General features: G+C 59.6%; 49 protein-coding genes and 3 pseudogenes (2 of these 52 cut by a window edge). 23 read left to right on the top strand and 29 right to left on the bottom strand.

Going from position 1 to position 57,671, the window contains the following annotated elements:
* Positions 1-2,221: the 5' portion of a ribonuclease E/G gene (locus tag F3Y30_RS11315; protein ID WP_203422838.1), read on the bottom strand. Its footprint begins 647 nt before the window's first position; 2,221 of the gene's 2,868 nt are visible here — the first part of the coding sequence; its start codon is at positions 2,219-2,221; the stop codon falls past the left edge of the window.
* Positions 2,222-2,999: 778 nt separating this feature from the next.
* On the opposite strand from F3Y30_RS11315, the gene F3Y30_RS11320 reads away from it, so the two are divergent.
* From F3Y30_RS11320 to prfB, 3 genes are all read left to right on the top strand, one after another.
* The gene (locus F3Y30_RS11320; RefSeq protein WP_246752973.1) at positions 3,000-4,190 is read left to right on the top strand and encodes an N-acetylmuramoyl-L-alanine amidase; all 1,191 of its coding nucleotides are present in this window, start codon (positions 3,000-3,002) and stop codon (positions 4,188-4,190) included.
* A 313-nt stretch (positions 4,191-4,503) separates the two neighbouring features.
* Complete coding sequence (locus tag F3Y30_RS11325; RefSeq protein ID WP_203422839.1) at positions 4,504-6,954, top strand: penicillin-binding protein 1A; 2,451 nt, start codon at positions 4,504-4,506, stop codon at positions 6,952-6,954.
* A 100-nt stretch (positions 6,955-7,054) separates the two neighbouring features.
* Positions 7,055-8,186, top strand: a protein-coding gene (gene prfB / locus F3Y30_RS11330; protein WP_203422840.1) for a peptide chain release factor 2 whose coding sequence is annotated in 2 segments (ribosomal slippage) — positions 7,055-7,123 and positions 7,125-8,186 — 1,131 coding nt in all. Because the reading frame shifts where the segments join, the coding sequence is not laid out codon by codon here.
* Positions 8,187-8,262: 76 nt separating this feature from the next.
* Here the strand turns inward: prfB and F3Y30_RS11335 are convergent.
* Both F3Y30_RS11335 and F3Y30_RS11340 read right to left on the bottom strand, forming a co-directional pair.
* A complete protein-coding gene (locus F3Y30_RS11335) occupies positions 8,263-8,796 on the bottom strand; it encodes a hypothetical protein (RefSeq protein WP_203422841.1) in 534 nt (177 codons plus the stop codon).
* Positions 8,797-8,916: 120 nt separating this feature from the next.
* Positions 8,917-9,689, bottom strand: a pseudogene (locus F3Y30_RS11340) (NAD kinase).
* A 302-nt stretch (positions 9,690-9,991) separates the two neighbouring features.
* On the opposite strand from F3Y30_RS11340, the gene F3Y30_RS11345 reads away from it, so the two are divergent.
* A complete protein-coding gene (locus F3Y30_RS11345; protein WP_203422842.1) occupies positions 9,992-10,165 on the top strand; it encodes a hypothetical protein in 174 nt (57 codons plus the stop codon).
* A 75-nt stretch (positions 10,166-10,240) separates the two neighbouring features.
* Entirely contained in the window at positions 10,241-10,573 is a 333-nt protein-coding gene (locus F3Y30_RS11350) for a hypothetical protein (protein WP_348649840.1), read from the top strand.
* A gap of 405 nt (positions 10,574-10,978) precedes the next feature.
* Here the strand turns inward: F3Y30_RS11350 and F3Y30_RS11360 are convergent, their stop codons facing one another.
* Entirely contained in the window at positions 10,979-11,536 is a 558-nt protein-coding gene (locus F3Y30_RS11360) for a helix-turn-helix transcriptional regulator (protein WP_203422844.1), read from the bottom strand.
* Positions 11,537-12,009: 473 nt separating this feature from the next.
* On the opposite strand from F3Y30_RS11360, the gene F3Y30_RS11365 reads away from it, so the two are divergent.
* A complete protein-coding gene (locus F3Y30_RS11365) occupies positions 12,010-12,798 on the top strand; it encodes a metallophosphoesterase (RefSeq protein ID WP_203422845.1) in 789 nt (262 codons plus the stop codon).
* Positions 12,791-14,722, top strand: a complete 1,932-nt coding sequence (locus F3Y30_RS11370; RefSeq protein WP_246752712.1) for an AAA family ATPase — start codon at positions 12,791-12,793, stop codon at positions 14,720-14,722. Before F3Y30_RS11365 ends, F3Y30_RS11370 begins: the two co-directional genes overlap by 8 nt.
* A gap of 930 nt (positions 14,723-15,652) precedes the next feature.
* Here the strand turns inward: F3Y30_RS11370 and F3Y30_RS11375 are convergent.
* From F3Y30_RS11375 to F3Y30_RS26335, 7 genes and pseudogenes are all read right to left on the bottom strand, one after another.
* Positions 15,653-16,999 carry an adenylate/guanylate cyclase domain-containing protein gene (locus tag F3Y30_RS11375; RefSeq protein WP_203422846.1) on the bottom strand — a complete coding sequence of 449 codons (1,347 nt, stop codon included), beginning with the start codon at positions 16,997-16,999 and terminating at the stop codon, positions 15,653-15,655.
* Between the two features lie 72 nt (positions 17,000-17,071).
* On the bottom strand, positions 17,072-17,356 hold the full coding sequence (locus F3Y30_RS11380) for a copper-binding protein (RefSeq protein ID WP_203422847.1): 285 nt from the start codon (positions 17,354-17,356) through the stop codon (positions 17,072-17,074).
* A gap of 22 nt (positions 17,357-17,378) precedes the next feature.
* Positions 17,379-17,855, bottom strand: coding sequence for a plastocyanin/azurin family copper-binding protein (locus F3Y30_RS11385; protein ID WP_097135984.1), 477 nt, complete (start codon positions 17,853-17,855; stop codon positions 17,379-17,381).
* Positions 17,856-17,894: 39 nt separating this feature from the next.
* Positions 17,895-19,243: pseudogene (locus F3Y30_RS11390) on the bottom strand (copper oxidase).
* A gap of 16 nt (positions 19,244-19,259) precedes the next feature.
* Positions 19,260-20,723 carry a TolC family protein gene (locus F3Y30_RS11395; RefSeq protein ID WP_203422848.1) on the bottom strand — a complete coding sequence of 488 codons (1,464 nt, stop codon included), beginning with the start codon at positions 20,721-20,723 and terminating at the stop codon, positions 19,260-19,262.
* Entirely contained in the window at positions 20,720-20,947 is a 228-nt protein-coding gene (locus F3Y30_RS26330; RefSeq protein ID WP_246752713.1) for a hypothetical protein, read from the bottom strand. Before F3Y30_RS26330 ends, F3Y30_RS11395 begins: the two co-directional genes overlap by 4 nt.
* A gap of 88 nt (positions 20,948-21,035) precedes the next feature.
* Positions 21,036-21,416 (bottom strand): hypothetical protein, encoded by a 381-nt coding sequence (locus tag F3Y30_RS26335; RefSeq protein ID WP_246752714.1) that lies wholly within the window; start codon positions 21,414-21,416, stop codon positions 21,036-21,038.
* Between the two features lie 232 nt (positions 21,417-21,648).
* Between F3Y30_RS26335 and F3Y30_RS11400 the strand changes: the two genes are divergently transcribed.
* Positions 21,649-22,101, top strand: a complete 453-nt coding sequence (locus F3Y30_RS11400) for a YqaA family protein (protein WP_203426585.1) — start codon at positions 21,649-21,651, stop codon at positions 22,099-22,101.
* 274 nt (positions 22,102-22,375) lie between these two features.
* Here F3Y30_RS11400 and F3Y30_RS11405 read toward each other — a convergent pair whose 3' ends face one another.
* Positions 22,376-23,305 carry a LysR family transcriptional regulator gene (locus tag F3Y30_RS11405; protein ID WP_203422849.1) on the bottom strand — a complete coding sequence of 310 codons (930 nt, stop codon included), beginning with the start codon at positions 23,303-23,305 and terminating at the stop codon, positions 22,376-22,378.
* Between the two features lie 111 nt (positions 23,306-23,416).
* Here F3Y30_RS11405 and F3Y30_RS11410 point away from each other — a divergent pair, with 111 nt between their 5' ends.
* The gene (locus F3Y30_RS11410; protein ID WP_246752715.1) at positions 23,417-24,169 is read left to right on the top strand and encodes a 3-oxoacyl-ACP reductase family protein; all 753 of its coding nucleotides are present in this window, start codon (positions 23,417-23,419) and stop codon (positions 24,167-24,169) included.
* Positions 24,170-24,195: 26 nt separating this feature from the next.
* Positions 24,196-24,792 (top strand): NAD(P)-binding domain-containing protein, encoded by a 597-nt coding sequence (locus F3Y30_RS11415; RefSeq protein WP_203422851.1) that lies wholly within the window; start codon positions 24,196-24,198, stop codon positions 24,790-24,792.
* Between the two features lie 349 nt (positions 24,793-25,141).
* Here F3Y30_RS11415 and F3Y30_RS11420 read toward each other — a convergent pair whose 3' ends face one another.
* The 5 genes from F3Y30_RS11420 to F3Y30_RS11440 all read right to left on the bottom strand — a co-directional run bounded on the left by F3Y30_RS11420 (position 25,142) and on the right by F3Y30_RS11440 (position 30,497).
* Positions 25,142-26,770 carry a PQQ-dependent sugar dehydrogenase gene (locus F3Y30_RS11420; RefSeq protein WP_203422852.1) on the bottom strand — a complete coding sequence of 543 codons (1,629 nt, stop codon included), beginning with the start codon at positions 26,768-26,770 and terminating at the stop codon, positions 25,142-25,144.
* 21 nt (positions 26,771-26,791) lie between these two features.
* Entirely contained in the window at positions 26,792-27,637 is an 846-nt protein-coding gene (locus tag F3Y30_RS11425; protein ID WP_203422853.1) for an oxidoreductase, read from the bottom strand.
* An 80-nt stretch (positions 27,638-27,717) separates the two neighbouring features.
* The gene (locus F3Y30_RS11430; protein ID WP_246752974.1) at positions 27,718-28,740 is read right to left on the bottom strand and encodes an NAD(P)-dependent alcohol dehydrogenase; all 1,023 of its coding nucleotides are present in this window, start codon (positions 28,738-28,740) and stop codon (positions 27,718-27,720) included.
* A gap of 324 nt (positions 28,741-29,064) precedes the next feature.
* Positions 29,065-29,742 carry a RibD family protein gene (locus F3Y30_RS11435; RefSeq protein ID WP_203422854.1) on the bottom strand — a complete coding sequence of 226 codons (678 nt, stop codon included), beginning with the start codon at positions 29,740-29,742 and terminating at the stop codon, positions 29,065-29,067.
* An 11-nt stretch (positions 29,743-29,753) separates the two neighbouring features.
* Positions 29,754-30,497 (bottom strand): SDR family oxidoreductase, encoded by a 744-nt coding sequence (locus F3Y30_RS11440; RefSeq protein WP_203422855.1) that lies wholly within the window; start codon positions 30,495-30,497, stop codon positions 29,754-29,756.
* Between the two features lie 120 nt (positions 30,498-30,617).
* On the opposite strand from F3Y30_RS11440, the gene F3Y30_RS11445 reads away from it, so the two are divergent.
* Complete coding sequence (locus F3Y30_RS11445; RefSeq protein ID WP_203422856.1) at positions 30,618-31,508, top strand: LysR family transcriptional regulator; 891 nt, start codon at positions 30,618-30,620, stop codon at positions 31,506-31,508.
* A 15-nt stretch (positions 31,509-31,523) separates the two neighbouring features.
* Here F3Y30_RS11445 and F3Y30_RS11450 read toward each other — a convergent pair whose 3' ends face one another.
* Complete coding sequence (locus tag F3Y30_RS11450) at positions 31,524-31,919, bottom strand: helix-turn-helix domain-containing protein (protein ID WP_246752716.1); 396 nt, start codon at positions 31,917-31,919, stop codon at positions 31,524-31,526.
* Between the two features lie 141 nt (positions 31,920-32,060).
* Between F3Y30_RS11450 and F3Y30_RS11455 the strand changes: the two genes are divergently transcribed.
* Complete coding sequence (locus F3Y30_RS11455) at positions 32,061-33,050, top strand: zinc-dependent alcohol dehydrogenase family protein (RefSeq protein ID WP_203422857.1); 990 nt, start codon at positions 32,061-32,063, stop codon at positions 33,048-33,050.
* 463 nt (positions 33,051-33,513) lie between these two features.
* Here the strand turns inward: F3Y30_RS11455 and F3Y30_RS11460 are convergent, their stop codons facing one another.
* The gene (locus F3Y30_RS11460) at positions 33,514-34,395 is read right to left on the bottom strand and encodes a LysR family transcriptional regulator (protein ID WP_203422858.1); all 882 of its coding nucleotides are present in this window, start codon (positions 34,393-34,395) and stop codon (positions 33,514-33,516) included.
* A gap of 157 nt (positions 34,396-34,552) precedes the next feature.
* Here F3Y30_RS11460 and F3Y30_RS11465 point away from each other — a divergent pair, with 157 nt between their 5' ends.
* The 3 genes from F3Y30_RS11465 (at position 34,553) to F3Y30_RS11475 (ending at position 39,596) form a co-directional block, all read left to right on the top strand.
* A complete protein-coding gene (locus F3Y30_RS11465; RefSeq protein WP_203422859.1) occupies positions 34,553-36,232 on the top strand; it encodes a GMC family oxidoreductase N-terminal domain-containing protein in 1,680 nt (559 codons plus the stop codon).
* 33 nt (positions 36,233-36,265) lie between these two features.
* A complete protein-coding gene (locus tag F3Y30_RS11470) occupies positions 36,266-38,767 on the top strand; it encodes a CoA transferase (RefSeq protein ID WP_203422860.1) in 2,502 nt (833 codons plus the stop codon).
* Between the two features lie 196 nt (positions 38,768-38,963).
* Positions 38,964-39,596, top strand: a complete 633-nt coding sequence (locus F3Y30_RS11475) for a tyrosine-type recombinase/integrase (RefSeq protein WP_203422861.1) — start codon at positions 38,964-38,966, stop codon at positions 39,594-39,596.
* 184 nt (positions 39,597-39,780) lie between these two features.
* On the opposite strand, the gene F3Y30_RS11480 is transcribed toward F3Y30_RS11475, so the two are convergent.
* Positions 39,781-40,674 carry a LysR family transcriptional regulator gene (locus tag F3Y30_RS11480; protein WP_203422862.1) on the bottom strand — a complete coding sequence of 298 codons (894 nt, stop codon included), beginning with the start codon at positions 40,672-40,674 and terminating at the stop codon, positions 39,781-39,783.
* Positions 40,675-40,796: 122 nt separating this feature from the next.
* Between F3Y30_RS11480 and F3Y30_RS11485 the strand changes: the two genes are divergently transcribed.
* Both F3Y30_RS11485 and F3Y30_RS11490 read left to right on the top strand, forming a co-directional pair.
* Positions 40,797-41,744 (top strand): alpha/beta hydrolase, encoded by a 948-nt coding sequence (locus F3Y30_RS11485; RefSeq protein WP_203422863.1) that lies wholly within the window; start codon positions 40,797-40,799, stop codon positions 41,742-41,744.
* Positions 41,745-41,797: 53 nt separating this feature from the next.
* Positions 41,798-42,760 carry an alpha/beta hydrolase gene (locus tag F3Y30_RS11490; protein ID WP_203422864.1) on the top strand — a complete coding sequence of 321 codons (963 nt, stop codon included), beginning with the start codon at positions 41,798-41,800 and terminating at the stop codon, positions 42,758-42,760.
* A 271-nt stretch (positions 42,761-43,031) separates the two neighbouring features.
* Here F3Y30_RS11490 and F3Y30_RS11495 read toward each other — a convergent pair whose 3' ends face one another.
* The 3 genes from F3Y30_RS11495 to F3Y30_RS11505 are packed head-to-tail and all read right to left on the bottom strand — an operon-like array spanning position 43,032 to position 46,711.
* A complete protein-coding gene (locus F3Y30_RS11495; RefSeq protein WP_203422865.1) occupies positions 43,032-44,576 on the bottom strand; it encodes a DUF1254 domain-containing protein in 1,545 nt (514 codons plus the stop codon).
* 52 nt (positions 44,577-44,628) lie between these two features.
* On the bottom strand, positions 44,629-46,113 hold the full coding sequence (locus F3Y30_RS11500; protein WP_203422866.1) for a DUF1254 domain-containing protein: 1,485 nt from the start codon (positions 46,111-46,113) through the stop codon (positions 44,629-44,631).
* Positions 46,114-46,144: 31 nt separating this feature from the next.
* Positions 46,145-46,711, bottom strand: coding sequence for an SMI1/KNR4 family protein (locus F3Y30_RS11505; protein WP_203422867.1), 567 nt, complete (start codon positions 46,709-46,711; stop codon positions 46,145-46,147).
* A gap of 632 nt (positions 46,712-47,343) precedes the next feature.
* Here F3Y30_RS11505 and F3Y30_RS26345 point away from each other — a divergent pair.
* Positions 47,344-47,883, top strand: coding sequence for a helix-turn-helix domain-containing protein (locus tag F3Y30_RS26345; protein ID WP_246752718.1), 540 nt, complete (start codon positions 47,344-47,346; stop codon positions 47,881-47,883).
* A 362-nt stretch (positions 47,884-48,245) separates the two neighbouring features.
* Here F3Y30_RS26345 and F3Y30_RS11515 read toward each other — a convergent pair whose 3' ends face one another.
* Positions 48,246-48,650, bottom strand: coding sequence for a MerR family transcriptional regulator (locus F3Y30_RS11515; RefSeq protein WP_203426588.1), 405 nt, complete (start codon positions 48,648-48,650; stop codon positions 48,246-48,248).
* A 53-nt stretch (positions 48,651-48,703) separates the two neighbouring features.
* Here F3Y30_RS11515 and F3Y30_RS11520 point away from each other — a divergent pair, with 53 nt between their 5' ends.
* From F3Y30_RS11520 to F3Y30_RS11535, 4 genes and pseudogenes are all read left to right on the top strand, one after another.
* Entirely contained in the window at positions 48,704-49,492 is a 789-nt protein-coding gene (locus tag F3Y30_RS11520; protein ID WP_203422868.1) for a glutaredoxin family protein, read from the top strand.
* Between the two features lie 213 nt (positions 49,493-49,705).
* Positions 49,706-50,782: a copper-containing nitrite reductase gene (nirK, locus tag F3Y30_RS11525; protein ID WP_246752719.1), complete on the top strand. Its 1,077-nt coding sequence runs from the start codon at positions 49,706-49,708 to the stop codon at positions 50,780-50,782.
* A 442-nt stretch (positions 50,783-51,224) separates the two neighbouring features.
* A complete protein-coding gene (locus F3Y30_RS11530; RefSeq protein ID WP_203422869.1) occupies positions 51,225-51,644 on the top strand; it encodes a DUF305 domain-containing protein in 420 nt (139 codons plus the stop codon).
* Between the two features lie 27 nt (positions 51,645-51,671).
* A pseudogene (locus F3Y30_RS11535) lies at positions 51,672-52,006 on the top strand (four-helix bundle copper-binding protein).
* Positions 52,007-52,087: 81 nt separating this feature from the next.
* Here the strand turns inward: F3Y30_RS11535 and F3Y30_RS11540 are convergent.
* The 5 genes from F3Y30_RS11540 to F3Y30_RS11560 all read right to left on the bottom strand — a co-directional run bounded on the left by F3Y30_RS11540 (position 52,088) and on the right by F3Y30_RS11560 (position 56,969).
* A complete protein-coding gene (locus F3Y30_RS11540) occupies positions 52,088-52,459 on the bottom strand; it encodes an EF-hand domain-containing protein (RefSeq protein WP_203422870.1) in 372 nt (123 codons plus the stop codon).
* An 83-nt stretch (positions 52,460-52,542) separates the two neighbouring features.
* On the bottom strand, positions 52,543-53,043 hold the full coding sequence (locus F3Y30_RS11545; RefSeq protein ID WP_203422871.1) for an SRPBCC family protein: 501 nt from the start codon (positions 53,041-53,043) through the stop codon (positions 52,543-52,545).
* Entirely contained in the window at positions 53,040-53,246 is a 207-nt protein-coding gene (locus tag F3Y30_RS11550; protein WP_203422872.1) for a DUF2933 domain-containing protein, read from the bottom strand. The genes F3Y30_RS11545 and F3Y30_RS11550 overlap by 4 nt, the downstream gene beginning before the upstream one ends.
* Positions 53,243-55,480, bottom strand: coding sequence for a copper-translocating P-type ATPase (locus F3Y30_RS11555; RefSeq protein WP_203422873.1), 2,238 nt, complete (start codon positions 55,478-55,480; stop codon positions 53,243-53,245). Before F3Y30_RS11555 ends, F3Y30_RS11550 begins: the two co-directional genes overlap by 4 nt.
* 13 nt (positions 55,481-55,493) lie before the next feature.
* Complete coding sequence (locus tag F3Y30_RS11560) at positions 55,494-56,969, bottom strand: multicopper oxidase domain-containing protein (RefSeq protein WP_203422874.1); 1,476 nt, start codon at positions 56,967-56,969, stop codon at positions 55,494-55,496.
* A gap of 634 nt (positions 56,970-57,603) precedes the next feature.
* On the opposite strand from F3Y30_RS11560, the gene F3Y30_RS11565 reads away from it, so the two are divergent.
* On the top strand, positions 57,604-57,671 hold the beginning of the coding sequence (locus tag F3Y30_RS11565) for a cytochrome c (RefSeq protein WP_281435462.1). The gene runs 394 nt beyond the window's last position; the window shows 68 of its 462 coding nt (coding positions 1-68); it begins with the start codon at positions 57,604-57,606; the stop codon falls past the right edge of the window.

Consider the following 57,671-nt stretch of genomic DNA (forward strand, 5'->3'; position numbering starts at 1 on the left):
CCTCGCCACCGAACGATGCAGTGTCGGCGCCCTCGGCACCTTCGCCGCCTTCACGGCCGCCACGTCCGCGGCGCCGGCGACGGCGCTTGCGCTTGCGGCCGTTCTGGTCGTCCTGCTGCTGCTGCGCTGCCGCGGCAGGACGGCTCTCGATGACTTCCTCTTCGTCGATCTCTTCCTCGACGGGAATGTCTTCCTCTTCTTCCGGCTCCGGCTCGAAGTGAAGGATCTGTTCGATCTTCACCGGGTTTTCCACCGGTTCGCCGCGGTCGATCGCGAAGTGCTGTGCACCCACATGCGCATCGGCCTCGATGATGATCTGGACGCCGAAGCGGGCTTCGTAGTCCGTGATCGTGCCGCGCTTGTAGTTCAGTAGATAAAGCGCGATGTCCGGGATCGTGCGGACGGTGATGTTGTGCGTGGTGTTCTTGAGCAGGTATTCCTCGATGCCGCGCAGCACATGGAGCGCGACCGAGGACTGCGAGCGGATATGGCCCGTGCCGTTGCAGTGCGGGCAGGTCTGCATCGTGCTTTCGAGAACCGACGCGCGAATGCGCTGGCGGGACATCTCGAGCAGGCCGAAGTGCGAGATGCGGCCGACCTGGATGCGGGCGCGATCGTTCTTCAGATGGTCCTTGAGGCGCTTTTCGACCGCGCGGTTGTTGCGCTTCTCCTCCATGTCGATGAAGTCGATGACGACGAGACCGGCAAGGTCGCGAAGGCGCAGCTGGCGCGCGACTTCCTCGGCTGCCTCGAGGTTTGTCTGCAGCGCCGTCTCTTCGATCGAATGCTCGCGGGTGGAGCGTCCGGAGTTGACGTCGATCGATACGAGGGCTTCGGTCTGGTTGATGATGATGTAGCCGCCGGACTTGAGGGTCACCTGGGGCTGCAGCATGCGGTCGAGCTGGGCTTCGATGCCCGACCGGGAGAAGATCGGATGCACGTCGCGGTAGGGCTGGACGACCTTCGCGTGGCTCGGCATCAGCATCTTCATGAAGCCCTTGGCTTCCTTGTAGCCTTCCTCGCCGGCAACGATGATCTCGCCGATGTCCTTGTTGTAGAGATCGCGGATCGAGCGCTTGATCAGGCTGCCTTCCTCATAGACGAGGCAGGGAGCCGTCGAACTCAGTGTAAGCGTACGGACGTTCTCCCAAAGGCGCATCAGGTATTCGAAGTCGCGCTTGACCTCGACCTTGGTGCGGTTGGCACCGGCGGTGCGCAGGATGACGCCCATACCCTGCGGCACTTCGAGGCCGCGGGCGATTTCCTTCAGGCGCTTGCGGTCCTGGAGATTGGTGATCTTGCGGGAAATGCCGCCGCCACGCGCCGTGTTCGGCATGAGAACCGAATAGCGGCCGGCAAGCGAGAGATAGGTCGTGAGCGCAGCACCCTTGTTGCCGCGTTCTTCCTTGGCGACCTGCACCAGCAGGATCTGGCGCCGCTTGATGACTTCCTGAATCCGGTACTGCTTGCGGGGCCTGCGTGCAGCACGATCGGGAACCTCTTCCATCGCGTCTTCCGCGCCGACGGATTCGATCACTTCCTTCTCTTCGTGGCCGTGATCGTCGTCGTCATCGTCGTCGTCGCGATTGCGGCGGCCGTCGAGCGACTCGGAGACTTCATCCGTGTCGACAACCGCGGCCATGCTGCCGGACGGGGTTTCGCCGTCATCGGATTGTTCTGCGGCGGCCGCTTCTTCGGCTGGCTGCTCTGTCTCTTCGCTTGCCGCTGCCTTGGTGCGCGCCTTGCGGGTGCGGCGTGGCTTGGCCTTCGGCTTTTCCTCGACAACCTCTGCTTCGACGGAAACCTCTTCCGCTACCGCCACTTCGACGACAGGCTGGTCGGTTTCGGCAGCTTCGGTTTCCACCGACGACTCTTCGCTCGCCTTGACGTCAGTTCCGGTCTCGATCTGCTCGATGTCGTTGTCGTGCCGGTGTTCTTCGGCCTCGGCCCTCAGAAGGGCCTGCCGGTCCGCCAGCGGGATCTGATAGTAGTCCGGATGGATTTCCGCGAAGGCCAGGAAGCCGTGACGGTTTCCGCCGTAATCGACGAAGGCGGCCTGCAGCGACGGTTCGACCCGCGTGACCTTGGCAAGGTAGATGTTGCCGCGGATCTGTTTCTTGTGCTCCGACTCGAAGTCGAATTCTTCTATGCGGTTCCCGCGAACGACGACAACCCGCGTCTCCTCGGCGTGAGACGCATCAATAAGCATTTTCTCTGCCATGTAGTTTCTGCTCCTCGGCGCGGCCTTGTTCCCTCAGGCAGCGAGCTCCTCATGGGAGGCGTGCCTGCGGATGGCGACCTGGCGCCGGATATGTAAGTTCTCGCCGGGTGAGGGAGCAGCAGACAGGGACTGGCCGGTACGGGAGCGTTCCGGAGCCTGTTAACTTCTGACGAATACCGCTGCGACGACATCAATGACCGAACGAGAATGCCAATGCCTAGACCTAGTGGTCCGATGAAACATGCCCCTGAGGGCGACTGGTGGAGATCCACCCCTAACTGGTCCGGCCACCGCCGGATTACCGCGATTCATTAGTATGCAGGAATAGAGCGCTGCGACGGCGGATGAATGCCCGGTTCGGCGCCACCTCCACCATGGAATGGCTGCCTGTTGACGCGATTCTATCCCGTCTACGCTTTTTCCCTGAATTTGCTTTTATGTTTTATATGTCACAATGGCAAGGGAAAAGCCAAATCCCGTCATAATGCTGCTGGAATCGGTCGGCTCGAATCCAGAGCGGCGTCACACCCCCGTGCAACACTTCATTAACCGTATTGCGCGCATCAGTGTTTCTCCGATACGGAGGATGCGGTGCATTAGGTGCCTCCCGCGAGCCCGCCGCTTCTGGCCGCGCCAGATCGGCTCCTGGATAGACGGACGGACGGTTTTGGATTTTCGCAATCGGTCAATAACTCTTGAGCAGAGCAAGGTGATACGCGGTGCGCGCGCCATTGCCGTCGCTGCCTTCCTTGCGTTGGCTGCGGGTCCGGCGCACGCGGTGGACGGAAAAATCCAGCCGGCTGCCTCCGCGACCGAGGCGTCACAGGCGGAGAAGCCTCTCCTGGCCTACGATGCAAGGATCGCGGGTGACGACGCCCGGACGCGCGTCGTGATCGATTTCGACCGCAGGCCCGAATACACGATCCACTACATCGCCAATCCCTTCCGCGTGCTGATCGATCTTCCCGCCACCAACTTCGGCCTCGAGCCGGATGACCTGGTGGCGCGGGGGCTATTCAGCGACATCCGCTATGGAACCATGGCCGCCGGTCGCGCACGGATCGTGATGACCGCGAAGCGGCCGGTCAGCGTTGTCCTTTCAGACGTCAAGGAAGAGGGGGAGGGCGCAAGCTACCGGCTCATCCTCGACACGGCGCTCGCGACCGAAGAGCAATTTTCCGCGTTGATGGCAAAACAGGATTGGCAGTCGGAACCGTCCACGACGCAGGAAAGCGTTGCCATCATGCTTCCGGATGCGGCGTCGCCGAAGTCTGGCCCCTTCGTCGTCGCGGTGGATGCCGGCCATGGCGGCATCGACAACGGGGCCCATGGCGTCGATACCAAGACGGAGGAAAAGCACGTCACGCTGGATTTCGCCCGCGAACTTGCTGCCGCGTTGAATGGTCTCTCCGACACCGAGGCATTTCTGACGCGGGACAAGGATGAGTTCCTTTCCCTGCCGCAGCGCGTCCAGCTTGCGCGCAACAGGAAGGCCAACCTGTTCATTTCCATTCACGCCGACACCCTGAGGCAGAAGAACATTCGCGGCGCGACGGTCTACACCATTTCGGACAAGGCCTCCGACAGCCTTGCCGCCAACCTTGCCGAACGTGAGAACCTCTCCGACGAGATCGCCGGCATCGCATTCGATCGCGAGCCGGCCGAGGTCGCCGATATACTTATCGATCTGACGCGGCGGGAGACGCAGGCATTCTCCATCAACCTCGCCAAATCCGTGGTCGACTCGTTCGAAGGGCAGGTGCTGCTGATCAACAATCCGCACCGCCACGCCGGCTTTCGCGTGCTGCAGGCGCCGGATGTGCCTTCGATACTGCTCGAGCTCGGCTTCCTGTCGAACAAGGACGACGAGAAGCTGCTGCTCGATCCGGCCTGGCGCAAGAAGGTGGCCGCGCTGATCGCCCAGGCTGTCGATCGCTATCGTGCAACCGCTACGGCCAATGGTGGGTGAAATCGCGGACAGCGTGCGATTTGTGCAGTCATTCCATACGTTCCGTGCTAGGTTCGCGCTGTGCCGGAAAAGTGACAGCGGTTCCGATTGTGCCCGTGACGCCGCGCAGTGTCGGGGCGAAGCCCTATTTTCCTCACATTCCGGTCGCTAGACGGATCGGAGCAGGGGACGACTCGCGTGGGATCGTCCGCCTGTCGTTGCGATAAACCGCTGGGGGATGTACACGGCTTGATCTCCCGAGTGACGCGGCAGGCCTGTCGGCCCCGCCGGCGGAATTGTAAGCAGAATTGTAATAGGTACCGGTAGTTCGCAGATGATACGATTGATTGGATATTTTTTCGGGATCGGCGCCGTCTTCTTTCTCGGCGTCGCGGCGGTTGTCGCCCTCTATCTCGGAAACGTCACCAAGGATCTTCCCGACTACGAGGTTCTGAACAGCTATGCGCCGCCGGTGACGACGCGCGTGCACGCAGGCGACGGCTCCCTGATGGCGGAATACGCCCGCGAGCGACGGCTCTATCTGCCGATCCAGGCGATCCCGGATCGCGTCAAGGCGGCATTCCTGTCGGCCGAAGACAAGAACTTCTACAAGCATCCCGGCGTTGATGTTTCCGGTCTCTTCCGCGCTATCGTTACCAACGTCCAGAACATGGGTTCCGGCCGGCGTCCGGTTGGCGCCTCGACGATCACCCAGCAGGTTGCCAAGAACTTCCTGCTGTCGTCCGACCAGACGATCGACCGCAAGGTCAAGGAAGCGATCCTGTCCTTCCGCATCGAGCAGGCTTACAGCAAGGACCGTATTCTCGAGCTGTATCTGAACGAGATCTTCTTCGGCCTGAATTCCTATGGCATCGCCGGCGCGGCGCTCACCTATTTCGACAAGTCTGTCACCGAGTTGTCCATCGCCGAAACTGCCTACCTCGCTGCCCTGCCCAAGGGGCCGTCGAACTATCATCCCTTCCGCAAGGCCGAAGCGGCGATCGAGCGGCGCAACTGGGTCATCGACCGCATGGTCGAGAACGGCTACGTCGCAAAGAGCGACGGCGATGAGGCCAAGAAGCAGCCGCTCGGCGTGACGCCGCGTAACCGCGGCTCCTATCTGTTTGCCTCCGAGTTCTTCGCGGAAGACGTCCGCCGCCAGATCATCGAGAAGTACGGCGACAATGCCCTCTATGAAGGTGGCCTCTCCGTCCGCACGTCCCTCGATCCGCGTCTCCAGGTAATCGCCCGCAAGTCGCTCCAGAAGGGACTGCTGAGCTATGACGAGCGTCGCGGTTTCCATGGACCCATCAAGCATATCGAGATGGGCAGCGACTGGGGTGTCGAGCTGAGCAAGATCGATGCTCTCAACGACGTGCCCGAATGGAAGCTGGCGGTCGTCACCGGCGTTGATGATGCAGGTGCGGACATCGGTCTCCAGCCACGCAAGGAGGCCTCCGGCAAGGTCGTCGAGGAACGTGTGACCGGGCGCATCCAGGCTGACGACCTGAAGTGGGCCTACCGTTCCGCCAAAGGTGACCGCAAGACCGCGAAGTCCCCGCAGGGTGTCTTCGAAATTGGCGACGTCGTCTATGTCGAGCCGACCGAGAACGGGGACTCCTATCGCCTGCGCCAGCCACCGAAGGTTCAGGGCGGCATGGTCGTGATGGATCCCCACACCGGCCGCGTGCTCGCCATGGTGGGCGGCTTCTCCTATGGGCAGTCCGAATTCAACCGTGCGACCCAGGCGATGCGCCAGCCCGGCTCTTCGTTCAAGCCCTTCGTCTACGCCGCGGCCCTCGACAACGGCTATACGCCCGCATCCGTGATCATGGATGCGCCGATCGAGATTGTTGCCGGCGGCGAAGTCTGGCGGCCGCAGAACTACGGCGGCGGTTCCGCCGGCCCCTCGACGCTGCGCCTCGGTATCGAAAAGTCGCGCAATCTGATGACCGTGCGCCTTGCCAATGACATGGGCATGAATCTCGTGGCCGAGTATGCCGAACGCTTCGGGATCTACGACAAGATGCTGCCCGTGCTCGCCATGTCGCTCGGTTCCGGCGAAACCACCGTCCTGCGCATGGTTTCGGCCTATTCTGTGCTGGCGAACGGCGGCAAGCAGATCAAGCCTTCGCTGATCGACCGCATCCAGGACCGCTACGGCAAGACCATTTTCCGCCACGAGGAGCGGACCTGCGACAACTGCAACGCCAATGACTGGGAAAACCAGGAAGAGCCCGTTCTCGTCGACAACCGCGAACAGGTTCTCGATCCGATGACCGCGTACCAGATCACGTCGATGATGGAAGGCGTCATCTCCCGCGGCACGGCCGCAGGCAAGATCAAGGTCGACCGCGAGATCGCCGGCAAGACCGGCACGACCAACGACGAGAAGGACGCCTGGTTTGTTGGCTATACGCCGGACCTCGTCGCCGGCCTCTACATCGGCTTCGACAATCCGGCACCGCTCGGCCGCGGCGCAACCGGTGGCTCGCTGTCCGCGCCGATCTTCAACGAGTTCATGCAGAGCGCGCTCGAGGGCATGCCGGTGACCAAGTTCCTCATTCCGGAAGGCATGAGCATCATTCCGGTTAACCGCAAGACGGGCATGCAGGCCAATGCCGGCGATCCCGACACGATCATGGAAGCGTTCAAGCCCGGCACGGGACCGGCGGACGTATTCTCTGTGATCGGCGGCGAGGAATATGCGACGCCGGAGGAAATCCTGCGCAGTTCGCCCCAGGCCAACCAGGCTGTTACCGGCGGGACCGGCGGCCTCTTCTGATCACATCTTCACCAGTGTCGGCGGCCTGCGCGGGGCTTTACATCCGCGCCGGCCGTGACTATTTGACGACCCACTTTCAACAGCATCGAAGAACACGGACATGCGCGCGGAAATCGAGAATGTAGTCGATGAAATCAAGCAGGCCATAAGCCTGCTGAGGAGGCATCTTTGACTGGGATCAGGCGGTAAGACGACTGGACTGGTTGAACAACAAGGCCGAGGATCCAAGCCTCTGGAACGATGCGGCCGAAGCGCAGAAGCTGATGCGCGAACGCCAGCAGCTGGACGACGGCATCAACGGAGTTCGCAGCTTCGAGCGGCAGCTAGGCGAGAACATCGAACTCATCGAACTCGGTGAGGAAGAGGGCGATGCTTCGATCGTCAAGGAAGCTGAAGAGGCGCTGAAGGAGCTTCGCACCGAAACGGCGCGCCGTCAGGTCGAGGCCATGCTTTCCGGCGAGGCCGACAGCAACGACACCTATCTCGAAGTGCATTCGGGTGCCGGCGGTACCGAGAGCCAGGACTGGGCGAACATGCTCCTGCGCATGTATTCGCGCTGGGCGGAACGCCAGGGCTTCAAGACCGAGCTCCTGGAAATCCATGACGGCGAAGAGGCCGGCATCAAGTCTGCGACGCTTCTCGTCAAGGGCCAGAATGCCTATGGCTGGCTGAAGACGGAGTCGGGCGTGCATCGGCTGGTGCGCATCTCGCCCTACGACAGTAACGCGCGGCGCCACACTTCCTTCTCCTCCATCTGGGTCTATCCCGTGGTGGATGACTCGATCCAGATCGACGTCAACGAGAGCGACTGCCGCATCGATACCTACCGCTCGTCGGGTGCCGGCGGACAGCACGTCAACACGACCGACTCGGCCGTGCGCATCACGCACATTCCGTCCGGTATCGTCGTGCAGTGCCAGCAGGAACGCTCGCAGCACAAGAACCGCGCAAAGGCGTGGGACATGCTGCGCGCACGGCTCTATGAGGCAGAGTTGAAGAAGCGGGAAGAGGCTGCGAATGCCGAGGCCGCTTCCAAGACCGACATCGGCTGGGGCCACCAGATCCGGTCCTACGTCCTTCAGCCGTACCAGCTGGTGAAGGATCTTCGCACGGGTGTCGAAAGCACGGCTCCCTCGGACGTCCTCGACGGCGAACTCAACGAGTTCATGGAGGCAGCACTCGCCCATCGCGTGAGCGGCGGCGCCGATGCTGTCGTCGAAGACATAGCCTGAGGCAACTCAGCTTCTGGGATTGTTTGACGGGCGCTTCGGCGCCCGTTGGCATTTGACGACGGTGGCCCGGATGACCTCAGTTCGTCGCCTTCTCGATCTTGATGTCTCCGAGGTCGTCGATGAGCACCGTCCAGCTCTCGGGTTCCACGGCCTTCGGATCGGTCTTCAGGTAGATGGTCGCGAACAGCCCGGGCTGGGACGAAATGCCGGTCGAACTCTCCGGACGGATGTCGGTGACATAGGGCTTCAGCGCGGTGAACTCGTCCAGTTCCGTCGATGTGAGGATCTTCGGACCGTCCGCAGTGGCCTCGATCTGCTGCAGGTGGATCCGCGCGGTCCCGTCCTTCTGGCGTACCGCGATGAGCTTGTAATATCCGCGCCGGGTCGGACTCTTCGTCGCCGATGCGGCATCCTCTTGCGATTCGGCCTTCGATTTTGCGCCGGCGGCGTCCGCGCCGTTGTCCGGATGGGCTGTCTCCTCCCAGTAGCCGCTGCTCGTCACGAAGGTGACGCTGGAGGGCACTGGCGTCGGGCTTTCCTCGGCTGCCGCTGCGGGAATGGTCGCGAGGCATAGGGCCAGGAGAACGGAGGGGAGGGATATCCGGTTCATTGGCGTTTCTCCATTGCTCGACGGCTGCTGCGCGTTCCAGCGATGCGGCAACCGTCTTCCTTCATGGTCCATGTGCATGTGCGGGCGCGTCGGGCGGCCCTTGTGTGGGCCCCGTCGCGATCAATAGTCGAACTGCTCCGCGAGAATCCTGTCCGACCATGAGTGGTCGGGATCAGAAAGGATCCGCGCGGTCATTTCCGTCGACTCGGCAATGCGCACCGATGTGACCGATTTGACCTCGGTATTGTCGGCCACGGCGTTGACCGGACGTTTTTCCGGCTCCAGCACCTCGATCTCGACCATCACCTTGTTGGGCAGCAGCGCGCCACGCCACCGCCGGGGCCGGAACGGGCTCACCGGCGTCATGGCGAGCAGCGGCGCTTCCAGCGGCAGGATGGGCCCGTGGGCCGAGAGGTTGTAGGCTGTCGAACCCGCGGGCGTGGAAAGCAGGAGCCCGTCGCAGATCAGCTCCTCAAGCCGCACCTTGCCATCGATCGCCACCCGGAGCTTGGCAGCCTGGTACGATTGCCGGAAGAGATAGACCTCGTTGATGGCCAGCGCTGTGCGCTGGTTGCCGCTTGCGTCCGTGGTCTGCATCTCGAGTGGCCGGAAGGCATTCTCCACCGCATGTGCAATGCGCGTGTGCAGGTTCTCGGTGTCGTATCGATTCATCAGGAAGCCGACCGAACCGCGGTTCATGCCGTAGACGAGTTTTCCGGGATTCATCGTGGTGTGCAGCGTCTGCAGCATGAAACCGTCGCCCCGAGCGCCACGATGACGTCCGCCCGCTCCGGGTCCGTATTGCCGTAGATCGTGATGAGCTCGCGTCGCGCGTCCTGCGCTTCCGGCGACTGCGAGGCCACGAAGGCAAGGGTCTTGAAAGAGCGTGTCATACCTGCCGGTCCGTTTCCTATGCCAGCGCTTTCAATGGCTTATCGCGGTCGATTCGCATCGCCACCAGCGTTCGTCGGTTCGCCTTTTTTGGCACGCATCAACAACGAGTGCAAACGCCGCTTGAAGCGGCGCTGGGTCGGTTTCCTCATGGCGGATCCCCGGCTTCGTCGGAATGCGGTGCAGTCGCAAATTCACGGTGCCGCGCGGGCGAAATTGATAGCGCGCCCGACCGATGCTATTTGGCTGGGCAGAACCTTGTGCAGTCCGCTCGCGGACGCGCGGCAACACGTGGAGAAATGCAATGACATCCCAACCGGAAACCACCGTCACCGTGCGCAAGCTCGCAAACGGCCGATGGGGCTTCGTGGTGAAGTTCCGTGGCGTGACCTATCCAGTCCAGGGGCAGTTTACCTCGCAGCTCCAGGCGATCGCCGCAGGCCAGGCCGTCATCAAGGCGATGGACAGGAAAGCGTAGTTTCTGTCGTTCCGGACGTGACGGGTTCGAGCCGCGGACTGGAGCGAGGGGCGATTGAACCGAAGGGAAATCCTCGTGAAAGACGACGACGACCAACTGATCGAGACCCTCTTTCGAAACGGCACGCTGACCGTCGTGGGCATCGTGCTTTCATTTTCCCTGGGATTCGTCACCCAATGGACCAGCAACCCGATACCCTGGCAGATCATCGATCTGCCGGCGCTGCTGCTGCTCGTCCTCGGCATCGTCCTGCAGATCATCACGCTCAAGATCCTCCTGCATCCGATTTCGCTCAAGAGGACCAGCTACGACAAGGCCAACCGCCTGTTCATGTGCGGTGTCGTCGCCACGTCGAGCGGCGTCTTCATGGCGATCCTGACGGATTTCATCGAGCTGATGCAGAAATAGACCGCAGCTTGGGACGACCCTACGAAGGGACGGTCGGCGCGCTAGGTTGTCGGTGAGAAAATGGTGCGCCGATCGTGGCAAAAATCTGAACCGCGCTATGTATTGGGAAATAAACAAGAAAATCCCATCAACGGATTGTTCTCACCTCACCGAAAACATAGTTGAAATGTTTAATGATGGGCGCTCTATTAAACGCATCGCTCAATCCCTCGGCGTGAGCAGAGCCACCGTGAAAAAGTATCTGAGCCGTTCACGAGCAGCGAAAGGTAAGTGAGGAATTGTCTCGTATTGCCAAGTCGCCGGACGGCGGTGGAGCCCAAATCTTCCTGCGCTGTGCAGAGTTGGAATGTCCAATTTTTAGACATCGCGCGTTTGGACGAGCACGGGCCGATCCGTCTCTGTCGGCTACACATCCTCGGTACCTCTGCCGTGAGATTTCCAGCGTACGCCTACGCCGTAATAATTGCTGGAAGCAGCATCGCCCCATCCCAGAAAATCGACGCCATGTTTTTCATACCAATTGCGGAGTGTCTCCAGCGGACCAGCCGAAAGTCGCCCGCGCTCAAGATTCTGGATGATTGCGACTGTAAGCCCAGCTGCTTCGGCAACTTGGGCCTGATCCATTTCCAGTAAAGCACGCGCCGCGCGGAATGAGATCGGGAATTTCTGTGACCGAAAACCCTTCTTCACTTCCTCGCTTGCGTCCGGATTTTGTGGTGCCACCCATCTTGCTCCGGTTCGAAGTGGCTCCTTACCTATAGCCGTCTCGCCCAAGAGTTCGATGCCTTGGTTTAGATAAAAATCCACAATCAAAAGGTTTGTTTCCGTGAGCACTGGTCTTGAGCTCTCGGCAGCTGAAAGCGTGTTCTGGGAAGTTTTGGCCCGAGCGGCGGCTTCGCGCTGGGACAGACCTGTAAGCGCGCGGGCAGCACGGAGGCAATCGGAGGGTGCGGGAGTCCTCATTTACCCGACAAGCCGGTCGCCAATAAAAATGTCAACAAATGCTTTTGCATGCTTTATATGAGTCAAAAAATATATATTGTGACTGTTACGACTCATTACGATGAGTCGAAAAATTGGAGTGAACCAATGCGGTTTAGTGATTCGCTCATCGAGGGATGGTTTGGAATGCCTCGTGCGTCCCTTATCGAAGACCTCAGGAAACTAGCTTGTGACCTGGAAAGCGTCGACGGGTGCGTTCAAGCGCCCTCACCAAGTGTTGCCATTAACTCTTGGTCGCTGGCCAGACGTACCGTGCCTTGCTTGATAGGACGACCGATTGGACATCCATCGATCCGTGACGGGAAACAGGCGTTATCTAGTGAACTCTTCTATTTTGATCCGGAGCGCGGGATCGCGCGGACGATGTCTCGATGGTATCGGCTTGGAACGCGGGTTGATCCCGAGGGCTGGGACGAAGGCATGGGGGATCGGCCATGAGGGCTTGGATTTTCTCTGACCTTCATACCGAGTTCGATGTAGGGCTCGCCCCTCTGGCAGTTCCTGACGCTGATGTCTGCATTTGTGCGGGCGACGTCTGCGACCGTGGGCCTGCGAAGAGCGTCGTCTATCTGGGCGAACATGTGTCCCGGTTCATGCCGGTAATTCTGGTTCCCGGCAATCACGAGTTCTACCGCAGCTCGATCGTCGAAGGACTGAAAGAAGCGCTGGACACGGCTGCCGAGCGCTACCCCGACGTCCACGTGCTGAGCCGCTGCGCCGTCACCCTTGGCCGGTTTCGTTTCGTCGGTGCGACGCTGTGGGGCGATTTCAATCTTTACGGCAACATGAATTGGGCGCTCCACAGCGCACAAAACGAGCTGAACGACTATCGCAAAATCAAGATGTCGAAAGAGCCGTTTCGGCGGTTTACAGCAGGCCATGCAAGCGGTTTCAACCACATGGACAAGGACTTCATCCGAAGGACCCTTGACGAACCAGGTGCCGGCCCGACGGTCGTCGTGACGCATCATGCGCCGAGCGTCCTTTCTCTAGCTCCGGAATTCGTCGGCGATCCGCTGACGCCGAGCTTCGTCTCCAATCTCGAACCGGACATCGCCAAGTACCAACCTCTCGCATGGATTCACGGCCACCTGCACAATCGCAGCGACTACTGCATCGTAGACACCCGGGTGATCTGCAACCCGCGCGGCTATCCAGACGAACCGGTCCCCGACTTCGACCCAAGTCTTGTAATCGACCTGGGAGATCACGCAGTTGGCTAGACGTTCTGACAAGCGGTTTCGCTGCCCGTGGAAGCTATCAAAACCGAACGACGATCCCTATGTGACCCTGCCGGTTTACCTCGCCTATTGCGGGATCGCCGCGGCGCTTCGTTCTCGTAATCGGAAGAACTCGAAGTTCATCGCTATCCTGCAAATCCAAGACGACTGCTACTTGCCGATCTACTCCCAGGCCGCCGAGGTCTTTCTGATGGGGCTCTGGGAGGAGCGGGACTACAACCCGTGCGTCGGCGCTTGGGACGAAAAACGCCACAGGGACCAAATCGTGGCCCTGAACAAGGACCAGGCGATTTTCTTCGCGGGGCCCGGGCACGCGCTCGACACCGAGGCGTGGCTTCTCGCTGATGTCGTCGTGAGTGTCGCGCCCCCGACCAGAAGGCAGGCGGCGGCGGCGCTGCGGCGTTTCGGAATTCCAGTGACCGAGAGGGATGTCGAAATCCTGATTTCGGAGTCTTGGTCTCGACTGCATCATGCTTTTCAGACCCGTCGTCAGCCGGCTGCTGCGCTGGAACGGCTACGGCAGTATCCGCGCGCCGCACGTATTGCAGCGGACAACGAAGCCGAAGGACCAACGCTTGACGAAATGCATGGGTTTGGATCGCTTCTCGATTGGGGGCGCGATCTCGCGTTCGACCTCGAGGAATACAAGGCAGGACGAATCCCGTGGGGGGACGTCGACTCCGGTATCTTGATTTTTGGGCCGCCCGGTTCGGGGAAAACGTTGTTCGCCGGGGCATTGGCAAAGACGTGCGGCGTTCCCCTCATTTACGGTTCGGTTTCCAGCTGGCAGACGGCGGGTGCGCTGGATGAGCATTTGAAGGCAATGCGTGCCTCTTTTGAGGAGGCCAAGGGGAAAGCTCCCGCAATTTTGCTGGTCGACGAGGTCGACACGTTTGGAGACCGAAGTGAGACGGATCGGAACCGTGGCTACATGCGCGCCGTGATTGCCGCCTTTCTCGAGTTGCTGGACGGTTTCTACCGGCGCAAGGGGGTAGTGGTCGTCTCGGCGTGCAACAACCCGGAACAGATCGACCCGGCAATCCGCAGGGCGGGCAGGCTTGGTCAGCATTTTGAGGTGACGCTGCCTGACGATAATGCCAGGCTTTCAATCCTGAAGTATCACAGCGGCCTCGACCTCGATCCGAACCAGGCCGAGCAGTTCACCCTCGCGACCGAGGGTTACTCAGGAGCCGACATCGAGCAACTTGTACGGTTTGCTAAGCGATCGGCGCGCCGAAGAAAGCAAGACTTCGCTGGCGAGCACATCGTCGGAGAATTACCGCCGGCACCGGAGCTTCCGGCCGAATACCTTCGTTCCGTCGCGGTCCACGAGGCCGGACATGCCGTTGTCGCCGTCGAGCTCGGGTTCGGTGAATTGGTGAACCTGAAAATCGCCAGCTACGCCATCCCAGGCAATGGCAATCAGGTCGGCGGTGCGACCTACGCGATGCCGCGCCATATGCGCAGGACCAGAGCTGCCTACCTTGACGATATCGCCGTGTCGTTGGGAGGTATTGCCGCCGAAACGGTGGTATTCGACGCCTTCTTCGACGGCGCGGCAGGTTCTCATACCGCCGACCTGAATACCGTGACCAGAACCGCAACGCTCTTGGAGGCAGGTCTCGGCATGGGGCACACGTTGGTGGTGGCTGACAACGCCGTGGGCCGCCTCGACTTACTCCGCGCCAACGACCCCGGATTGCGGAAACGCGTACACGATGTCATCGCCAACGAGTTCGAAAGAGCTAAGGACATCATCAGGAATCGGCGTTCCGCATTGGACGAGATAGCCGCTCGGTTGATCCAGGCGAAGTCGCTATCTGGTGATGACGTCCGTGACATCATCGAAAGACATCGTCGGCCGACGGTCAGCCTCGCAAAGATTCCGCGCAGCATGGGAGCATAGCATGCCGAGGAAACGGCGGTTTGGAAAGACGGGAGGCTCTCGGTCGATCAAGTCGAAGCGGGGAGCGGAGGGACGCGCTGAAAACCGCTCTTTTGGGTCTGGTCTCGACGAGGTCGGGTTTCGTCCACTCGGGCGACGTATCTTGGTCTCCAAACAACGATCAGTCGGTGAGCCGGCAAAAACGCCGGCGGAGACCGGGACGGAACCGTCTGCTTCGACGGGCTGCCCCGTGCCACCCAATCATGACCCGTTGGGCTACGATACTCTCGATCCGTCGTGGGTACGGAAAGCGGCCGAAGATGCCTGGTCAGGTGCAGACAAGGAGGAGATCGAGAAGGAGGTCGATGCGGCGCTGCGGCGATGGAGGCTGAAGTAACGGATGTCGACGGGTTGTAGTTGGTTTTCGTCGTCCAAAATTTTGTCTGGCTGGCCAACCTGTAGAGGCTAACTCATAACGCTCAATTTGCTGGCCCGAATGCGAGGAACACGAATGTTCCGCTTCCCGAAGTCTGAAGCTCTCTCCGCCGATCGCTAGCCAATCCCGAGCAACGCGGCGAAACACGTCGAGTCGGCAATTGAGAAATGAAGTCGTCGGCTCTGTCGTCGCTATGATATGATCAACGCTGCTGATCCATGGGAGGTGGGAATGCGTAGCCTTTTACTCACCCTTTCTGCAGGCGCGCTTACGGCTTCGATCGCTACTGCCGCAGAGCCCCTGATCTTTCACACCGCGAATTTCGGTGATGATACCGTCGTCAGCCTTGGCCTCGTTGGAAATCGCCTCTCCGATCAGGCAGACTACGACTACGACGTGCTGATCTCGTTGTCGCAGAAGCACGATAAGAGCGGCGACGTTTACAGCGATCCAGGAAGGCATCGAGCACTCGTGAAGTGTTCCGATCCCGCCAGAGTTTCGGTCAGAGGGGTAGACTATGCGGTGTCCACATCGTTGGCCCGTGGGATCGATTGGAAGTCTGATCTCTGGGTTGCTGTCTGCAGCCCTTCCGTTTCATAGGGATGATCGGTTCGCCCGCTATCGCGACGATCGATGTACCAGACATCGATGGGCTCTCGTCTGCCGTGAAGCAGGGCTAGCGGCTGCTTTACCCAAGCTGCGGACGGTACGGTTGAGTGCAGGTGAGCGATCACGTCGGACGAAACAACCAGGGGCGTCGCGAGTGACTTCGCCATCGTCTCCAGCCGCTGCGCCACGTTGACCGTGTCCCCGATGACCGTGAACTCGCTATGACATCCGCTGTCCAGAACGCCCCCAACAACAGTGCCGTAGTGGAGACCGACTGCGGCATGTAACGCCGGAAGGCCGTTGCTGTTGCTGTGACGTTTCCAGTCGCTCAAGGCATCTACGAGTTCTAGGGCGCATGCAAGTGCGCGGTCCGCGTCTTTCTCGGTTGGTTTTGGATGTCCGAAGACGGCCATGACGCCGTCTCCGATAAACTTGTCGACGGTTCCGCCGTGCTCGAAAATGATTTGTGAAACAAGCTGTCGATATTCTCCAAGCACGAATGCCAACTCGGGAGCGGGAGCGGTCTCCGCGAAGCTTGTAAAATCGCGCAAGTCGACAAACATGATCGCCGCTTTCCGGCGCTGCAATCCGAGGGCGTCGCCACGTTCCTGCAATTCCGAGACAACAAACGGCGAGAAGAAGCGGGAGAGATTGAGACGCCGTCGATCCGCCTTTATCGCCTCCCTCCGAGTTCGGTCGTGATCCCGGGCCAGGAGATAGATCGCGAATGCAGTGAAGCCGAAGCTCACCGTCAGCCCGAGGTCCTGGTTCATGAACGAGGCGAGCAAGGAGGCGACGTCTTCAGCCGGGTGGCGGGCAGCTGTGATCGCCAACATCGCAACCCAGGAAGTGAGTACGATTCCCGAAAAGACGAGCACCAGCCGTCGGTCCAGCTTCAGGCCAATGTGAACGAGCAGTATAAAGGCAACGGCGAGACCGGATGTGGTCAGGTTGTGGTTTTCGCTGACTGGGCCGCCCAAAATGTGCGCGTACAGCAGCAGCGCAACCAGCATGGCGTCCAGCACGACAAAGACAGTGTTCGGCCAGCTATTGCGCGGCACGTAACGGGTGGTGGCTACAGAAGCCACGCTGATACCAAGGTAGACGACAACGACCACGAGATGTGTGGTCATGGCTCCCTCGGTGCCTCCCAGCACGAGGTTGGCAACCAGAATCGCAAACGCCACGAACCGCAGCAGGATCGAACGTATCTCCCGATCTGAATCCCAGTCGGGGTGGAGCGAAGACTTCATGTCTGTGGACTTTGTTTGGTGGAACCTGGAGGCGTTGCGAGGCGGGACGATGGCCGCACCTCGCTGTTGATGTTATTTCACCTGTGTCACGGTGAGCTTGCCGTTAACGCGTTCTGCCACGAACTCGACAGTCGCGCCTTCCGTGAGCTTCTCGAGAAGCGCGTCGTCCTGGACCCGGAAAACCATCGTCATCGCCGGCATGTCGAGGTCCTTCAGTTCCTCGTGGATCAGGGTGACCTTCTTGGCTTTGGTATCGACCTTCTTGACCGTCCCTTTGGTGAACTCCGCCGCCAGAGCGCCATAAGCAGTAGCGAGGGAAAGAGCGGAGGCTAGGGTTACTTTGATGATCAGCTTCATTGCTTTAACTCCTTCGGATTGATTACTTTTTGGAGACGGTCACGTCGCCGTGCATTCCCGCGTCGTAGTGACCGGGGACCAGGCAGGCGATCTTGAAGGTGCCGTCGTTTGTGAATTTCCAGATGATCTCGCCCGATTGACCGGCAGCGAGCCGGATCGCATTGGGATCGTCGTGTTCCATTTCCGGGAACTTCTCCATCACGGCCTTGTGCTCCATGATCTTGTCTTCCTGGTCGAGAACGAACTCGTGATCCAGCTCGCCCGCGTTCTTGATGGCGAAGACTATGGTCTGGCCCTTGCGGACTTTGAACGTCGACGGAGTAAAGACCATTTTCCCGTCGTCGGTTTCCTTCATCGTGACTCGGATGGTCTGGGTAGCCTTGGCCTTGGTGCCGGGTTCGCCGACCGCCATTTCACCATGGCCGCCTGCGTGGCTGCCTGAAGCCAGCGCCGGGGAGGCGGCGGCGGCGAGAAGAAGTCCGAATACTGCAGCTTTCATTGCTTGTTCCTTTGAGTGGTTGAACATTGGCATGCGAGATCACCCGTGGTTCGAGTGTTTCGGTGTGATCTGGGTCTTTGCGTCTTTGGCTTTGGTCGTGTCGGGCAGTTCACCGGTCCACTCCCAGGCCTGGGTGCCGGGGGATTTTCGTACCAACCGGGATCGGCGTAATCGCCGGCAGAGATGCCCTCGCGCACCTTGACGACCGAGAACATGCCGCCCATTTCGATCGGGCCGTATGGACCCCATCCCGTCATCATCGGGACCGTGTTTTCGGGGATTTCCATCTCCATCTCGCCCATGTCGGCCATGCCGGCGGTCCCCATCGGCATGTATTCGGGGCGAAGCTTCCTGATCTTCTCGGCAACCTGCTTCTTGTCGACGCCGATGAAGGTCGGGATGTCGTGGCCCATGGCATTCATCGTGTGATGGGACTTGTGGCAATGGATCGCCCAGTCCCCGACGTATTTGGCATCGAACTCATAGGCCCGCATCGCGCCCACCGGGATGTCGATGCTGACCTCCGGCCAACGTGCCTCCGGCCGCACCCATCCGCCATCGGTACAGGTCACCTCGAAGTCGTAGCCGTGCATGTGGATCGGGTGGTTGGTCATCGTCAAATTGCCGACCCGGACGCGTACGCGGTCGTTTTTGGATACTACGAGAGGCGTGATGTCCGGAAACACTCGGCTATTCCAACACCACATGTTGAAGTCGGTCATTTCCATGATGCGCGGCACGTAGGAGCCGGGATCAATGTCGTAGGCGTTGAGCAGGAATACGAAGTCACGGTCGACGGGCATGAACTTGGGGTCCTTGGGATGGACTACGAAGAAGCCCATCATTCCCATGGCCATCTGCACCATCTCGTCGGAATGCGGGTGGTACATGAAGGTCCCGGACTTCACGAGGTCGAACTCGTAGACGAAGGTTTTGCCGACCGGAATATGTGGTTGGCTCAGGCCGCCGACGCCGTCCATGCCTGACGGCAGGATCATTCCGTGCCAGTGGATGGTGGTGTGCTCCGGCAGCTTGTTGGTGACGAAGATGCGCACGCGGTCGCCTTCGACCGCCTCGATCGTCGGGCCCGGCGACTGACCGTTGTAGCCCCACAAGTAGGCGGTCATGCCCTCAGCGATTTCCCGCTCAACCGGCTCGGCAACAAGGTGGAACTCCTTGACGCCGTTGTTCATGCGGTAGGGAAGCGTCCAGCCGTTGAGCGTCACGACGGGCGTGTAGTCTGGACCGGACGTCGGGCGAGCCGTGATCTGCGTCTCGGCGGTTTCCATGACTGCGGCCTCGGGCAATCCCATGTTGGAGGTTTTCGCCCAGGCCGTGGAGGAGACCAGTGCCGCGCCCGCGCCAAGTATCTGCCTTCTGTTAAACATCTTGGTGTTTCCTTTCTCAGTGCCCGCCGCCGCCGCTGTCGGCGGCTGCGGCAACTTCAGTCGCGCCGGACGACGCTCCAGCGCCACCGCCGTAGATCGCGGGAGCGAGGTTTGCCTCGGAGAGCCAGAAGTCGCGCTTTGCATTCACGGCGAGAAGGATCGAATTGACCTTCTCCCGACTGTCGGCGAGCAGTTCGAATGTGTTGGTGATCATCCCGTTGTAAGTGAGGAGGGACTCCTCCTCGACCTTGGTCCGCAGTGGCACCACATTGTTTCGGTAGTGGCGTGCGATGTCGTAGTTGGCGCGGTACGCCTGATAGGCGGAGCGCGCCTCGGAGCGAACATTGACGGACTTCTCGGCAAGGAGGTTTGCGGCCCGCATGTATGCCAGTTCGGACTTGCGCATTCGCGCCTTGCCGCTGTCGAAGATCGGAATGACGAATTCAAGTTCGGCGATTGCCGTTGTCTCGTGCTTCGTGTCTCCGTCTTCCCTTTCGCGCTCGGTCTCGAAACCGCCGATTAGCTCGAGGTCGGTCACGTATCGAGTCGCTTCGGTGAGCTTGTACGACTTTGCTGTCGCATCAAGGTCGAGCTTCGCCATCTGAAGATCGACTCGGCGCTGAAGTGCCTCGGCCTCGATCATGTCGTTCTTCATCACGCCCTTCGGCAGTGAGGGGAGGCGATTGGCGACCTGGTAGTCGACGTCAGAGCCCCACAGGCCCATCAGTCGCGTTAGCTCTTCCTTGGCAAGCCTCGCATCCAGTCGAGCTTTCGCTGTTTGACCGGCGAGTTCGGCGTAGAAGACATGCTCGCGCGCCTGGCTTCCCTTAGTCATCGCACCGGTTTCACCGAGCTTCTGGGCAAGCTCGGAGGCAGCATCGGCAGCCGCCTGGGCCTGGTTCAGCTGGGCGACCGTCTCCCATGCCGCGACGGTATTGATCCAGGCGCGACGTGTGTCTGCCGCGAGCTGTAGCGTCCGCTGAGCCGCGGCGAGTTGGGCGCGTCGATAGTTGGTGTCGGCGATGTCGACGTTCCGCTGGTGGGTCGCCAGGGCGAGGATGTTGGTGGCGATCACCCCCTCGATCGAATTGAACGCCTCCAGGCCGGGGGTCCCGATTCCGTTGAAGCCGATCCCCACGGTCGGATTGAGCAGCATGGTCGACTGCCACGCGTCGGCGGCCGAATCCCCGAGATCGGCATAGGCTGCCTGCAATCCCTTGTTGTTGAGGAGGGCCACCTGTACGGCAGTCTCCACATCGATGGTCTTTTTCGCCATCAATGTCTTCACTTGGGCGGACACAGCTCGCGCCTGCTGCTGGTTCTGCACCCAGACCGTCTGTTTGCCCGTGCTTTCGGCGGTCTTCGCCGAAACGGCTGAGAACCCTGCGTCCTTGGCGGCGTACTCGTTCGTGGACGCGCAACCAGCGAGCATCAGAGGAAATGCGGCCGCTACGGCGATCTTCAATGTCGTTTTGCTCATGACGCGTCTCCTTCGGGAGACTGCGCGTCGTTTTGCTGACGCCAGGGTTTGGGATCAACCGGTACGCGATGGGTGTAGCCAGCGAACGGGCTTGTGTAGCCTGTCGGGCGACCGGATAGCTGCGCGGACTCGGATTGCTGCGAGGCGACAACATCGGGAGGCAAGGTGGTAGCGCATCCGCTCGCGGCGAGCGGCAATGCGACCACGAAATAAAATGGTCTCATGGTAAAATCCGAATAGGAAATGGCATCGGCGGCTGCAGCGTAGTCACGCTCGCAATCGCACGCTCAGACCCGCTGGAGCGGGACAGACCTACTCAGAGATTGGGGGGCGCTGAAGCGGAGAAACTCCGCTCTGAATATGTGCGTCGTCGACGAATTCATGGAGGACAGCCAGGCGCGGGCCGCCGATTATATCCGTCTCAACGACGATCGCTAGGCTGACGCAGAACGCGTTGCAGCACTCCTGTTTGGAGAGCTCTTGATCGTCATCCGGATTGGAGTGGTGGTCCCCGTGTTCCTGGTGGACGTCGGACGTCGCGTGGTGACCGTCGGTCTGATCCGGCGCGACGGCAGACCAGCTTCCATGCATGGCAGCGGAAGCCGAAGGCAACGAGTATCCCGCCAGTGACGCAATGATCACCAAGCGAAGCAGAACCAGCATTTTCGACAATGTGATTCGAAACATACCCATGCCTGAGGACTACCATCGCCCTAATACTTGTCAATTGTCAGCTCCACACAACATCGCATTCCATCGACAGTGTGGCAGTTCGCGGAGTTTGATCACGTCGCTGTGGAAAGCATCGAATCTCTACACCTTGCCACAATGGCAAGGTCAACACCGTGGGCACAGGATTGTTGTTCGTCCAGCTTTCATCTACCAGCGGCTCTCGGCAACCACCTTATTGTATCGGCAAAGCGAGATGCTGGAATGGAGTGCGTACCTGGGGCTCTTTCTCGCGGCGTTCGGAGCCGCGACGATTCTGCCCTTTCAGTCCGAGCCTGTTTTGGTGGGTCTTTTGCTCGCCGGCGAGTTTTCACCTGTCCGACTGATCCTTGTTGCCAGCGTCGGCAACGTCTTGGGTGCTGCAGTTAACTGGGGCTTGGGACGCTGCATCGAGCGATACCGAGACAAGTCTTGGTTTCCCGTCAAGGAGGCCCAGCTGCAAAGAGCGGAAGGCTGGTACCGAAGGTTTGGGCGCTGGTCACTTCTGCTGTCATGGATGCCCCTGTTCGGAGACGCGTTGACCGTTCTTTCAGGCGTTTTGCGCGAACCGTTCTGGTCGTTTCTCATCTTGGTGAGCATAGCGAAAGCAGGTCGCTACCTGATTCTCGCCTTTGGTATGCTCGGAACACAATCCGTGTTTGGGTTTTGAAGCCTCGGCGCAGTTTAGGCGCTTTGCGCGCGGCGTACTCAATCACATCTTTCATCTCTCAGGAGTGGATCGAGACATACGGCTGCCTACGACCACTATTTTTTTAAGCTAGCGATGACCGCTGTTGGGTCCATAACGGACATAGATGGTCCGGTCACTGGAGGACGGCTTCGCGCCCCCTTATGTCAGCCGTTGAGACCAACTTGGCCGCTGCCCGAAAGCAGACATCGCTAGCGACAGGGGCGGGACGGGTTGATTGCGCCCATTGCGGTCATCAGCCCAGTGTTCCTGCAAATCGCTCTGGCCACTTCTCGCGTTGAAAGATGTCGCCTATGAAATCAATAAACACTCGGGTTTTGGTGGGCAGCAAGGTCCGGTTCGCATAGTAAATCGAAATAGGACCAGCGTCCGCGTACCACGCGGGTATCAGCCGGATAAGCTCACCATTCTCCAAGTAAGGCAATGCGTCCGATTTCGCGATCAAGGCGACGCCAAGCCCCAGAACAGCAGCCGATCGCATCGCTGCTGGGTCGTTCACCACGATCCTTTCCTTCAGCGCCGCCGACTGCTCTTCACCTGCGACGTTTCGCATCTGCCATTGTCGAATTCGACCTGTCCGCAATGAACGCATGACGATCCCATCTAGCTCAGTCAGGCCAGATGGGTCGTGAGGCGGAACGCGGTCCTGCATGTATGACGGCGAGGCAACCGCGATGATGTGGGCCGAGGCAAGGGTTTTCGCGATGATGCCCGGTGTCAACTCGAAACCGCCGCCGATTGCCGCATCGTACCCCTCAGCGATCAGGTCCACCTGACGGTTTTCAAACATCCATTCGGGCCTGATAAGCGGGTATCGACGCATGAATTCGGGCAACGTCGGAAGAATGTATTCAACTCCAAATGTGGGACTCATGCTGAGTTTCAGTACACCTGCCGGTTCGGTCTGTTCGTTAGATGCCTCGGCAATCGCACCTTGAAGGCTCTCCAGGTGATCACGGACCGAATGGAGGAAGCGCTCGCCCGCCTCTGTAAGTGCCAAACTCCGTGTGCTGCGCTGGAAGAGCCGAAGCTTCAGGTTGGATTCCAGAGCGGCGACGTTCCTGCTGACCGCTGCTGGCGTCAATCCCAGCCTGCGGGCTGCGGACGAGAAGCTGCCAAGCTCCGCGCTGCGAACGAAGGACTCCAGATTTGCCAGTGTTTCCATGAAGCATCTTTCAATGATTGCTTGAAATTAATAACAGTCAATTGTCTCTAATAATAGGGGAATAAGAGGGCGATATTCACTCCATCGAAACCAAGCAATGGAGTGATCGCAATGACCAACATCTCTTTGAAACTCTCCGGCAAGACCGCTCTCGTCACGGGCGGTTCCCGTTCTATCGGCGCAGCCATCGCAAAGCGCCTCGCGGCAGATGGAGCCGCAGTCGCCATTACCTACAGCGCCTCGCCGGAAAAGGCTGCCGCAGTCGTGAAGGAAATCGAAGACGCAGGCGGTCGTGCCATCGCCATCCAGGCCGACTCTGGGAAACCTGAATCCGTACGGGCTGCGGTTGCCAAGACGGAGGAAACGTTCGGCTCCCTCGACATCCTTGTCAACAATGCGGGAATCGCGCTCGGCGGCCCGATCGAGGACATCAAGTTCGAAGATTACGAGCGCATGATCGCGGTCAATGTGACCGGTGTGTTCGTCGGCACGCAGGAAGCCGCACGTCGTATGAAGTCGGGTGGGCGCATCATCCATATTGGTTCGTCCATGGTCCGGTACGCAGCCTTTCCGACAGCCTCTCTCTACACGCTGACGAAGGGAGCCGTCGCCGGCTTCAACCGCAGCCTCGTGAGAGACCTCGGCCCCAAGGGCATCACCGTGAACACCGTGCACCCCGGCCCGACCGACACCGACATGAACCCGGATGGAGGTCCCGTCTCGAAGATCGTCGGCCCCGGCATGGCGATTGGCCGCTACGGCAAGGACTACGAGGTCGCCAGTGTCGTGGCTTATCTCGCCAGCCCAGAGGCTGCCTTCGTAACCGGCGCTGACATCGTCGCCGATGGCGGCTTCACCGCCTGATCAGCAACCCAACCTGGAGACTTCCAATGTCTATCGGTATCATTGGAGCCGGCGAGATCGGCTCCGCATTCGCCCGCGCGCTTGCCCGGAACAGTATCGCCGCAACGATCTCCAACAGCCGTGGTCCCGACACATTGCGGGACTTCGCACAAGAACTGACGCCACACATCACGGCAGGCACTATCGAGGAAGCGGCCAAGGCCGATCTCGTGCTGGTCGCCGTGCCGTGGTCGAAGTTGCCAAAGGCATTGGCGGGTCTTTCTGATTGGGCCGGGCGCATCGTCATCGACGCCAACAACCCGATCGAGCGTCCTCTCTTCCAGCCAGCGGAACTCAATGGGCGATTGTCGACAGAAGTCTTCGCCGACCTGGTGCCAGGCGCTCGCGTCGTAAAGGCGTTCAACCATCTTCCTCCGCATCTGCTCTCTGGCGATCCGCGTGCCGAGGGTGGAAGCCGTGTCCTCTTTTACTCGGGAGATGACGCGAGGTCGAAGGCCGAAGTTGGTGCGCTGATCGCCAAATTGGGCTTCGCTGGGGTCGATCTCGGTCCGGTCTCGGTCGGTGGAAAGCTCGTGCAGTTCCCCGGTGGTCCACTCCCCGCACTCAACCTTGTGAAGTTCTGATGAAGAGATTTGTCGGGAGCGAACCCTTGCTCCCGACTGTCCCTTCTCCTTTGTCCGCATCGGGCCAATTTCCAGACCTCGGCGGCAAGAGCTCTGATGTCCGCCTTTCGTGTTGAGTGTGGCAGCGGACGGTGTGGTATCGGCCCCTTTGCGCCTTTATAGTGGTCATCGAGCCATCGGTCGCTGTTGCTGCAAAGCGGACATGACGCAGCAGCCACGTGGGGCGACGTTGCGCCAACCATCGTTCTGGCTCGCGTTTCAATCATTGCACAAGTAGGCATTCCGATGATCTGAGGCGATGCGAAGTTCGTCTCGACCGCACCTGATCGTAATTGCGAAGAGCTCGCGTCTAGCGTTGTGCGCTCGATACACGCACCAATCTTCCGACCTCTTCATCGGTCAGAAAATAAATCCCTCCCCCTGGACCAACCCTAACGTCGCGAATGCGCGCGCCAATATCAAAGACGAGGACCTCTTGCTGACCCGTGGGCTTGCCATCGGACATCTCTATCTTGCGGATACTTCGCCCTCGTAGGGTCGACACGAGGATATCGCCTTCCCAATCTGGAAATTCAGCACCGGCATAAATGGCCATTCCAGATGGAGCAACCGACGGAGTCCATTGGAACAGCGGGGATTCTATCCCCGGCAACTCGGCAAAGGGCGTGATCCGAGCAAAACTGTAATCGATCCCGTGGGTTGTGATCGGCCATCCATAGTTTCGTCCGGGAAGCATAAGGTTAATCTCGTCTCCGCCACGCGCACCGTGTTCGTTCGAATATAGACGCCCACTTCGTGGATCGACCGCCACGCCCTGCGGGTGGCGGTGTCCGATGGTGTAGAGCCCGAGCGCGGCGTCTTGCTTTTCCACGAAGGGATTATCTGCCGGCACGCTGCCATCCCGGTTCAAGCGAACGCTTTTGCCACGATGGTTGGAGATGTCCTGAGCGGCCTCGCGCCGGGCGAAGCCATCGCCGAGCGTGAACACTAGCGTCCGATCCTCAAGGAAGGCGATGCGTCCTCCCGAGACCGATGCACCTTGCTCGCCCGGGTCTGCGGTGAAGATGACCGCCGCTCCCTCGACACCTTTCTGCGTTAGTCGCCCTTTGACGAGGCTGGCTGTATCACCTCCCGCGAGCGCGTGGGAGAAGGACAGGTAGATACTCTGATTGACCATGAACTCAGGATCGACAGCGACGTCAAGCAGACGTGCCCCTAGAACATCAAAGTCCGAGACCGGCGCGATCGGGACAGCGCTTTCCTCGACCCTGCCGTCGCTTGCAGCCATCCGCAGGTTGCCGCCTCGCTCGGTGATCAACATTCGACCGTCAGGCAGGAACGCGAGAGACCACGGAAAGGGCAAGCCCGAAGCGAGCGTTTCCACCTTCAAACCGCTGTGCGATGAGGCGGCGATGCTCTGGACTGAGGGCCGGGTCAACGACGCCGCGAGGATGGCGACGATCCAGATCGAGCAGGCCGCCGAGACGACGGTGATTGTGGGCCGTGTGATATCCCGGAGCTCGAAGCGCTTGGTCAGGCATGAGTAGCTGATACCGCCAACGGCCCCGGCGGACGCTACCAACAGGCCGTCGATCCAGTGCCGTGTCCCCGCGAGGAAGACGGGCATCGGCGCGAACGCATCGATGACGCGAAAGGCTGCGTAGATCGCTGTCCAACCGCTGAGAGCATAAGCGACGGGTCTTAGCCCTCGATTCACGCCTCTGGAAACAAAGCTGGACAACGCGAATGCAGGTAGCAGTGCAAGCGAGATCGCCCCGAACACCGGAGCGAAGACGAGGAGGTCAGACACTGTGCTCGACATCCGGGTGCCCAGGTCCACCTCGTGGCCCAAGGCACTTATTTCCCGCAGGATGATCTGGGAATGAACAACGATGCCAACGATCATCGTTACCAATAGACTGATCAGAAACGCTATGACGACACGCGACCAAGGGTGTTGGCGACTGGCTTTGTTCATTCCTCGCTCCCTTCGATCAGTTCATGACAGCGCCGAGAAATCGGTGCTGACGCCGCGGTCTCGCCAGCGGGCAATGTCTTCGGCGGTCTGGTTCGAGTGCGATTCCCAGTAGCTATTGGCATCGCTTCCAAGGACAAGCCGCAGTGGAGACGTCGGATCGTCGACGGCGTCCAGAATGATCTTGGCCGCGATGGCGGGGTCTCCGATCTGGTTGCCAGCGGCGGCCGACAACTGGTGTTCGATCGGATCGACGACGGATGCGTAGTCCGCGATCCGCGTCTCCGGCCTCAGGATCGCGCCGCCCTCGAACTCCGTGCGGAAACCGCCTGGCTCAACGAGCGTCGTCTTGATACCGAGATGACGTACCTCGCCAGCGAGCGCTTCCGTCCAAGCCTCGAGCGCGAACTTCGATGCGCAGTAAGCGCCGAGATCGGACATCGCCACCAGGCCACAGATGCTCGTCATGTTGATGATGTGACCTGAACGATTGGCGCGCATTCCCGGAAGCGCGGCGCGGACGAGTTCGATGGCCCCGAAGAAGTTCAATTCGAAGGCCTGCCGAACCTGGTCGATCGACAGTTCTTCCACCGCCCCGTTGATGCCACGCCCTGCAATGTTGGCCAAGACGTCGATCCGGCCGAACCGTTCCACGGCGGCCTTCAACGCGCATTCGCGCGACGATGCCTCGGTGACGTCGAGGGCGACGGCAAGCGCGTGGTCCTCGTATCCTGAGATCAGACGCTTGAGCCGCTCGATGCGACGCGCGCCGACAACGGCGATATCCCCGCGTGCAAGCACGGCCTTGGCAAGCTCGTATCCGAATCCGGACGACGCGCCGGTGATGAACCAGACCTTTTCGTTCGCCATCTCGGGTCTCCTTTTCTCAATCGAATTATTTCAGACCCGGGCGTATTATCAGGATATCGCCCGGGTCCGCCTTCACGAGGTCATGCAGCCGTCATGTCGATGACGAAACGGAACTTGACGTCCTTGCCGACGACACGGTCGAAGGCTTCGTTGATCTGTTCAGGCTTGATCAGTTCGATGTCGGCCGTGATGTTCCGGGCAGCGCAGTAGTCGACGACTTCCTGTGTCTCGGCGATACCGCCGATCATCGAACCCGACAGGTTGCGGCGGGCCGTGTTGTTCAGCATTCCGTTGAAACCATTCAGGGCCTCAAGCGCGCCGACGTTGACGAGCGTGGCGTCGGTCTTGAGCAGGTTCATGAACTGCTGGATTTCGAAGGCCTTTGGAACGGCGGCGACAAGCAGATCGAAGCTGGACGCCAAGCGCTCCATGGCTTCGGCATCGTCCCAAAGCACGACCTCCTTGGCACCCATCTGGATGGCGCTCTCACGCTTGCCGGGAGTGGTAGTGAAGACGCTGACATCCGCGCCCTTGGCGACCGCAAGCTTGACCGCCATGTGGCCCAGACCACCAAGGCCAATCACTCCGACTTTCTGACCACGGGATGCTTTCCAGTGCTGGAGCGGCGAGAAGGTCGTGATGCCCGCGCACAGGATCGGGGCCATCCCCGCCAGGTTCACACCCGGAGGAATGCGGATCACGAACTTTTCCGTGACAACGATGCCCGTGGAATAGCCACCGAAAGTCAGTCCGCCGGATACCTTGTCCGGCGCAGCGTATGTCAGTGTCTTCCCGTTGAGGCACGCATGCTCGCGGTCATTGAGGCATTCGACGCAGGTGCCGCAAGAATCGACCAGGCACCCGACGCCGCCGATGTCGCCGACCTTGAATTTGGTGACGTTCGCGCCGACCGCCGTAACCCGGCCGATGATCTCGTGGCCGGGAACCATCGGATAGGACATCTGCCCCCACTCGCTTCGCGTCATGTGGATGTCCGAATGGCAAATGCCCGAATACAGGATTTGCATGTGGACGTCGTTCGGGCCGACTGCGCGGCGGTTGATCTCTGCAGGTGCCAGTCCGCTCGTAGCGCTCTGTGCCATCCAGGCCCGCGCCTTGGACGCATCGAGATTTCCGGTGGGCGTACTGGTGGCCTGGGCCTGCGCCGATCCGGCGACCATCCCCGCAAGGATAGGGGCTGCGGCGACGCCCGCACCGCCAAGGAGAAGTTTGCGGCGGCCGAGCAGGGCCTCCTGTTCGCTATGGTTCGGGTCGTTACATCTGCTGCACATGCGGTATCTCCATCATGGGTTTCGGGGACGTTTAGGCATGCGACCGCCCTTCACGGCCTCGGGAGGTACCGTGTTGATGCAGTCCTGGTCGTCGGCGGGCTGGGAGCGCCTACCGACAGTGATGAGGCCGCGCGGTCATCTCGCGGCCAGTCGGTAGCGAAGGTGGACGACATCCCCCTCGAGACGCTCGACGGCATCTAGCCTCAGCGCTCTCGTCGTCCCGCCAATGCGGTCGAACAACGTCGGAGCGTCGACGGCTCCATCCGCGACGGGCATCACCAGCAGACTGATCTCGTCGATCAGGTCGTCGGCGAGGAAAGCACCATTGATGCCGCCGCCGCCTTCGAGAAGAAGCCGCTCGATCCCGAACTCTTCAGCCAGGATCGATAGTGTCTTCCGAAGATCGATGTCGTCGGCTCCGGCGAAGATGTATGAGATGCCGTCGCGGCGGAGTTCCGCAAGATGGTCGTCGGACACCTTTTCCGTCAGAACAACGACGAGCGGATCGCCATTCGCATCCCCCTTGTTCAGGTGAAGCTTGCCGTGGCGGTCGAAGGCAATGCCGTACGGCCCTTTAACTGCATTCGGTGCTTTCCAGGTTGACCTCGGAAAGCGCTCGGAAGCCTTTAGCGGGCGCGGTTCACCTTCCTCGAACTCCGCCATGGTGGCACGGCCGACGATCCACGCATCGCCGTTCAGGCGTGCGTGAACCTGTTCGTAGATGTCGGCCACGTCGATCTCATCAGGCCAGTCCGTCACGACGATACGGCCGTCGATGCTCGACATCATATGGAGGATGACGTGCGGCTTCATCGCTATGGTCCTCAGTATTCCTGGGCGGTCGGACGGAACAGGATTTCATTGACCGCGACGTCTTCAGGCTGCTCGATGGCAAACGCCACCATCCTTGCGAAGCTCTCGGCCGGAATGGCGATCTTGTAGAATTCCTTGATCGCCGCGGCCGTCTCGGCATGCGTGACGCTGTCCGGCAGTTCCGTTGCGACGGCACCCGGAGACAGGATCGTCGTGCGAATGTTGTCGGCGGCGACTTCCTGTCGGAGGCCTTCTGTGATCACCCGAACGCCGTGCTTGGTGGCTGCATAGACTGCCGTGCCCGGAGTGACCTTGTGGCCCGAGACAGACGAGACGTTGATGATATGGCCGCTCTTTTGCGCCTGCATCTTGGGGAGGACGGCGGCGATGCCGTATAGAACGCCCTTTAGGTTGACGTCGATCATGCGATCCCAGTCCTCGACCTTGAGGAGGCCAAGCATGGAGCTGGGCATCAGGCCAGCGTTGTTGAGGATCACGTCGACGCGACCAAAGGTCGTGACCGCCAGATCGACCAGCGCCTGAACGTCTTCCAGCTTCGTGACGTCGGTGGCCTTCGCGACCGCATTGCCGCCTCCAGCGACGATGGATGCCGCGAGCGCGTCGATGCGGTCAGCACGGCGGGCTCCGAGCACGAGTTTCGCACCCTTGGTCGCAAGCATCCTTGCGGCTGCCTCGCCGAGACCACTGCTGGCTCCGGTGATGACGACGACCTTGTTTTCGATACCTGCTGACATGGGATATGTCCTTTCTGTCTGTGTCGCTGCATCGCAGCTTCGGTGACTTGAAAGATAATCCCCTTCACGTCTGCGGATTAGTCCGTATAATCTCAATGTTATTTTGAGAGGAATTCAACAATGGCCATCGGAAGCCTCAACGACATGATCGGCTTCGTCGCGGTCGCGCGGGAGGAAAGCTTCACCAAGGCGGCGGCCAAACTCGGCGTCACCACGTCAGCCCTCAGTCACACGATCCGGGGCCTCGAGGAAAAGCTGGGCATCCGTCTTCTAACGAGAACCACAAGGAAGGTCGCCGCGACAGCCGCCGGCGAACGCCTGTTGCGCTCCATCGGCCCGCTGTTCGACGAGATCGAATTCCAGATCGAGGCACTTGGGGAGCTTCGGGAACGTCCGGCGGGCATCGTGCGTCTGACCTGCACGGACCATGTCAGCGAGTATGTGCTCCGCGACAAGATCGCCGACTTCGTCAGAGCTTACCCGGAAATCAAGGTCGAGATTTTCCAGGATTACGGTCTGACGGATATCGTCGGTCAGCGTATCGACGCCGGGATCAGGCAAGGCGACCTGCTGGCCAAAGACATGATCGCCGTTCGTATCGGCCCAGACTGGCGTTTTTCGCTGGTCGGCACGCCTGAGTATTTCGAGCGTCATGGCAGGCCGCAGACACCACATGATCTAACGGGCCATAACTGCGCTGGGCTTCGGCTGACGACAAGTGGCGGGCTATGGGCCTGGGATTTCCAGGAGAATGGCAAGGAGTTCAGCGTCAAGGTCGATGGCCAATTGACGTACAACACGATCCTGCCGGGCCTCCAGGCGGCGCTCGACGGCATCTGCCTTGCATACGTCCCCGAAGACCTCACGGAGCGATACATCGCCGACGGTTTGTTGGAAGAAGTGCTGCCCGAATGGAGTCTACGGTGCCAGGGTTTTCATATTTTCTACCCAAACCGGCGGCAGCCTACACCAGCATTCGCCGCACTGCTGGAGTCTTTGCGCCATCGCTGATCACGGCGATCGCCGTCACGCGGCGTCCGGCGTTCGATAGTCGGATGGCGCAACGAGATGATCGTCACGGGCGACCAGGTTTCGCCGTGTCAGCCATCCATGGCCCCAGTCCCGCAACCCGAGCAGAATGGGCGCGAGAGTTCGGCCTTCCTCACTGATCGAGTATTCCACCTTGGGCGGGATGACGGCGAATACTTTGCGTTCGACGAGACCGTCATCCTCTAGTTCGCGAAGCTGCTTGATCAGAAGGCGCTGCGAACAGTCACCGAGCTCCCGCTTCAGTGCATTGAACCGGAGAGTGCCCTTGAGCAGGTGGTACAGGATCATGCCCTTCCACTTCCCGCTGATGAGATTGAGTGCGGCGTACATCGTGCAGCCCGGCACTTCATCGTAGTTCCTGTCCTTTTTCATCGTCGCCTCGCTTACAGTATACTTTTGGGCACTATATGCTTTTGATTACCGTATTTTCATTTTGGATGCCACTTGCCAAATGCATGTGACCGATCGCTTGACGCAAGAGCGATATGGAAAACCATGCAAGGAGCTTGAAGCATGCCCAGAATTGTACGTTTTCACGAGTATGGAGGGCCTGAGGTTCTCCGCATCGAGGAAATCGACGTCGCGCCGCCAGCGGAAGACGAAGTCCAGATCGCTGTGAAAGCCATCGGCCTCAACCGAGCCGAGGTCATGTTCCGTCGCAATGCCTATGTCCAGCAAGCCGAGTTTCCCTCGATGCTGGGTTACGAGGCTGCGGGCAATGTGATGTCCTTCGGGTCTACCGTCACCGGGTTTACGAAGGGCGATGCGGTAAGCGTCATACCCACGTTGGACATGGCGCGTTGGGGAACGTATGGCGAGGTCATCAACATTCCGGCCCGACATGTCGTCATGCATCCGGAAAACCTCTCCTTCGAGAAAGCCGCCGCAACCTGGATGCAATATGTCACGGCATGGGGTGCGCTGATTGAACAGGCTAGGTTGTCGTCAGCGGACTTCGTCATCGTGTCGGCGGCCTCGAGCAGCGTCGGTCTGGCCGCGTTCCAGGTTGCCCGGAGCGTTGGAGCCACGGTGATTGCCACGACACGGACCAATGCCAAGGCGGCCGCACTCCGGGAAGCTGGCGCGCATCACGTCATCGCGACGGCGGAAGAGGACCTGGTTGACCGGGTCATGGAAATCACCGACGGGAAAGGTACGCGTGTCGTGTTCGATCCGATCGGCGGACCCGCTATCGCACAGCTTGCGGATTGCATGGCGGTAGCCGGGATTTTGCTGGAGTATGGCGCTCTCAGCCCGGACGCAGGACCATTTCCTCAGTTCGCCGTCCTGGGCAAGAGCCTGACGCTCAAGGGTTATTTGTATAATGAGATTGTCGGAGACAACGGCATCTTGGAGCGCGCGAAGGCGTATATCAGCGACGGACTGCGCTCGGGCGCGCTCGACCCCATAATCGCCCGGACCTTCCCCTTCGAACAGATTAAGGAAGCAACCGCCTTCCTTGAGAGTAACGAGCAGATCGGCAAGATCGTCGTCACGCTCTGATCCGGTATTCGGACTGCGCTATTTCGCGGGTAGTCCAAACTCCCGCGGGGTAGCCATGGCGCGTTTGCGCCGCCCGATCGGGTATTCAGGCATCGCATTTGGCTATCGAAGACAAACCCGACGCGACGGCCACCGAGCGAGAGCTTTGTAGAATACTCGATGTCCGCAATGGGCGAATCCCAGACCTCGGCGGCGAGAGCTCCAATGTCTGCTCTTCGTGTTGAGTGTCCTGATAACGGATGGTAGGCGATCGGCCCCTTTCGCGTCAGCTTCGCGCCCGCATCTCGGTCGTATCGGCCCTCATCGCGCTCGGCCGAAAGCGGGCATAGCGATGCGGTAGCGTCATGTCTTTTGCGCGCCAAAAAGGCGACATGTATACAAGTGCGCGCACTTTGTGCCCGGCCGAGCGCCGAGATTCGCAGATGATGCAGGTGCGACTGCCATCATGAACGATTGGAAGAGCTCAGCCGGAAAGTGCGGCCAGCAGTTCAGTGCCGAGATGCGACTTCATGAATTTTTCTGGCCCGACGAGGTAGTAGCCACGCTCAGAGGTCAGCGGCTCGTGGTCAAGCTCGACGAGCAGGCCACTTGACACCAGGTCGTCGATGACGCCCCGCCATCCGAGAGCGACGCCGTGCCCTAACAGGGCCTCGTGGATGGCGATGCCGTGATTGGACACCTCGATGCCTGGTGCGGCGCGAATTGCGTGGGGAGCGCGGCGCGATTTCCAATCATTCCAGTTAAACCAACGCCTCTCCGAGTCCTCGAGATGGATCAGAGGCCCTTGCATGAAGATGTCCCCCATCGACAGAGAGGCGAGCTTAGTCGCGACGGAGGGGGCCGCAATCGGGACCACCGCTTCCGGGATCAATAACCTGGCCTCCATACCGTTCCAATGACCGTCACCGAAGAGGATTGCGCAGTCGACGTTGTCCATTGAAATATGGTGGTCGCGTTCGGCGGTCACGACCCTGACTGAGAGATCACTATCTCTGTTTCGCAGGTTCGCAAGTTTCGGCATCAGCCAGAACATCGCCAAGCCCGGATAGGTGCCGAGCGTCAGACTGGGTCCATTCGCCCGCTCCCGCAATGATCGGGTAGCGGTCGCGATATCGGCAAGGGCGGATGCGATCCTTGCATGGTAAGCGAGAGCATCGGCGGTAGGCGTGGTGACCCCGCCATTCCTCTCGAACAGCGTGAGGCCAAGGTCATTCTCCAGTGCCTGTATCTGATGGCTGATCGCTGGCTGACCGACGTTCAACTCTCGCGCGGCGGCTGTGAACGTTCCCAGCCGAATGCATGCTTCAAATACACGAAGAGCCTTTAAAGGCGGCAGATCACGCATTGACATCCCTAAGCACGGTACTCAAGCGATGACCTTACCATCGAAAAAAGTAATGGCGACATGATATTTTGCGCCATATCAGAATGGTCAGTTTCGTGGCAGATTTTGGCATCGAGGAGACCGCTTCTTCTGCGGTGGAAATCTGGATTTGAGCATCATGCTTGAGGAACTATTTGATTACATCGTCATCGGCGCGGGAACGGCAGGTTGCCTGCTGGCCAATCGTCTGAGCCGCGATCCCACCATGCGAGTCCTGCTTCTCGAGGCGGGCAAGAAGGACAACTACCCCTGGATTCATATTCCCGTGGGTTACCTGTACTGCATCGGCAACCCACGGACCGACTGGCTTTACAAAACCGAAGCGGACCCCGGCCTCAATGGCAGGACGCTCCGCTATCCGCGCGGCAAGACGCTCGGTGGATGCTCGTCGATCAACGGCATGATCTACATGCGCGGACAGGCCCGCGATTACGACGCCTGGGCGACGGCGACTGGAGACGACAGTTGGTCTTGGAACGCGGTGTTGCCAAAATTCAAGGCGCACGAAGACCATTACAGGATGGACGGCGGAGCCGATCCAAAGACGGGCGGCAACAGCCGCTTCTCGGACATGCATGGCCATGGCGGTGAATGGCGCGTTGAGAAGCAAAGGCTCCGTTGGGACGTGCTCGAGGCCTTCGCCGAGGCCGCAGGCCAAGCCGGATTTCCCCGAACCGACGACTTCAACAGCGGCGACAACGAAGGTGTCGGCTATTTCGAGGTGAACCAGCGCTCCGGTTGGCGCTGGAATGCGTCGAAGGCTTTTCTGCGCCCGGCGAGAGCCCGCAAGAATCTGACGATCCTGACGGAGGCCCATGTCGAAAAGCTGGTGATCGACACCAATCCGAATGGCGGCAAGGTCTGCAAGGGAGTGATCCTGCACCACTCCGGCCGCCGGGTTGAATTTTCGGCACGCCGCGAGGTCATCTTGTCCGCAGGTGCCGTCGGATCGCCTCAAGTTCTTCAATTGTCCGGCATCGGCCCGGCCGCTCTCCTGCAAAAGCATGGCATCGACATCGCGGTCGACCTGCCCGGTGTCGGTGAGAACCTCCAGGATCACCTGCAAATCCGGGCCGTCTACAAGCTCAAGGGCGCGCGCACGCTCAACACAATCGCGAATTCAATGATCGGAAAGGCGATGATCGGTCTCGAATATGCGATGAAGCGTACCGGACCGATGAGCATGTCGCCGTCGCAATTGGGGGCCTTCACCCGATCCGACCCAAGCCAGGCCCATGCCAATCTCGAATACCACGTCCAGCCTCTGAGCCTCGATGCCTTCGGCGAACCTCTGCACGACTTTCCGGCATTGACCGCAAGCGTGTGCAATCTCAATCCGACCAGCCGCGGCAGTGTCAAAATCCGCTCCGGCCGGATGGAGGACGCACCGATGATTTCCCCGAACTATCTGGCGACAGCAGAGGATCGGAAAGTCGCGGTGGACAGCTTGAGGCAGGTCCGCAAGATCGCCAGCCAGCCCGCTCTGCGCAAGTACGAGCCGGAGGAATGGAAGCCGGGTCCGCAATTCCAAACGGACGAAGAACTGGTGAAGCTCGCAGGCGACATAGCCAACACCATCTTCCACCCGGCGGGCACCGCCAAGATGGGAACTAATGCCGACCCCATGGCCGTTGTCGACAGCCGCCTGCGGGTACGAGGCATCGAAGGCCTTCGCATCGTCGATGCCAGCGTCATGCCGACCATCGTCAGTGGCAACACCAACTCGCCGACCCTGATGATCGCCGAGAAGGCAGCCGGGATGATCATCGAGGACGCGCGCCACGTCGCCGTTGCCTGAACCCCAAAACACATTTTCTGGGAGAATACGACAATGCGTGAAGCTCTTCCTTTCCATGGGGTCAAGGTCGTCGACTTCGGGCAGTACATCGCGGGTCCGGCCGTCGCCATGATCCTTGGCGATCTCGGCGCGACCGTCATTCACATTGACCCGCCCAACGGTACTCTTTGGGACAGCCCGGCTAACGCGACGCTGAATCGCAACAAACTGCTTGTCGAACTCGACCTGAAAACCGACGGAGGCCGGACCGAGGCGCTGACGCTGATCGCCGAGGCCGACATAGTCATCGAGAACTTCCGCCCCGGCGTCATGAAGCGCCTCGGCATCGACTTCGCCGCGCTGCGGCAGACACGCCCCGAGCTCATCACTGTTTCCATCCCCGGGTTCGCCTCCAATGACGAACTTCGCCGCGAATGGCGGGCATTCGAATCCGTTATCGCGGCGTCTTCTGGCGTGTTTACGGACATGGGACTGAACCGGGTCCTGATGGGCGTGAACCCTTCCTTCTCGCCGCTGCCGCTGGCTTCCGCCTATGGCACGATGCTGGCCGCGTCCGCTGCGGCGCTCGCCCTCCAGGCCCGTGCGAAGACGGGCCTTGGCGATCAAATCGAAGTCCCTCTCGCCAGCGCCGTCATGGAGGGACTTTGCTACAATTCGATCAAGATCGAAGACTATCCCCTCCGTTACAAGACCCAGCGCGAACAGGAAATCGAAAGACGCCGTAGCGAAGGGCTGCCGATGGACGTTACCTACGACGATCTTCAGGCCTTCCTCGACCCCTTCTACCGCAGCTATCCATGCAAGGATGGCCGCAGCTTTTATGTCGTCTGCCCGAGCCACAAATTCCATGCCAAGCGGTGTCTGCAGACACTTGGCATCTACGACGAGCTCGTCGCCGAGGGCCTTCAGGAGGAACCCGACACTTATCTCCCCACCTCGGAATGGTCGTCCGATGTCTCTCTGGGGGTCTATCCACTGCCAAAATTCTGGGCCGACAAGATTTCCGAGCGGATGAAGACCGTCTTCCTGACCCGGACGGCGAAGGAATGGGAACGCATTTTCGGCAAGGGGCAGTTTCCTGGCGCGCCGCACCGCTGGCTGCAGGAGTGGATCAGCGACGACCACGCCGACATGGCGGGGCTGATGATAGAGGTCGACGATCCCGTCTATGGCCGGATGATCCAGCCCGGTCCGATGGCCTGGCTCGAGGAGAGCGGCGAGGCCATGCTGGAACCGACACCCCGACGGAAGGCCGATTTCGACGAGGCGCTGTCGACTTTGCGGGCGGTGGGCTCCACGCTTCCGAAGAGTGCCGTGGCGAGCGAGAAGAAGTCAGGTTGGCTTGATGGGGTCAGGGTTCTCGACCTATGCAACGTCATCGCCGGCCCGCATTCGGTCTCATATCTCTCGCGCTTCGGGGCGGAGGTGATCAAGATCGATCCAGCGACGCCGCTGTTTGACTGCTGGAACACCGTCATCTTCGGCATGACCCATATGCGCGGAAAGAAGTCGGTGCTGCTCGACATCGGCTCCCCGGATGGAAGGAAGCTGTTCGAGGAACTCGTTCGTTCCGTGGACGTCGTTGTCTGGAATGCGACCGACCGCCAAGTCAAATCGAATGGTCTCGACGCAGAAGGCCTGAAGAAAATCAATCCCGATGCCATCTTCTGCCAGTTAGATTGCTTCGGCGGCGTCCGGAAGGGCACGCGAACCGACTACCTTGGCTACGACGACCTCGTCCAGGCGGCGACCGGCATCATGCTCCGGTTCGGTGGCTCCATAACGACGCCGGAGGAGCATGCCCATGTCGGCACGATCGACGTGATGTGCGGCTTCGGTGCGGCGCTCGGCGTTGCCGCCGCGCTTTACCAGAAGCAAATGACTGGCAAGGTGGGCCGTGCACGCACTTCCCTCTCGGCTTTGAGCGGGCTGGCGCAGATGCCGTTCTGCTTTGATTTCCAAGGCCGCGCACCTTTCGACGAGCCGTCGGGTCCGGCTGCCCGCGGATACCATGCGCTTCATCGCCTCTATAGGGCCGAGGATTGCTGGATCGTGATCGCCGCCTCGGAGAAGGACCTGCCGCGTTTCAAAAATGTCGAGAGTCTGGAGAGGATAGCCGCGATCGCCGAGCGCGAACGCTTCGAAGTCCTGAGCGCGATTATTGCGACCGCTCCGGCGAAACTATGGATGGAGCGCTTTCAAAAGGCAGGCATCGGAGCCGCGATCTGCGACAACATCGAGGCGATCCGTGCCACGACCTCTCGTCCGGCCGACGGCACGCCTGGCACCGATCGCGGCAGCTACTCCTTCTCCGTCTATGCCGATCACCCCAGTGGGCACACGGTGACACATCTCGACCCTTATGCGGTCCGGCCCGTACATGGCGTAATCTATGCGCGACCGCCCGCCGAAAAGTATGGCGCGTCGACCCGAGAAGTCGTCAAGGCTCTTGGCCTGACCGACGCTGCCGTCGATGAACTCTTCACTGGTCGGACGATCAGTGAAAGCTGGAGTGGAGAATACCTTCCGAGTTGAACTTTATCTTCTTGTGAGCTTGTCGTTACGCAAGAGCTAGAACGCGGCCGCTATGGCCCGACGCCAGACGTGGGCACATCGGTGGCACGACCGCCTCCAACTATTTCGCGCCAGAAGTGGACAGGCCGGTGACGGCCCGGTGAATCCTTGCGTCACGTGTTTTCCTGAAGGCCACGGTGGCCGAAGGAGAACTCAGATGGGTATTGCACAATACGATCCTGCCGCATTGGGCCGACCGGCATGGAACGCCGGCCGAAAGGTGGGCGTCAAGAAGCCCCTGAAACAGCGCCAGATTTGGGCGATCCGCTTCTTCCTAGACCGGGAGGGGCACATGAGAGATCGCGCGCTGTTTGATCTCGCAATCGACAGTAAGCTCCGGGGCTGCGATCTCGCTAAGATCAAAATCGGGACCCTCGTCACAGGCCAAGAAGTTCGAACCCGCGCCATGGTCGTTCAGCAGAAGACCAGTCGTCCCGTACAGTTCGAGATCACGACCGAAGTGAGGGCAAGCCTGCTTGCTTGGCTTGAACGGAGAGGTGGAACAGTTGACGACTACGCCTTTCCCAGTCGTGTCGATCGTGCCGATCATCTTAGCACTCGTCAGTATGCCCGGTTGGTCGATGAGTGGGTGACTGCCATTGGGCTAAGACGCGAAGACTACGGCACGCACTCGCTTCGACGCACGAAGGCCGCGATGATCTACAAAGCGACGGGCAATCTTCGTGCAATCCAGATATTGCTCGGTCATACCAAGATTGAGAACACGGTCAGGTACCTTGGTGTGGACATCGAGGATGCGCTGGAACTAGCGGAGCATACCGAGATTTGACGGAGTGCGGCCCTGCACATAGCGGGGCCGCACCTCCCAGAGCGATGTTTCCGTGTTTGCAGACTGCGCGGTCGGCTATGCGCCTTCTACTTCGCCATTCAGCGCATTCGAGTTCCCGCCTAAAAGCGGACATTCCGCTCAACCGTCGAGCATACTCGTATTACACAACGGCAGCCGCTGCGCCTCAACTTCTATAACGAACGGCCTCGACGAATAGAGTGAAGGCCGGGGACGAGTGCCGCCTGCTCGGATAGTACAGGTGATAGCCGGGAAGCGGCGGCGTGCTTTCCTCCAAAACCCTGATTAGACGTCCGGTAGCAAGGTGATCCGTCACCTGGTCGAGGGGCATGTAGGCGAGCCCCAGTCCATCAAGTGCGGCATCAAGGATCAGGTCGATCGTGTTGAAGACCAGCGGGCCGTCGACATGGACCCTGACCTCGCGCCCTCGCTCGATGAATCGCCACGCGCTCAAGACACCAGTCGTTGGAAGACGCAAATTGATGCCGCGATGATCGATGAGCTGCTCAGGATTGTCAGGAACGGGATATGTCGTGAAGTATTCCGGAGAGCCGACGATCGCCATCGGCACATCCGGGCTCATCCGGACCGCGATCATATCCTTGGCAACCTGTTCGCCCAGTCGAACCCCAGCATCGAAACGATCGGCAACGACGTCGACCAAACCATAATCGACGATCACCTCGACATTGATGTCGGGATATTTCGTCAACAATCGTGTGAGTGCGGGCCGAATGATGGTTTTCGCCGCATGTTCGACCGAGGTGATGCGGATCGATCCTGCTGGTTTATCCCTGAACGCGCTCAGGTCCGCGAAGCTCTGGTCGAGCTCGCGGAGCATCGGCGTCAGTGTTTGCACCAGCCGTTCGCCCGCTTCCGTAGGCGCAACGCTACGCGAGGTTCGCGCCAGAAGCCGGACACCCAGCCGCTCTTCCAGGCGACGGACAATGCCGCTGAGCGCAGACTGCGAGAGCCCGAGCTTCAACGCCGCCCGCGTAAAATTGCGTTCATCGGCCACCACGACGAAGGCCGTCAGGTCAGCCATATCCTGTCTATCCATCAATCATCTCAGTGATAGGTTCATGCATTTCTCTATCATGGAATGATAGGCGGGTCGGCGGTATCTTTCCAGTCATCCACTTCTGGCGCGAAAGCGGCCAGAGACAACAAGAGGAGATGACAATGGGAAAGATCAGTTTCGTGAACTCGAACAACCCGACCATCACCATGTCGGCATTCATCAACTTCCCCACAGGTTTCAGCGAGGGCGGCAAGTATCCGGCCGTCGTCGTGTCCCATCCGGGCGGCGGCGTGAAGGAGCAGACTGCCGGGACTTACGCCCGTAAGCTCGCTGAGGCGGGCTTCGTAGCGATCGCTTATGATGCATCCTATCAGGGCGAGAGTGGCGGCGAACCCCGCCAGCTCGAGAACCCTTACATTCGCACCGAAGATATAAGCGCCGTCATCGATTACCTGACGACGCTTGCCTATATCGATCAGGATCGTATCGGCGCGATGGGCATCTGCGCAGGTGCTGGCTACACCGCCAATGCCGCTATCCAGGATCGCCGCATCAAGGCCGTCGGCACCGTCAGCGCGGTGAATATCGGCTCGATGTTCCGCAACGGTTGGGAAAACAACGTCAAGGACATCGACGCTCTTGCCTATATCGAGGCGGGCTCGAATGCCCGGACCACGGATGCCGCCAGCGCCGAGAAGGGCCGGATGCCGCTCGCACCGCTGAAAGAAGAGGATGCGCCGAACGAAGAACTGCGTCAGGCCTGGGAATACTACCACACGCCCCGCGCCGAATATCCGACCGCTCCCGGCTTTGCCACGCTACGCAGCCTCAACCAAATCATCACCTATGATGCCTATCACATGGCCGAGGTTTACCTGACGCAGCCTCTGCAGATCGTGGTCGGCAGCAAGGCTGGCAGCAAGTGGATGAGCGATGATCTCCTGAAGCGTGCGGCATCGCAGGACAAGGCGCTTCATGTCGTTGAAGGCGCAAACCACATGGAACTCTATGACGGTGAAAAATACGTCACCGAAGCAGTGTCGGTACTCGCACCATTCTTCCAAACCAGGCTTGTGGCCATAGAGACTTCGCGGCAAGCCGCTGAATGACTGAACTCCGGTGAACGGCTCGTGTGGCGCACTAAACGGAACAGGAGAGACACATGGAAACGGTTAGCATTCGAAACCCTGGCATGTACTGGGATATCGCCGCCAACATTCATTTCCCGCCAGATTTTAGTGCCCAAAGGCGATATCCGGCTGTGGTTTCGAACCACCCTATCGGTAGCTGCAAGGAACAGACATCTGGCAATGTCTACGGCGCGGCACTGGCCAGGGCGGGCTTTGTGGTCATCGTCCCTGATGCCAGCTTCCAGGGCGGCAGTGGTGGGGAACCGCGGTGGATCGAAGACCCCGAGCAGCGGGTCAAGGACTACCGTGATGTGATCGACTACACTCAGTCCCTGCCTTACATCGATCCTGACCGGATCGGTATTCTCGGCATCTGCGGCGGTGGTGGCTACTCGATCAAGGCTACGATCATCGACAAGCGGATCAAGGCGCTGGTCAGCATCACGGGCGTGAACTTCGGACGGCTGATGCGCGAAGGGTTCAGCAACTTCGATCCTGTCGAGGCGCTCGAAGGAATGGCTACACAGCGCACGGCCGAGAACGGCGGGGCAGAAGAGCGCATCAACGTCTTCCTGCCTACCAGCGTGGAAGACGGAAAGGCAGCGGGTATCGCCGACATCGATGTGCTGGAAGCGACCGACTATTACCGAAACAGATGCCCGGCCGAGGGATCGGGCACCCGGATGCTGGTCTCCCATGCCGCACCCGCTATCGCCTGGGATGCATTTGCGTTCTCTGAAACATTGCTGACGCAGCCGATGATGGTCGTGTTCGGCGACAAACCCGGTGGCTTCGGAGCCTATCGCGACGGCATGGAAATCTATGGCCGTGCGGCATCGAAGAAAAAGGAACTGGTCGTGGTCGAAGGCTGGTCGCATTATGATCTGTATGACAATCCAACCCCGACCGGAATTGCGCTAAACCGCATCATTCCGTTCCTCAAACAGCATCTTGGTGAAACCGCAGTATCCCACCTCACGGCGGCGGCGGAGTAAGGTGGTCGGCACGGTTCCCACATCTGGGGCCGTGCCTTCTGCCGTTGTTCACGCAAGAAACATACGGCGAAAAGATCGGTTCGCCGGACACATGGCGGATGTGCGTTCCCATAATGGTCATCGAGCCAGCGGCCGCCGTTGCCGCAAAGCGGACATGACGCAGTGAGCACAGTCCCGCGATCTCGGCCTTGCAGGGCCGTCGCCTAAAACGGGACTTGGTTTGTCCAACCGAGCCCCGTGCTTTGAAGTGCGTTCAAGTCCCGCCGAATTGCTAGAGGTCTGCCATCTCGATCTTCGGTGGCTGCCAACTACCGTCGATGATCGGCTCCTTGCCCCAATAGGCGCGGATGTAGAGCGAGAAGGTCCCTTCCGGTGCCGGCAGCCAATTACCCTCCTTGTCGCCGCCTGGATTCTTTGAACCCGCATAAAGCGTCAGCGACCCGTCGGCATTGCGCTTCAAGCTCGTATTCTTGGTGCCGAGCGAGTAGCGCTTCAGCGCGTTCGGGTGAAAAAAGTGCTCCTCGTTGTAGAGGGTCATCGACCAGAAACCGTTGACTGGAGGCTCCTCTCCCTTGGCAAAGGTGATCGAGTAAGTCTTGCCGCCCTGCAACTGAGTACCGCTCGAGTCAAAATCGGTATAGAAATACTGGGTCTCGTTCGGCCGGTTTTCGAACATGTTCGACTTCGATGTGGCCACGCGGTTGTAATAGTCCAGACCAAATTCGGCATTGTTCATCGAACGGTTCCAGCCGTTTCCGGCCGGCTTGCCGTTGGTTGCCCATTCGCGGAAGTGAACGATCACGTCCTTCTCAGTGGCGGCAGCCTCCTCGACAATGGCCTTTTTCACGGCGGGATCGGCGGCTGCGACCTCGTTCAACCAGCGGAACTGCGCATACATGGCCTCTTCGCCCGGCTGGGGTGGAACCATGTCGAGCACTTCGGGGAACTGATCGAAGAACTTCTCCGGCACGACCCAATGGGTCTCGCCACCGCCACCCTGCTGGTCGGGATTGGGGATGTCTTTCGCCTTGCTCCATTCGATGGTCTTCATCTCGCCCGTGAATTCAGTCAGCGGATAGACGACGATCTGGTTGATCAAAGGCTGGATTGCTGCGCGATCCTCGTCGGTGTCGTTCATGAAAATTCGCGGGATGATGTTCGCAAGCGTCGTGGACGCACGCACGACATCTGCAATGCCATTCGGTACACCACCCTTCCAGTTGGGGCCAGCCAGCAGATAGAAGCCGGGCTTCGTGCCATAAGCCTTGCCAATCCGCCCGTACTGGTCGGTCCGGTGGTCATAGGCAGCATAGACCCAGAAGCGGTCGCCGAAATCGGGGACCTGCACGACAACCGGCTCGGTATCGAGGTCAAAGAATCCCTGTCCGTAGACCACGTCCTGATTGGGGCAGGCAATGGCGCGCTCACTCGGCTCGATATAGTCATGCAGCATGCCGATCTGGCCGCGCGGCGCGACGGGCAGCACGCCACCCAGCAATCCCGGATGAGGCGCTTGGGTGATCCGGGCACGGCGGTTGTACATGTTGACCATCGGCCAGCCCCAGATATAGGCACTGCGGGCAAGGGATCGGACGTAGGATTCGAGCGGCTTCACCTCCGCCGTCGTTATGGCAAGCTTTACGCCGCTCTCAGATGTCTCCTGCGCAATGACGGGCGCGGCCGAGGCCATCAGCGACGCTCCGGTTGCCGCGACGGGAAGGGCCGCACCCGTGCCTATGGTAGCAAGCGAGGCCGCGCCGCCTTTCATGAGATCGCGTCGGGAAACTTCCAGATGATCGGTAGACTTCGTTTTCATTACAGTGTCCTTCATTGAATGGACGTTGCAGCGGGGCGTTGCCTGTGCACCGTCAATTTATCTTGACCACATCATCGGGCCGCCAGGTCTGATCGAAGAATTCGACGCCCGTCCCGTAGAGACGCACCGTCGCTATGAAATTCCTGTCGTTGACGGTCTGGATGAAATTCGTATCCGGTGCATCCGCCGGCTTGGATGGTCCGAACCACAGGTCGATCGAACCGTCCGCGTTCTTCACCACAGCCTCATTCAGACTATTGATCGACGGCATTTGTTGCGGGGTTTCGACCATGGTTCCGTCGGTGATGTTGTAGAGCGTGACGGCCCAGAACAGCGCAGCCGGCGCGTTCGGTGGCAAATGGAGCTTGTAGCTGTTCGATCCGTTCAGGAAGTCGCCGTTCGCATCCCGGCGCGCCGTCGGATATTTCGATCCGGCTCCCAGCGTGTGCATGACCATGGCCGGTGCTGATGAAAAGGCGATCTGGAAGAAACCGGCCCGCTGGTCCACATCGAGATAGGTGCTCTGCATCCATTCGGAGGTCGCGCCGGCCCAGACATTTTCGTACTGCCTATCCTTGTAGTAGAGGTTACGCCCGTCCGCGCGACCGATCTGCCGATTGGCCAGGATCATCTTCGGTGCCGTCTCGACTGCCTTATCCAGGAGTTCGCGCTGCTTATCCGTCGGAGTGAACGGTTGACCCTTGACGATGCCGATGGATGCCAGGACGCCCCGCAATTCGGAATCGATTGCCGAAATCGGCTCCTGATCGACAAACGCCTTGAGCTTGTCCCAATAGCTGCTGTCGACCGGATACATCATGTTGACGCGCTTGCCGCTGCCGTTGGGAAACTCCATCGGCTTGGTGTCTTTTTCCGTTGCCCATAGCGGATAGATGCGCGTCTGCTCCGCAAGTGCCACGGCCTGCTTCGGGTCAGGAGCGGTCGTGCCCTTGGCCATCACGGTGCGGAAAAACAGCATGACGTTGTAGGTACTCGATTTGAAGGCGAAATAGCCCTGAGGGACCTCGCCCTCATAGTCCGGCGGCAACAACAGGTAGAGCCCGCCGCGGGCGCGATCTGGTCCGATCAGACCGACATCGGTAATCGTGCGCTGGAACAGATCGGTGAACATGCCGATCACATTCGGTGGCGCGGCGACGACCAGAGGACCGGTCTCCTTCAGATCGAGAAACGTCAGTGAATAGATGACGTCGCCGTTGGGGGTGGGAATCCAGGCGCGCGAGTCCATCCGGTCTTTCCAGATGGGCAGGATGTTGTACCCCTTGCCGAACGCTTCGGCGGAACCGTCCCGCATGCCGATGGTGTTCATCGCGGGGAGCATGGTCATGTAGGCATAGACCGCGCGCTGGTAGAAGAGATCGTCGAGAAGCGACTCTGCCTCGGCCTGTGGAAGCCAGTTGCCGTGGTTGATCTGTTCGACAAGGGGCGGTGCCGCCGCCTGCTGCGCCAGAACTGCGGATGCGGGAAGCACCGACGCTGCTGCAATCAAAAGTACCGTTAGCGATCTCACTGTCATCTCCTGATACCGTTGCGCTGGAGCGCTGTTTTCAGTCACTTAATCCGTCGTATCCGTCGTCGAGTGCCCACCGCCCCGTGCTGATCCCGATCGCGATACGCGTGAAGAGTTCGGCGATGCTGTGGGCGACGACGGGGCGTTCGAGATCGTCATAGAGATACCAGATGATCTGGCCGTATTGATCCGGAGCATCGGGACACAGATCGACGCAGTAGTGGTCGCCGCGCGGGCTTCCGAACAGAGGAAGCCAATTTGACGACCACACCAGGTGGTCGAGACATTGGCTGCCGTCTCGATGCGTCTCGTTGGTTGCGCAACCATATCGCTGGCACAGGTCCTCCCAGGCAACGGTGACAAGATCGAGCGGCAACCACCGTTGATTCAAGCAGAGCGCGGGGCTCCCGGCCGGCTGCCCATCGTGGGCGGAGTACAGACGCCTGACATCGGGAGGTAACCTTCTCCCAAGTTTAGCTTCGATCCGGGCTATGGTGTCGGGTTTCGCGCCCGCTCTTACGAAAGGCTGGCGCTCCGGGTGCTTATGGGCGATCCACGCGTCGATGCGCTTCAACGCATCGACAGGCTCCAGAACGTTCGGCATGGGGCCTCCGCTGAGGCGTTAAACTCTCGGTTTTCCATCATGCGAATTTCGCGCTTGAGACTAGACGTCCTCGCGCTATGCTCAAGACCATATCCGTGCCAAAACTTGACTGTGCGTGCCAAACTTGAAGCAACTCAAGACGGATTCCCAATGTGTAGTTCGACCATTGAGAGCACCCAGTTCGCGAGCGAGGATTTCGAGGTCTGGCGGGAGAGTATCGATGTCGTTTTCGATGTCGAACGACTTCCACGGGAGCCCAGTGCGACCTTCAATGTCAGCGTCACGGCTTTCCAGTTGGGAGACATGGTCATTACGGATGCCGCTCTCGGCGCACAGCGCTACAGGAGAGCTGCCGCGCGGGCGCGGCGCGACGGCATGGATCACTTTGTCCTGAACCTTTATCGGACCGGTGGCTGGAGGGCCGATACGGCACGAGGCCAGTTCGAAGGTAAAGCAGGCCAGATATCGGTACTAGACCTGTCGTGCGAACTGATCAGCGATGAACCGGACTGCAACCTCGTTTCGCTTTTCCTACCCCGACGGCTCATTGAAGACCGTCTTCCAAACTTGGGGGGACTTCACGGTTCGGCTCCATCGGGCCTTATGCCGTGCTTCTGGCGGAGTATCTGGAGATGCTGGCGCGCCGCTTGCCAAGCCTGCCATCGGGGGACGAAGCAGCTCTCGCTGGAGCCACCTGCCACATGTTGGTGGCCTGCCTGGCCCCGTCGCTGACGAACGTCGAGGCGGCGCGTCCGGCTCTCGAAATGGTGCTGCTGCGTCGCGCCAAGCGTTATATCGAGGCACATCTCAAATCAAATGCACTGAGTATCGATGCCATTTGCAACATTGTCGGTGTGTCCCGCAGAACGCTCTACAGGTTGTTCGAACACGAAGACGGTGTTCTGCACTATATCCAGAGCCGTCGGCTCGAATGCATCAGGACCATTCTCGCTGACCCCGCCGACACGCGCCGCATATCCGATATCGCCGCCGAGATCGGATTCGCGCGGAGCGACCATTTCGCCCGTGCCTTCAAACAGCAGTACGGGGAAACCGCGCGGGACGTTAGAGATGGGCTGCGTCGAAGTTCAGATACTCGACCCGACAGAAATACGAAGGAGCGAGGCTCTCGAGCCGGATTCAGCGATTGGATAAGGCAGATTCCGTCATAGGCTTAGGTACGCAGGATGAACGCATGATCCTGCCTTCAGCGCTTGTCCGCACTTAGCTCGATCAGACCTCGGCGGCGGGAGCGCTCATTTCCGCTTTCCACAGCCCCGGCCAGGAAGCTGCCAGTCCCCTTCCGGCCCCACTACGGTCGCTCAATTGGCCCGAGCTGCTCGTCCGTCTTTGGCGCAAAGCGGACGAAGATCGCTTGTGGCTCAATGCTATACCGCCCAGTGCCGAGCCGGGGGATTCTTGCGGCGAGCATCCACCTGTTCCAATCGCTGTTGATGAGGTCTTGCGTTTAGACTGGCCGGCGCGAGCCGCTGATATCGGAATGTCTTTTGCGCAACATCTCTAGTCGGCGCGGCTACAAATCAAAGGACGCCAGGATTGGACAAGGACCTGGCTTACCCGTGGCACATTCGCCGACGAGCCGCCGCAGGGCTTCCCGCGCGCGTTCTAGCTCGATGATCCTAGTATTCAGGGCATCAATCCGCTCGCTCGCCAGGGTCCGCGCTCGCTCCCTGTCTTCTCCGGAATCTAGGTCGAGAAGCTCCTTGATCTCCTCAAGCGTAAAGCCAGCCGTCTGTGCATGTCTGATAAACATAAGACGTCGCACGTGCTCCTCGCCGTAGCGACGAACTCCCTGCGACCGCCGGGGAGTGTCCAACAGTCCCCGGCGCTGATAGTAGCGGATGGTCTCCACGCCGACGTGTCCAGCCGCTGCGAGTTTTCCGATGGTCATATCCATGGGCTCTTGACTCCGTACTATGGTACGGAACGTATGGTCTTGCCAACGGTTTCACAAGATGAAGGAGACGTGAAATGTTGGACAAGACGAACCCCGCACATCTGGCGAGGAAGGCGGTTCTCTACCGCATGGTGATGCCAGACCACACTTGCCCGTACGGATTGAAGGCGAAAGACCTGCTGAGGCGGTCTGGTTATGAAGTCGACGATCGCCACCTGTCGACCCGCGAAGAGACGGACGCCTTCAAGGCACAGCAAGGCGTGGCGACCACACCGCAGGTTTTCATCGGGGAAGATAGGATCGGCGGGTATGACGACCTTCGCAAGTTCCTTGGCAAGCCCGTTGCCGACACTAAGGCCACGAGCTATCGCCCTGTGATCGTCTTGTTCGCCTTGACCGCCCTAATGGCAATGGCGGCGAGCTACGCGGTCAGCGGTGACCCTTTCACCCTGCGTGCGGCGGAATGGTTCATTGCCTTGTCGATGGTCGTGCTTGCCATGCTGAAGCTTCAGAACGTCGAGAGTTTTGCGACGATGTTCCTGAATTACGATCTGCTCGCGAAGCGTTGGGTTCCGTACAGCTACATTTACCCATATGCCGAAGGACTGGCTGGCGTCTTGATGATCGCGGGCGCGTTGAATTGGTTGTCGGTCCCGGTCGCGCTCTTCATCGGCACGGTGGGAGCAGCATCGGTCTTCAAGGCCGTGTACATCGACAAGCGGGAACTGAAGTGCGCGTGCGTAGGCGGATCGAGCAACGTTCCGCTCGGCTTCATCTCGCTCACGGAAAACCTGATGATGATCGCCATGGCGATTTGGATGGCGGCGGTTTCCACTGGCCTACCCGTCGGCCATGCTATGTAGACCCGTCGACCTTCCTTACCGATCGGCTGAATCCTACGCCGATCGGTAATTCGGGCGGTGCGCTGCGAACTCATGGTCTCCTTCTCTCGGAAGAGCCGTTACGGCTCGGATCACGAATTCGAGAGTGCTAGCCTTGCTTGCGATAGCTCAAAGATAGCAGCACGGGTGAGGTCTTGAATGGTTGCAGTACAGGCAACGTTCAGGATTCATCCGATGACCGACTTCCACAGACGTTTCTCTTTGGGCATTGCACTGGCATTGATGTCGGTGACAGTAGTGCCTGCCTTTGCCGGAGGTTCCCACGACCATCCGTCCGAGAACGGGACCGCTGCCGACCCACTCGATATTGTCCGGGCGGCTACCGACCTAGCGCCGCCGATTGCAAGGAGCGGTTCCGAAACAATCAAGGTCAAACTGGACACCGTCGAGGTGACCGGAAGGTTAGCCGACGGAGCAACCTATCACTATTGGACGTTCAACAAGAAAGTCCCTGGCCCATTCGTTCGTGCACGGGTGGGCGACACGATCCAGGTGGAACTCACGAACCTTGCCGACAGCAGTGAGCGCCACAGCGTCGACTTCCATGCGGTGACGGGGCCGGGCGGTGGAGCGGTCGCGACAGACGCGGCACCAGGAGAAACAAAAGGGTTCTCGTTCAAGGCATTGAAACCCGGTCTCTACGTCTATCACTGTGCAGTTCCGCTGGCCGCGCACCACATCGCCAACGGCATGTATGGATTGATCCTCGTCGAACCGGAGAAGGGCCTACCTCCTGTCGATCGGGAATTCTACGTCATGCAGGGCGAGGTCTACACGTCGCAGGCATACGGCTCGAAAGGTAAGTTGACCGAGAGCGTCGACAAGCTGATGGCGGAAGCCCCGGAGTACTATGTGTTTAACGGAGCCGCAAATGCGCTGACTGGCAACAATGCCCTGACGGCCAAGGTTGGCGAGACAGCTCGTATCTACTTCGGGGTCGGCGGGCCGAACAAGACATCGAGTTTCCACGTGATCGGCGAAATCTTTGACAAGGCGTATCAGCTTGCGTCGCTGACAACAGAGCCATTGAAAGACGTGCAAACGATCACCGTCCCGCCAGGCGGTGCATCGGTGGTCGACATGACCTTGGACGTTCCCGGTGAATACGTTCTGGTTGACCATGCCTTGTCCCGGGCGGCGCGCGGTTTAGTAGGCAAGCTGGTTGTAAAAGGCGAAAGTCAGCCAGCACTTTTCGAGGCAGTGTCGGCCGAAGCCGATGAATCGGAGCAAAACGCGCACAGTTCCCATTGATCGCTCTCACAGTCGCTCGAAACTCAATCAGCTCGCGGCGTTTTTTGACGGAACTTCCCTGGCACCCAATCTGTTCTTGGAAAAACAGTGGGTTGCCAAAAATGTCGCTCTCCCACGCATTTGTCAGACTCTGCTCATTGGTTCTACTTGTCCTCATGGTGGCTTTCTCGCACCATTCTGGACTAGCGGCAGTCTCTGCTCATCAGTGCGAAAATGGCCCCTCGCACGACCCAGAGGGAGGTGTGACGGGCACCTGTTGCCAGCCTCAGTGCGTTTGGGTTTTTCCCGTCCTTCCGGTCTTGCCGAACAGTTTCGCTCTTCAGCATGGACCGCATCCCGTCGGGATTCAGCATCCTTTTGTAATCACTTGGAGCCTCTATCCTCCGCCCAAGCCGGGTTCTGGTTAACTTTGATGCCCCGTTACAAAGCGAAGGAGATTCAAATGACTTCCTGGACAAAAATGGTTGTTGCCGCCGCCGTTCCCCTGGCCGTGTTGGCCGTTCCCAGCCTCAGCTCCGCGCAGATGGCGCTACCGGACAAATGCAAAGGAGACATGGCAACGAGCCAGGCCATGCAGATGCCGGAAATGCAGATGGGCGACATGGCCGAACATCAAAAGGCGATGATGGAGGGTATGCGGGAAATGCATCCAGCGATGATGCAAGGAATGATGGCGAAAGACCCCGATGTCGCTTTCGTGTGCGGGATGATCGCCCATCACATGGGCGCGATCTCCATGTCTGAGGTCGAACTGAAATTCGGCGACGATGCAGAGGCTAAATCGATGGCTGAGAAGATCATCGACGCCCAGAAAAAGGAAATCGAGGATATGAACACGTGGATCAATGAGCACGCCCAGTAGTCGCACTGGCAAAGCGGGAGAAGAGCTATGCATCATACTCAGTCGCCCGAGATGAAGGCTTGCATCGACAACTGTTTGGCCTGCTATCGGGAATGTCTATCGACAGCCATGCATCACTGCCTGGAGATGGGCGGTGAACATACAAAACCGCGCCATTTCCAGCTTATGATGGCATGCGCGGAATCTGCCGGACCTCCGCACATTTCATGCTCCTGGGGTCTGAGCATCACAGGCATGTATGCCGGGAATGCGCAGAAATCTGTCTTGAATGTGCGGACGACTGCGAGCGTATCGGCGACATGCAGAGTTGCGTAGACGCGTGCCGGCGCTGCGCGAAAAGTTGCGAAGAAATGTCGGCCTAGCGTGGTCTAATCCAACACGCGTCGCCTAAGCGGCGCGTGTTCGATGGCGGGTCTGGTTGCCATCACTCAATGGCGCAGTTGTCATTGGCCTTGCATGAAGGTCTGCATCTCTTCGAGTGTGACCTTGCCGTCGTCGTTCGCGTCTACGCTGTCGAATATTCGTTTGTGGACCGCCGTGACTTCTTCAAAGGACAATCCGCCGTCGCCATCGGTGTCCGCCACAGCGAACATGATTTTCATCATGTGACCGCGCATCGGAGCCATGGGCATGCCGCCCATCATTCCCTGCATTCTGCCGCCCATTGCCATCCCAGGCATCTGGTCATGCTCTGTCTGGGTCCCTTGGGCCTGAGTGGTGTCAGTGCCTGACTGGGCCAATGCCGAGGTTAAGGGGCCCATTGAAAGAAGTAAGGCGGCTACTACTGTCATGCGTGTCAGTTTTCCCGGGACCATTTGCGTTCTCCTTTTGCTCCCAAAGACTGCTCGACAGGATACAGTTCAATAATACACCCCCGTGAGGGCTGGTTTGTGCTTGATCAAAGACCCGCGGTGTCTTGGAAACGGATGGCGGCAGCCGATGCTATTCGACCTACGCACCAACGGGCATACATCGGGCCAAGAAAACCGCCCATCAGACGTCCAGTCAGCGTCACTGGAAGGTTGTAGTCGATAAACACCCTGAGATCGGAAAACACCTTCATCGCCTCGATGTCAAAGCCCATCCGATATGAACCGATGACCAGGAGGAGGGGTTCGTTCGTCGTTTCCCAGACTTTGCGGGTCGGTGGTCGCCGCTCGATGATAGTTTCTTCTACACGGAGCCTCATGCCGAGGATTGCCCCGGTCATACGTACGCGCCCGCCAATTTCTCGGCCCTCGGTCTGATCGAATTCGTACGACATTCGACCGCCGAGCATCATCATCGACGGTTGTGACATATGTCCGGCAAGACGACGATGATCGTCCAGATACGAAAAGAGTGTCTCGGCCGACGCTTGGATGCGAACCCTGGAGTTGGCCGAGTACTGGTAGCTCATTTTTCTTCGTCCGACGCACTTCGATGATGGCCGTGGCCGCCATGCCCGCCATGTCCGTGAAAGAGGTGCATGATGGGACACGCCAGCAGCACCAGATAGGGCAGGAATCCAAGGGCGTGGCCCCAATGCTCCCGCAGGACGAAGAACAGGCCGATGACGACCAAAGATGCGGCCATAAGCGTCCAGGTCCGTGACGATGTCATAGTTTGACGCTCCTCAACCTAAGGGAATTGCCGATGACGCTGACCGAAGACAGCGCCATTGCCGCAGCCGCGATGATCGGGGAAAGCAATATGCCGAAGGCCGGGTAGAGAACGCCTGCGGCAACCGGGACTCCCAAGGTGTTGTAGATGAAGGCAAAGAAAAGGTTTTGGCGAATGTTTGCCATGGTGACGTGGCTAAGCTGCCTGGCTCGCACGATGCCCTGAAGATCACCTTTCAGGAGCGTAACCCCGGCGCTTTCAATCGCCACGTCTGTTCCGGTCCCCATGGCTATGCCCACATCCGCGGCCGCCAGCGCTGGCGCGTCGTTGACACCGTCGCCGGCCATTCCGACGATCCGTCCCTCACTTCGCAGGCGAGAGACGATCTTGCTCTTATCCTCGGGAAGAACCTCTGCTTCGACTTCAGCAATTCCCAGTCGCCGGGCAACCGCTTGGGCCGTCGTCTTGTTGTCGCCGGTGAGCATGACGGCGCGTATTCCCGCGTCCACAAGCGCTTTGACGGCGTCCGGGGTGGTGGCTTTGATCGGGTCGGCAATCGCAAACAGCCCAGCCACGCGTCCGTCCATGGCCATGAAAATGACCGTAGCGCCATCGTTGCGCAGCTCCTCCGCCTTGGCTGTCATGGACGAGACGTCGATCCGCTCTTCTTCCATGATCCGATGGCTTCCGAGGATCAGTGTGTGGCCATCAACCTTGCCTGTGACGCCTTTGCCCACCGGGCTGTCGAAGTCCTGAGCGTTGCCTATCGGGACGCCGCCTTCACGAGCGGCGTTGACGATGGCGAGGGCCAACGGGTGCTCGCTAGAGTTCTCCAGGGTTGCAGCCAGACGAAGCAACTCCGTCTCTGACAGCTCGGGGCCAGGGATGATCGCCGTAACCTTGGGTCGCCCCTCGGTGAGGGTCCCCGTTTTGTCGACCACAAGCGTGTTCACTTTTTCAAAGCGCTCAAGCGCCTCGGCATTCTTGATCAGCACCCCGAGGCGCGCGCCGCGTCCAACACCGACCATGATCGACATCGGCGTCGCGAGGCCGAGCGCGCAGGGGCATGCAATGATGAGGACGGCAACGGCCGCCACTAGCCCATGGGCGAACTTCGGTTCGGGTCCGAACGACATCCAGGCGACGAAGGAGATGACCGCGATCACGATTACGAGAGGAACGAACCATCCCGAGACCTCGTCGGCGAGGCGTTGGATAGGTGCGCGCGACCGTTGGGCGTCCGCGACCATCTGCACGATCTGGGAGAGCATCGTGTCACGGCCGACCTTGCCGGCTTCCATGACGAAGGCACCAGTCTGGTTCATGGTGCCGCCGATCAGCTTCGCGCCAATCTCCTTGGTCACCGGCATCGATTCACCGGTGATCATGGACTCGTCCACCGAACTGCGTCCTTCGAGAAGCATGCCGTCCACGGGAACCTTTTCTCCCGGACGAACACGCAGTCGGTCTCCGACCGCCACGAGATCAAGACCGACGTCTTCCTCCGAGCCGTCCGCATTCACCCTCCGGGCGATCTTGGGAGCCAGATCGAGCAGGGCGCGGATTGCGCCGCCCGTCTGTTCGCGTGCCCGCAGTTCCAGCACTTGTCCCAATAGAACGAGAACCGTGATGACGGCTGCGGCCTCGAAGTAGACGGCAACGGAGCCTTCGCCTGAACGGAATGTGGCGGGAAAGATGCCCGGGAATACCGTGGCGACGACGCTGTAAATCCAGGCGACCCCAGTGCCCATCGCTATCAATGTGAACATGTTGAGGTGTCGCGTCACTATTGACTGCCAGCCCCTCTGGAAGAACGGCCATCCCGCCCAGAGAACGACCGGGGTCGCCAGCACCATCTGCAGCCAGTTCGACGACTGCGCCCCCAGCAGCATGTGAAGGTTTGTCAGGTGGCCCCCCATTTCCAAGGCGAGAACCGGCAACGAGAGCACCAAGCCAACCCAAAAGCGGCGCAGCATGTCCCGGTACTCTTCGCTGGGTCCGGTCTCGGCGGTGGCGATCACCGGCTCCAGGGTCATGCCGCAGATAGGGCAGTTGCCTGGGCCGATTTGCCTGATCTGCGGATGCATTGGGCAGGTGTAGACCGTACCTTCGGGCACGGCCTGCGCTGGCAGCGTGCTGGGCTGCCCGGAGCCCGGATGTTGTCCGTGGTGATGGTGGCCGTGATGTCCATCTCCGGAGAGTTCGTGCCCATGCTTGTGAAGTTCGTGTTCCATGCTCGTCTCCGGCCTAGATTGCGTTTTCATAGGTTACGAACGACATCATGCCCGTCGCCATGTGGTAGAGGTGATGGCAGTGGAAGGGCCAGCGACCCGGATTGGTTGTATCGAACTGAACAGCCACTTCGGCCATGGGTGGCACGAGCACCGTGTCGCGGATCGCCCCGTTGATCCGTTTGCCGTTCACCGCCACGACCTGGAAATGATGGCCGTGCAGGTGCATCGGATGGGCCATCATGGACATGTTCCGCATCGCCAGTTCCACGCGGTTCCCGGTCGTCACCTTCATCGGCCCGTCCGCGCTCCCGATCTCCCAGATGTAGGAGGCCATGTCTCCCGTGAGTGTCAGTGCATATGTCCTGTCCGGGGCGCGCTGCGCGAGGGATTGGGTCGCCACCAGCATTTCTTCGACAAAGAGGTCGAGCACGGGGCCGCTTTCGGTCCCGCTCGCATTGAGTTTTGAAATGTTTGCACCTTGGGTGGTCAATATGATGCCCGTTCGTTCCTTCGCTCCTTCACGCAGGGCGAGAATGGGGAATACTCCAGAACCAGGCGGAAGTTGCAGGCGAATGTCGAGCCTTTGACCCATCGAAATGGGGAAGCGAGCGCCCGATACAGGGACTACCTCATTTCCATCGACCGCAATCAGGTCGCCAGGAAGGGTGCCTGTGTCGATCGTGAAGGCAGTTGCCGTTGCACCGTTGATGATCCGCAGGCGGACGCGCCCTCCCTTTTCAACGGCTACGATCTCGGGATCATCCAAGGTACGGTCGTTCGCAAGGTAGGCGTCGTACTCGATGTCGTTCAGGTCCATGGCTGGCATGCCTGGCATCGCCATGCTGCCCGACATGTGCTGCTGATGCATTCCCTCCATGCTTTGCATCCTGGTCCTCACATGGTCGGAAGCCCCGCCATGTCCCATGGCATCGGTCGCGCCGGGAGCCTTCAGTCCGGCCAGCAATTCCTCGGGTGTCTTGAAGGAAAAGTCATGGAGCAGGATGACGACTTCCTGTTCGTCACGCGCCAGGTCGGCCGCGGTCCGCACGATCAGAGGGGCCGCCAGAAGCGTCTGCTCCTGAAGCGTATGCGCGTGCATCCAGTGCGTCCCTCCCTGTCCAACTGGAAATAGGTAGTGCCGGGTTTCGCCTGAGGTCAGCAGCTTGGCTGGATTGTCTGGTACCCCATCCATGCCCCATGGGGGTGTCAATCCATGCCAATGGATCAGCGTATCTTCATTCGTTTGGTTCAACAGGTTGACATCGAAATCGCCTCCAGCGTTGAGGACCAATCCCGACTTTCCATCCGCCGCACCGAGTCCAAATACGGTCGCGGCTTTCCCGTTCACCTCCAGGACGCGTTTGGAGATGGATAGCTCGGTTGCTCCGTTGGTCGCTGCCTGGGCGTTGTTCAGCCACTGGGATTTTACAATGGGCACGAAGGCAGCTGTGCCAACGGCCAGCGTCTTTAAGAATTCTCGGCGTTGCATGGTGATGTCTTTCGATCCGGTCGAAAATCGACCTGCTGATATTTCGGCCCGAGACTGGTCAGGCCGGGTTCGTCAAAGCAGGATCGATCGAGGTGGCTCGAAAACGGCAGGGGAGTCTTGGCCCGACAGGCTGATAAGCCGGTCAGTGAAATATGCTGGCGTGGGTTCGTACCCCAAAGCCACGGAGGCGGGAGAAGGGATGCTCCCGATACACACAGCACACGTTTTGGCGCAACAAAGATTGTCCTTGAACGCGTTGTTCTGATGATGATCTGCATCAGCAGGTGCGAGTTGCGGAGGTGCGTGAACGGTTCCGACCGCCACTCCCTCCGTGTGGCAATCAGTTGCCATGGCCTGAACGGGCGCGTTAAGCAGCAGGCCCGCAACGACAGCAGCCATGATGAACTTCCACAATGCCACGAACCTATTGTGAACTGCCATTCTCTCAGCTCATTGTCGCCGTTTACAGAACGATAGTCGCCTTCCTCATGTACGCCTTGATCTTCATCAATATAAACCGAAGACGCTTGTCAGGATACGGAGCAGCAAAGTGCGGTCGGGAGTCTTCATTTCAGCCTTTGCCGCGGTCATCCTTTTCGCGTTTCAGTCCACTGGACAGTCGATTAATGAAGTGGTGGCGCAGCGTCAGCAAGACATGAAAGCCATGGCTGCGGCCGCGAAAACAATTGCGACCATGTTCAA

Origin of the sequence: Sinorhizobium sp. BG8 (assembly GCF_016864555.1) — a bacterium.
Taxonomy (GTDB): domain Bacteria; phylum Pseudomonadota; class Alphaproteobacteria; order Rhizobiales; family Rhizobiaceae; genus BG8.

Excerpts from the sequence above, each read along its gene's own strand:
- F3Y30_RS11410 (WP_246752715.1), top strand. The coding sequence starts at position 23,417 with ATGACCAACATCTCTTTGAAACTCTCCGGCAAGACCGCTCTCGTCACG.
- F3Y30_RS11460 (WP_203422858.1), bottom strand. The coding sequence starts at position 34,395 with ATGCGTGATCTGCCGCCTTTAAAGGCTCTTCGTGTATTTGAAGCATGC.
- F3Y30_RS11425 (WP_203422853.1), bottom strand. The coding sequence starts at position 27,637 with ATGGCGAACGAAAAGGTCTGGTTCATCACCGGCGCGTCGTCCGGATTC.
- F3Y30_RS11435 (WP_203422854.1), bottom strand. The coding sequence starts at position 29,742 with ATGAAGCCGCACGTCATCCTCCATATGATGTCGAGCATCGACGGCCGT.
- F3Y30_RS11560 (WP_203422874.1), bottom strand. The coding sequence starts at position 56,969 with ATGCAACGCCGAGAATTCTTAAAGACGCTGGCCGTTGGCACAGCTGCC.
- F3Y30_RS26330 (WP_246752713.1), bottom strand. The coding sequence starts at position 20,947 with ATGAGACCATTTTATTTCGTGGTCGCATTGCCGCTCGCCGCGAGCGGA.
- F3Y30_RS11495 (WP_203422865.1), bottom strand. The coding sequence starts at position 44,576 with ATGAAAACGAAGTCTACCGATCATCTGGAAGTTTCCCGACGCGATCTC.
- F3Y30_RS11505 (WP_203422867.1), bottom strand. The coding sequence starts at position 46,711 with ATGCCGAACGTTCTGGAGCCTGTCGATGCGTTGAAGCGCATCGACGCG.
- F3Y30_RS11345 (WP_203422842.1), top strand. The coding sequence starts at position 9,992 with ATGACATCCCAACCGGAAACCACCGTCACCGTGCGCAAGCTCGCAAAC.
- F3Y30_RS11555 (WP_203422873.1), bottom strand. The coding sequence starts at position 55,480 with ATGGAACACGAACTTCACAAGCATGGGCACGAACTCTCCGGAGATGGA.
- F3Y30_RS11420 (WP_203422852.1), bottom strand. The coding sequence starts at position 26,770 with ATGAACAAAGCCAGTCGCCAACACCCTTGGTCGCGTGTCGTCATAGCG.
- F3Y30_RS11375 (WP_203422846.1), bottom strand. The coding sequence starts at position 16,999 with ATGAAGTCTTCGCTCCACCCCGACTGGGATTCAGATCGGGAGATACGT.
- F3Y30_RS11465 (WP_203422859.1), top strand. The coding sequence starts at position 34,553 with ATGCTTGAGGAACTATTTGATTACATCGTCATCGGCGCGGGAACGGCA.
- F3Y30_RS11385 (WP_097135984.1), bottom strand. The coding sequence starts at position 17,855 with ATGAAAGCTGCAGTATTCGGACTTCTTCTCGCCGCCGCCGCCTCCCCG.
- F3Y30_RS11455 (WP_203422857.1), top strand. The coding sequence starts at position 32,061 with ATGCCCAGAATTGTACGTTTTCACGAGTATGGAGGGCCTGAGGTTCTC.
- F3Y30_RS11475 (WP_203422861.1), top strand. The coding sequence starts at position 38,964 with ATGGGTATTGCACAATACGATCCTGCCGCATTGGGCCGACCGGCATGG.
- F3Y30_RS11415 (WP_203422851.1), top strand. The coding sequence starts at position 24,196 with ATGTCTATCGGTATCATTGGAGCCGGCGAGATCGGCTCCGCATTCGCC.
- F3Y30_RS11440 (WP_203422855.1), bottom strand. The coding sequence starts at position 30,497 with ATGTCAGCAGGTATCGAAAACAAGGTCGTCGTCATCACCGGAGCCAGC.
- F3Y30_RS11450 (WP_246752716.1), bottom strand. The coding sequence starts at position 31,919 with ATGAAAAAGGACAGGAACTACGATGAAGTGCCGGGCTGCACGATGTAC.
- F3Y30_RS11540 (WP_203422870.1), bottom strand. The coding sequence starts at position 52,459 with ATGGTCCCGGGAAAACTGACACGCATGACAGTAGTAGCCGCCTTACTT.
- F3Y30_RS11400 (WP_203426585.1), top strand. The coding sequence starts at position 21,649 with ATGCTGGAATGGAGTGCGTACCTGGGGCTCTTTCTCGCGGCGTTCGGA.
- F3Y30_RS11490 (WP_203422864.1), top strand. The coding sequence starts at position 41,798 with ATGGAAACGGTTAGCATTCGAAACCCTGGCATGTACTGGGATATCGCC.
- F3Y30_RS11365 (WP_203422845.1), top strand. The coding sequence starts at position 12,010 with ATGAGGGCTTGGATTTTCTCTGACCTTCATACCGAGTTCGATGTAGGG.
- F3Y30_RS11545 (WP_203422871.1), bottom strand. The coding sequence starts at position 53,043 with ATGAGCTACCAGTACTCGGCCAACTCCAGGGTTCGCATCCAAGCGTCG.
- F3Y30_RS11550 (WP_203422872.1), bottom strand. The coding sequence starts at position 53,246 with ATGACATCGTCACGGACCTGGACGCTTATGGCCGCATCTTTGGTCGTC.
- F3Y30_RS11430 (WP_246752974.1), bottom strand. The coding sequence starts at position 28,740 with ATGGCACAGAGCGCTACGAGCGGACTGGCACCTGCAGAGATCAACCGC.
- F3Y30_RS11520 (WP_203422868.1), top strand. The coding sequence starts at position 48,704 with ATGTTGGACAAGACGAACCCCGCACATCTGGCGAGGAAGGCGGTTCTC.
- F3Y30_RS26345 (WP_246752718.1), top strand. The coding sequence starts at position 47,344 with ATGCTGGCGCGCCGCTTGCCAAGCCTGCCATCGGGGGACGAAGCAGCT.
- F3Y30_RS11480 (WP_203422862.1), bottom strand. The coding sequence starts at position 40,674 with ATGGATAGACAGGATATGGCTGACCTGACGGCCTTCGTCGTGGTGGCC.
- F3Y30_RS11405 (WP_203422849.1), bottom strand. The coding sequence starts at position 23,305 with ATGGAAACACTGGCAAATCTGGAGTCCTTCGTTCGCAGCGCGGAGCTT.
- F3Y30_RS11500 (WP_203422866.1), bottom strand. The coding sequence starts at position 46,113 with ATGACAGTGAGATCGCTAACGGTACTTTTGATTGCAGCAGCGTCGGTG.
- F3Y30_RS26335 (WP_246752714.1), bottom strand. The coding sequence starts at position 21,416 with ATGGGTATGTTTCGAATCACATTGTCGAAAATGCTGGTTCTGCTTCGC.
- F3Y30_RS11485 (WP_203422863.1), top strand. The coding sequence starts at position 40,797 with ATGGGAAAGATCAGTTTCGTGAACTCGAACAACCCGACCATCACCATG.
- F3Y30_RS11325 (WP_203422839.1), top strand. The coding sequence starts at position 4,504 with ATGATACGATTGATTGGATATTTTTTCGGGATCGGCGCCGTCTTCTTT.
- nirK (WP_246752719.1), top strand. The coding sequence starts at position 49,706 with ATGACCGACTTCCACAGACGTTTCTCTTTGGGCATTGCACTGGCATTG.
- F3Y30_RS11445 (WP_203422856.1), top strand. The coding sequence starts at position 30,618 with ATGGCCATCGGAAGCCTCAACGACATGATCGGCTTCGTCGCGGTCGCG.
- F3Y30_RS11335 (WP_203422841.1), bottom strand. The coding sequence starts at position 8,796 with ATGAACCGGATATCCCTCCCCTCCGTTCTCCTGGCCCTATGCCTCGCG.
- F3Y30_RS11380 (WP_203422847.1), bottom strand. The coding sequence starts at position 17,356 with ATGAAGCTGATCATCAAAGTAACCCTAGCCTCCGCTCTTTCCCTCGCT.
- F3Y30_RS11470 (WP_203422860.1), top strand. The coding sequence starts at position 36,266 with ATGCGTGAAGCTCTTCCTTTCCATGGGGTCAAGGTCGTCGACTTCGGG.
- F3Y30_RS11395 (WP_203422848.1), bottom strand. The coding sequence starts at position 20,723 with ATGAGCAAAACGACATTGAAGATCGCCGTAGCGGCCGCATTTCCTCTG.
- F3Y30_RS11360 (WP_203422844.1), bottom strand. The coding sequence starts at position 11,536 with ATGAGGACTCCCGCACCCTCCGATTGCCTCCGTGCTGCCCGCGCGCTT.
- F3Y30_RS11530 (WP_203422869.1), top strand. The coding sequence starts at position 51,225 with ATGACTTCCTGGACAAAAATGGTTGTTGCCGCCGCCGTTCCCCTGGCC.